We start from the raw sequence: 57,671 nt of genomic DNA on the forward strand, positions 1-57,671 counted from the left end.
CTTTAAAACTCTTTGAGAAAAAATAAATTGGTACAAAACCTAGTGGCAAAATATACAAAACCCGCTGGCAAGCTACATTGAGAAAAAATAAATTGGTACAAAATCTAGTGGCAAAATATACAAAACCTGCTGGCAAGCTACACACGCAAGAGCGAATAAATACAAAATTCAATGGAGCGGGCGATGGGATTCGAACCCACGACCCCAACCTTGGCAAGGTTGTGCTCTACCCCTGAGCTACACCCGCTGACCGATTCGATATATATCTTGCCTGTATGGCGTAGGCTTCTACGAATTGCAACAAAAAAATATCATTTTAGTTTGATTTATTTTGTACATGTTTTAATAAATTGAAATAAAGATTGATTTTAGAAGATTCTTCAGTAATAGATTATTCCTTTTTTAATTTTGCATAGAGAGGGGTGGAGTATAATGTTGAAGAGAATAAAAATATTAGGGATTATCATTGCAGCTGTTTTTATGATGAACAGTGTTGCAAAAGCGGATGACCAAGTTAAACGCGTTAAAGTTGCAATTACACAGATTATGGTCCATCCTGCTGCGGATACCGTTCGTAAAGGTGTGGAAGATGTTCTTGCAGAAAATGGCTATAAGCAAGGTGAAAATTTTCAACTTACCTTTTTATCAGCGCAAGGCAATATTTCAACAGCAACGCAAATTGCACGTAAATTTGTTGGTGATAAACCTGATGTTATTGTAGCGATTACCACGCCTTCAGCACAAACAATGCTTGCCGCGACAAAAACAATTCCTATCGTCTTTGCTGCGATTTCTGATCCTATTGGAGCTAAAATCGTTTCTTCGCTTACCAAACCTGGCGGTAATATGACGGGAAGTTCTGATCGTATAGATGTTGCAGAAAGTGTTAAACTTTTACAAGAAGTAAAACCAGATTTGAAAAAACTCGGTTATCTTTATAATGCTTCTGAAGCAAATTCTGTTTCAACACTTAAGGTGTTAAAGAATGTGGCAAAAAAAGTTGGAATTGAAGTCATTCCTTCATCGGCACCAAAACCTTCTGATGTTCAGGCGGCAACGCGGGCTTTAATTGGTAAAGTGGATGTTATTTTTATTCCCGCTGATAATACGGTTCTTTCTGTTTTAGAAGGAGCAGCAAAAGTTACACAGGAAGCAAATGTTCCTGTATTTACTGTCGATTCTAATTCTATTGGACGCGGTCCTTTTATGACGCAGGGCGTAAATTTCTATGATGTAGGGGTTGAAGCTGGGAAATTGGTTGTGCGTATTCTAAAGGGTGAAAAGCCTGGTGATATTGATGTTGTGCAGGCGGCTAGTAATGACATTCGAATTGATATGAAAGCAGCAGAAAAAGCGGGGATTGTTATTCCGCAGGCAGTTATTGATCGTGCGACAAAAGTGATTCAATAACTTTGATAGGATGTTGATACAATAAAATACGTTAAGTTTTCATGGGGATTGTCTTTACATGAATATATTTGCGTTTTCTGGCGCTGTGGAATTGGGTCTTATTTATGCGTTTGTGGCTATAGGGGTTTATCTCTCTTTTCGCGTTTTGGACTTTCCTGATTTAACAGTTGATGGCTCATTTCTTCTTGGGTCTTGTGTCTGTGGCGTCTTGATTCTTTTAGGTTTTAATGCATGGACAGCTATGGCATGTGCTTTTTGTGCAGGCATGGTAGCTGGTTTATTAACAGCTATGTTGAATTTGCGTTTTGGTATTTTGAATCTTTTGGCTTCCATTTTAACAATGTCAGCGCTCTATACGGTTAATCTTCGTATTATGGGAATTATGGGAGGATCTAATATTAATTTAGCGCTTGCTGATACGGCGTTAACGCCCTTTTATAATCTGTTTGGTTTGTCTGATATTTTTGTGCGTCCTCTTTTCATTGGTACTGTATTGCTGGTTGTAGCGTTTTTGATTTGGCGTTTTTTGGAAAGTGAAATAGGTCTTGCTATGCGTGCAATGGGAGCTAATCCACGGATGGCTACAGCTCAAGGGGTTCATACGTCGGCGCTAATTTATTTTGGTATGGGGCTTTCAAATGCCTGTGTTGCACTTGGTGGTTCTCTTTATATTCAAACTGCAATTGCAACGGATATTACCGGTGGAATTGGAACAATTGTTTTTGGATTGGCAGCTGTGATTATCGGTGAAACTTTGTTTCGTACGCGTAATATTTTTTGGATTATAATCAGCTGTATTGTGGGGTCTGTGCTTTATCGTGTGGCGGTGCAATTTGCATTTGAGGCAAATGGAATTGGTATTGATACGTCGACAGATCTTCAGTTGATTACTTCACTGTTGGTTATTTTAACCCTTATTGTGCCACGCTATTGGAGGAGGCGTAAACGTGATTGAGTTTTCTCATGTTGGGGTTACATTTAAACCGCAAACACCTTTGGAAAAACAGGCTTTGATTGATATTAACCTTAAAATTGATCAGGGTAGTTTTGTTACGGTTATCGGTTCAAATGGCGCTGGTAAATCAACCTTGCTCAGTGTTTTAGCAGGTGCAACGCTTCCCTCAACAGGGAAAGTGGTTATCAATGGGCAAAATGTTTCTAGACAATCAGTCAGTGAACGCGCTGGAAAGGTTGCTTGTGTTTTTCAAGATTCTTTGATAGGCAGTTGCGGTTCTTTAACAATTGAAGAAAATTTGGCTCTTGCTGCTCTTCGAGGAAGTCGTCGTGGTTTGCGTTCGGCTTTAAACCATGAGAAACGGCAATTTTTTCGAGAAAAAATTGCTCAATTAGGCATTGGTCTTGAAGCATATATTCATAATCCTATGGACAGTTTATCAGGTGGGCAACGCCAAGCTGTTTGCCTTGTGATGGCAACATTAGCCCATGCGGATGTTTTATTGCTTGATGAACATACCTCAGCGCTTGATCCTGGAATGGCTGATTTTGTGATGCGGTTGACTGAAAAAATCGTTGAAGAGAAAAAACTAACGACTATCATGGTGACTCATTCTATGCGTCAGGCTCTTGATTATGGCGATCGCACCTTGATGTTGCATGGTGGAAAAGTGATTTTGGATGTCTGTCATGAGGAGCGTAAGGGCTTGGATGTCAATGATTTAATTGGCATGTTTCAGAAAGTTCGCGGGGAAGTTCTTGATGATGATGAACTGTTAATGGATTAATAATGTGGCTCAGAAAAAAGCACATGAAGTTGATCAGTTTTTAACGCGTTTTTCACGTGCTTTTCCTATTGTTCTCATTTATGGGCCAGATCGTGGTCTTATTTGTGAGCGTGCACAATGTTTTGCAAAACTTACACAGGTAGCAATAGAAGATCCATTTTCGACAGTTCGTTTGGATGCTGCTGAAATTGATAAAGATCCCGCACGTTTGGAAAATGAAGCGCGTACGTTATCGCTTTTTGGGGGAGATCGTTTGATATGGATCTCTAATGCTGCTAACCAAAAAGGTTTTCTTGCTGCCTTGAAAATTTTAATTGAGAAGCCACCAGAAGCCTGTTTTATTCTCATTGAATCAGGGGACTTAAAAAAAGGAACAGGGTTGCGCAATGCTGTTGAAACGTCATCAAAAGCAATGGCTTTGCCCTGTTTTGCGGATGATATGCGTTCTCTTGACGGTTTGATTGATGAGGTTTTAGAGCAGTTTAAAAAGACTCTTTCTTTGGATGCACGTAGATGGTTGCATGAAAGTTTAGGGGCGGATCGCCTTGTATCACGAGGTGAATTAGAAAAGCTTTGTCTTTATGCTGCAAATGTTCATATTACTCTTGAAGATGTGAAAGCTGTTGTAAGCGATGTCAGTGCTCTTTCTCAAGATGAAGTCATAGATGCTCTTTTATTAGGTGATATATCAGGCTTTGAAGTGCATTTTAATCGACATGCAGCATTGCATGGGGCGCTTTTTTTTATTTTGAGTACAGCACAAAGGCATTTTCAGCAATTACAGCTATTGCGTTATCAGGTAGAGGTTGAAGGAAAATCGCCTTTTACGGTGGTTTCTCAAGCACGGCCTCCCATTTTTTTTCAACGGAAAAAGACAGTTGAACAAGCTTTAAAATATTGGAAGTTAGAACAGATTTCCTACGCAATGGAAAGAATTCAGGGTGCTGTTTTAGACAGTCGTAAAAATCCACTTTTGGGTGAAGCTATCATTCGTCAAGTTTTGTTAGGGCTCACAATTATTGCACGACGCCAGATGGCAGCTTAACAGTTTAAAAATATGATGATTTTTTATTTTTAGTACGCCACAGAGGTATTTTCAGCAATTAAAACTTTTGTGTTAACAAGTAGAGGTTAGTTGTAGTTTTGAAGAGCTTGAAAGTTTTATAGAAATTTTTCTTCAGAAAAATTATTTATCTTCGAAAGGCAGTTTTTACACCGTTTTATTATCTTGTTGTGCCGTAAAACACTGTTGGTTCGTGATATAGAGCTCAGGTAAAATTTTACGCATTCGGTGTTTTTGTGTGAGTATGTGGTGAATATTAGGCTGGTTCATAGCGCCTTAATTGGGGTAACACCCCTCATGCAAAACAGAGCATCTCAAACAACAGAAGACACTTGTATGGTAAATTCATACGCTTTCTTAGAAATATTTTTCAATGCGCGTCATATCTATTTCGCGACGGCGTTTGTGAATGGTATAACGGTAAAGTTCTCCGTGAAGAATATAAAATCCATAGAGCATCTCTATCTTTACGCTTAATAAAAGTGCAAGCCAGAGCACTATCATATATTTGCCTAGTCTCTAATTTGCTACAGTTTTTGGCATTAGAGAGCGTTTTTCATCATTTTTTTCTCACATGCCTTCTTGTGACGTGCAGACAAGAGATTTTAATTGATAAGAGGATTTGTGATGGAAGAATTTTACCGTATTTGAAGTTATGATTCAAATTGAAAAACAATTATTATATTTATAAATCAATATATTATAGATTAATAGAATCACTTAAAATAGTGAACCAGTGGAATCTTTTAGATAAGAAAATGAATTGTTTGCAGATCGGTATGAATTAAGAATCTTCGTGGGATGAGGAGAAAGTCAAGATAGATTATGATGAAAACGACAGTACCTATGGGGAGACTTTTATGTTTGATACAGGGATGATTATCTTAGCAATGAATGCTCTCAAATTCCAAGGATTTTCGCAACATTGGGGGGTAGGCAAATATAATGATAGTGTTTTATTAAGTGTAAAGAGGCTCGTACTTAATGGATTTATAGTTATAACATTTACGAACACTGTTGTGAGATAGGCTGGGGAGCGAGATGCTTTTTAAAACAAATGCATGAATTTGTAATCCAAATCTATTCTGTTTGGGGCGTTCTATTTTACGTGAGGGTTGTGATTCCATTAAAGGGATGTTTGGTGTTTTTGTTATCAAACTTTTTCTTTATTGAGAGGGGGTGTTTTTCTCGTATTTGTTTGATTTACGGTATCAGGAATTGGGAGAGGAAAATGTTTTTAATGGTATTTTTTGTATGCGTTGTTTTACGGTGTTTTCAATATTCACAAAACTTGTGTTGATGTTGTAGGTGGAGGCGTAATACGTTCTTATATAGGTCTAATGTACAAATTAATAAATGTATCGGGATAATTGGGAAAGAGTTGGTGTCTGCTTACGCTTTTGATGTGTTTTTTTATGAGTAAATTAGTAAGATAAAGTAAACTGATGAGATTTTATGTAGAGTCGTTGTTATCATAATTGAGAGTGCATTTATATTTTGTTTCAGTGATGTGCTTTGATCAGTAATTAAGTGGGAGTTTTAGAGCGTGATGTTAGATTTCTCGTCATTTATTTTTTATGTGTTTTCTAGGTAAAATGATCTGTTGTCAGCTTGCGCAGGTGATGATTGGTAAACTGCGTTATTCTTTATTCTCTAGTTGTCGTTTTTTAATGTTTTACGCATAATTCTTGAACAAACAGACGGAAAATTATGATTTTACAATTGTCTTTATTGCCATTTGCAAAGAATCTTTGAAGGTGAAAGATGCCCCATATTCAATTTGAAAAAATAGCGCTCATTGGGATCGGTCTGATTGGATCTTCTTTAGCAAGGGTGATTAAAAAGAAAAATCTTGCGGCTCAGATTTCTATTGCAACGCGTCGTTCAGAAACCCTGAAAAGAGCGCGTGAATTGGAGCTTGGGGACTTTTATACGACAGATAATGCAAAAGCTGTTGAAGGAGCGGATTTGGTTATTGTTTCTGTTCCTGTTGGGGCGAGTGCAGAGGTGGCAAAAAATATTCATGATCATTTAAAACCTGGAGCGATTGTGAGTGATGTTGGTTCTACGAAAGCGTTGGTTATTGCGGAAATGGCGCCTTTATTGCCAAAAACGGTTCATTTTATTCCAGGGCATCCTATTGCTGGAACGGAATATTCAGGACCGGATGCTGGTTTCGCTGATTTATTTATGAATCGTTGGTGTATTTTAACGCCTTTTGCTGAGAGTGATGCTGCTGCTGTCGCACAATTGACAGCGTTTTGGGAAGCTTGTGGTGCGCGTGTCGAAAAGATGGAACCTAAACATCATGATCTTGTTTTGGCTATTGTTTCGCATTTGCCGCATTTGATTGCTTATAATACTGTTGGGACAGCGAGTGATTTAGAAAAGGTGACAAATTCAGAAGTGATTGCTTATTCTGCTTCCGGTTTTCGTGATTTTACGCGTTTGGCATCTTCTGATCCCGTTATGTGGCGCGATATTTGTTTGCATAATAAGGATGCTATTTTAGAAATGTTGAGCCGTTTTAGTGAGGGGCTTGCTTTTTTAGAGCAGGCAATTCGTTTAGGAGATGGTGAGACATTGTTTAACTTTTTTACACGTACGCGTGCTGTACGTCGCAATATTATTGATGCTGGACAAGAAATTGATGCTCCTGATTTTGGACGTCAGAGTGTTTCTAAAAAAGGGTGAGTAAAAGCAAGGGTTTTTTGTTGAATTTCATTGGTTTTTTCTAGAAATTGATAAGAAGTTTTCTCTCTATTCAGTCATAGATTGCAATAAAAAAGAGTGGCGATTGCTTCGATACAGATAACCGTGACTTCAAAAGGTTTTATGTGCGCAAGATTATCGTGCTTAACTATCTATAGGGCATATGATGTACAGAAGAGGTTACGGATCTATAGAAGAGACAAAAAAATGAAGTCGTTGTAGAATTTCATATAGTGGGTTGTTGTTTTTGTTTTAGTATAAAGTCAGGCTTGACCGTATTGATTATTGCCCTTTATATTGCAACATTGGGAAATGTTTGTTTGCAGGGTTTTGATGATTTTTATAAAGCTTGAAATAGACAGAGGAAGAGTTTTACCAGAAAGTATTGAGATTTGTTAAGAAATATCTTTTGGTATAGCTATCGTATCCTTGTTGACGCAGTAAGCCATTATTGGCGTGATAATGGGAGTGCTTTTGCAAGCCATGTCGCGCTCTCTGGGCTTTTAGCATTTTTCCCTTTTTTTATTTTTGGAACTTCTCTTGCCAGTTTTCTTGGTGCTTTTACATATACACCGCAAAAAATCAAAGCACTTGTGCAGTTATTACCAGATGTCATTGCAGAGCCTTTATCTCAGGAAATTATCAATGTTTTAACCATACAGCGGGGAGGAGTGTTGACAGTTTCTGTCATTGGAGCGGCTTATTTTGCCTCTAATGGGATAGAGGCATTACGTACAGCTTTAAATAGAGCTTATCGTGTTGTTGATCGGCGTAGCTTGTTGTTTTGTCGTTTTCAAAGTTTGTTTTTTGTGATTCTTGGAGCTGTTGGTCTTATTGTGATCAGCGTTTTGTTGATTTTAACACCTCTGCTGATCAAGATTATGCAAAATCATTCTTTTTTCATTACAGAATATATCGGTATCATTCGTCTATGGCGTTACATAATCGCAGCGGTTGTTCTCTTTGTAAGCCTTTTGATTGTTCATAAATGGCTACCAGCAGAGCGGCGGAAGTTTATAGATATTTTACCAGGAATTGTACTGACAATGTTTGTATGGTTTATGGCTTCAATTGCTTTTGCTCAATATTTAACAATGTTTGATTATATTTCTACCTATGCAGGGTTAGCATCTATTATGGTTGCTATTATTTTTCTTTACATATTGAGTGCAATTTTTATTTTGGGAGGAGAAATAAACGCGGCGATAATGTTTTATCGCAAGCATTTGCAACATTCAGATGAATGAAAGAACCTAACTATTGCGTGAAAGCCAAGGTATGAATATCCCAATAAAGCCTGCTATCACTTTGTTGATTGATGCGGATGCTTGTCCTGTAAAAGATGAAGTTTATCGTGTGATGAATCGTTATCAGCTTAAGACATTTGTTGTGGCAAATCGTTTTTTGTCCCTTCCGGATGAAGCACTCATTGAAAGAGTGGTCGTTGCTGGTGAATTCAATGGTGCTGATGATTGGATCGTAGAACATGTGCATGAGGCAAGTATTGTTATTACCAGTGATATTCCTTTAGCAGCACGGGTTGTGCAAGCTGGGGTTTTTTGTCTTTCGCCAACGGGGCGTATTTTTGATGTAAATTCAATTGGTCAGGCTTTGGCGATGCGCAATTTGATGGAAGATTTGCGGGGACAGGGCAGTATAACGGGTGGTCTCCGTCCTTTTTGTCGTAAAGACCGTTCTGCTTTTTTATCAGCACTGGATCTCGTTATACAACGTTTAAAAAGACGCGGTTATTAGGTTATAGGGCTTCTTTTATAACAGCTTTTATAAGTGCTTTGGCATCGTCATTGGCCCATGGAGCTGCACCATTGAAGGAAGCAATGAGATATCCCTCTTTATCGATGAGAAATGTAATGGGGAGTCCTAAAGCAAGCCCCTGTTTTCTAACATTGTTGAAAATATCCATTGTTTCATCGCGATAGTAAAGCAAATTATTCGCATGAATATTCTGTAAAAATTGCTGAATTTTTTCAGGAGAAGCAGTTTTATCGATATTAATAGCTATGACATCAAAGTTTTCTCCACCTAATTCGTGTTTTAATTGCGCAAGTTCGGGCATTTCTGTGCGGCAAGGTGCACACCAAATAGCCCATAGATTGATCAGCATCGGTTTTCCAATAAATTCGCTGAGTGTGTGCTCTTTTCCTTGAATATCCTTGAAAGAGAGTTTCTTCATATCTGAGGGCGTATCAGCAAATCGTATGTGGCTAAAAAAGCCTTTTGCTGCTTTTCGGATTGCCATCATTTTTTCTTCTCGTGTTTTATCAATGTTTATTTTTTGTGCTTTTGCTGCTGAAATGAAATTGAAAAGGAAAGACTCTCTTTTGTTATCGTAGTTTGTGGTTGCGTATAAACTCAATGCAATGATAAAGAATGCAAGGGAGAATTGCCTTTTTTTATTGTTTTTTTCGCTGGTGAAAATTTGAGAAATCATAATTTTGTCCTTTGTATGGGTGTTTTCAGAATATGACAGATGAGAAGTTAAAGAACCAAATGTGGAGTGGTCGGTTCGCGGCAGGTCCTTCTGCAATTATGGAAGAAATTAATGCCTCAATTGATTTTGATCAAAAACTTTATCGACAAGATATTGAAGGTTCCCTTTCTCATGCGGCTATGTTAGCGCAAACGAAAATCATTTCACAATCAGATTATAAAAAAATTGTTCATGGTTTGAAACTTATTCGCCAAGAAATTGAAGACGGTAAATTTGTTTTTTCACGAAAGCTTGAAGATATTCATATGAATATTGAAGCGCGGCTGAGCGAATTGATTGGTCCTGTAGCAGGGCGTTTGCATACGGCGCGTTCACGCAATGATCAAGTTGCTGTTGATTTTCGCTTGTGGGTGCGTGAAGCAACGCAAAAGATAGCACAAGCTTTAAAAGGATTGATAGAGCAATTGCTTATTCGAGCAGAACAACATGTTGATACCTTTATGCCAGGCTTTACGCATTTACAATCAGCACAACCGGTAACATTTGGCCATTATATGATGGCTTATGTTGAAATGTTTGGTCGAGATTTATCGCGGATGCGTGATGCTCTTGAGCGAATGAATGAATCGCCTTTAGGGGCGGCTGCTTTAGCAGGGACAGGCTTTCCAATTGACCGTTTTATGACAGCAAAAGCGCTAGGCTTTCGAGAACCAACACGCAATTCGATTGATAGTGTTTCAGATCGTGATTTTGCATTGGAATTTTTAAGCGCTGGCGCTCTTTGTGCAACACATCTTTCACGTTTAGCAGAAGAAATAATTCTTTGGTCAAGTGAACAGTTTTATTTTATTCGTTTATCAGATGCTTTTTCAACTGGTTCGTCTATCATGCCGCAAAAGCGAAATCCTGATGCTGCCGAACTTGTGCGGGCTAAAGTAGGACGGTTGAATGGCGCATTAATGGGGCTGTTAACGGTGATGAAAGGGTTACCCCTTGCTTATTCGAAGGATATGCAAGAAGATAAGGAATATGTCTTTGATGGGGCTTTGAGTTTGGAATTATCACTAGCAGCAATGACAGGGATGATTGCTGATTTGAAAGTTAATAAAGAAGCTATGAAAAAAGCCGCTGATTCTGGCTATGCAACTGCAACCGATTTTGCTGATTGGCTTGTACGCGAATCAGGGATTCCTTTTCGCGAAGCACATCATATTACAGGGCGTGCTGTGGCATTAGCAGAAAAAAAACAGTGTCGCCTTCAGGATTTATCATTGGATGAACTTCAAGCAATTTGTCCTAATATCAATGCGATACTTTTTGATGTTTTGACCGTTGAAAAATCTGTTGAAAGTCGCAAAAGCTTTGGGGGAACAGCACCTTCAGAGGTTCTTCGGCAAATTACGTATTGGAAAAAGCGTCTTGTGAGCGCTTGAGTGATTGTATTTTAAAGGTAAAAAAGAGATCGAGATGAGGAAAGAGGACAGATGAAAATTATATTAAAGGGGTTAATGATTGTCCTTTTAGGAGGCGTTTGTGTCGCTGGGTGTGGGCGTAAAGGGTCATTGGAAATGCCTCTTACAAGTGTGGAAAAGTCTGTGCAAGGAACATCTGTTACTCAAAGTGAAGGTGATAAACCTTTTATTCTTGATCGTTTGATAAAGTAGGAGGAAAGTGTGGATTTTTTCTCTTACCATCAAGGTATGCTTCATGCTGAGGGTTGTTCACTTGCTGTTCTTGCGCAGGAGGTGGGGACTCCTTTTTATTGTTATTCCGCCAATGCATTGGTTACACGTTTTAAAGACTATAAAAAGGCATTTCAAGGGATGCCTAGTCTGCTTGCTTATGCGGTTAAAGCCAATTCTAATCAAGCAGTTTTACGGCTTTTAGCGAACAATGGAGCGGGAGCTGATGTGGTTTCAGAAGGGGAATTACGGCGCGCCCTTGCTGTTGGTATTCCGGCACATCGTATTGTTTATTCTGGTGTTGGTAAAACCATGAGAGAGATAGATTTTGCTCTTGCTCAGGATATTTATTGTTTTAACGTTGAATCAGAGCCGGAACTTGAACAGTTATCTCAACGTGCTGTTGCGCTTTCAAAGATAGCACGTGTTTCATTGCGCATTAATCCAGATGTTGATGCGAAGACCCATAAGAAAATTACAACAGGAAAATCTGAAAATAAATTTGGTATTCCATTGTTGTTGGCAAGAGAGGCTTATAAAAAAGCGGACTCTTTACCTGGATTGCAGGTTTGCGGTATTGATATGCATATTGGCAGTCAGATTTGTGACTTAAAGCCATTTGAAGAGGCATTCCTTCTTATTGCAGATTGTGTGCGTCAATTGTGGAGCGATGGCTATGCAATAACGCATATAGATATCGGTGGTGGGCTTGGTATTGCCTATGGTTGTGAACAACATACTGTACCTTCTCCTTTTGATTATGCTGCGCTGGTAAAGAAATATATTGCTCCTTTAGGGATTAATATTGTTGTGGAGCCGGGGCGGAGCATTGTGGGTCAAGCTGGTGTACTGATGACATCTGTTCTCTATTTAAAAAGGGGACAAGGGCGGAATTTTGTTATTGTAGATGCGGCGATGAATGATCTGATGCGTCCAACGCTTTATGATGCTTGGCAAAATGTCGTCCTTGTGAAAAAAGCAGCAAAAGACGCTCCCCTTATTCGTGCAGATATTGTTGGTTCTGTTTGTGAGACTGGCGATTATTTAGCATTAGATCGTTACTTGCCGATTTTGGCACCCGGTGATCTTTTAGCAATTACGCAAGCTGGAGCTTATGGTGCTGTGATGGCGAGTACTTATAATAGCCGACTTTTGGTCCCAGAAGTTCTCGTTCAAGATACGTGTTATGCGGTTATTCGTCCACGTCTTGATTATGCTCAATTGATGGGATGTGATCATATTCCTGATTGGGTTGAGAATTCTTAAGTGTTTTTGGTCTTATTTTTACTAAACTTTGATGAAACAATTTATTTTCTAGAAATTGTCTTGTATGGGGTTTATGATCTTAATGCACCACGATAAAAGGGGATAAATGCTTGTTTATGAAAAATAAAAACATCAAAGGCTTTGCAATGAAGCTTTTGTGTGTGCGCATTTTGATGTGGGGAATCCTTTCATTTGAACGGATGTGGGTACGGTTGTTGCCATTTTTCCTCGTTGTTAGTCTCTTTTGTTCGTTTAGCTGGTTGGGACTTTTTGGCATTTTGGGCTATTGGTCACATTTGCTCTTACTTGGGGTTATACTTGTTTGTGCTGGAGCGAGTTTATTTTTTCTTGTTCGTTTTCGGTTTCCCACAATACGGGAAGTGAATTGCCGTCTTGAACGCGTCAATGATCTTAGACATCAGCCTTTGAATATTCAGACAGATCGTTTATGTTCTGAAAATGATGAAGATTTTAGTGCTGTTATTTGGCGTGAACATCAACGCCGAATGGCAAAACAATTATACCATTTAAAAACTGGATTTATCTCTCTTAATAGTGCGGATTATGATCCTTTGGCTTTGAGGGCTTTGTGTGTTCTTCTTTTTGTTTGCGCTTTTAGTTTTTCTTTTGGTTCACAAGGGGGGCGTTTGGCTGATGCCTTTGATTTTCGTCCTGTTGTTGATGAAAAATTCATGCGGATTGATGCTTGGGTAACACCACCTGCTTATACCGGTGTGGCACCGATTTATTTGACAAAAGATGAGAAAACACAACTAGAAATCCCTGAAGGGAGTAATGTTGTTGTGCGTGTTGTCAATGGGGCTGGCGTTACAGTAAAAGCAAAGTCTGTAGAAGATGGGAGGGAAATTTCGTTTTCAGAGAAAACGGAACAAACAGCTTTGAATGATCCAATCGCTCATTTTGAAACACATTTAAATCATTCAATGAATTTATTTGTATCATCACGTCGTAAAAAACAGCAGTGGCATTTGCAGATGATCAAGGACACGCTTCCGACAATTCATTGGCTGGAAAAACCAGGGCGGATTTTAACGGGATCGTTAGAGTTACGATATGTGGTGGATGATGATTATGGTGTGACAAAGGCTTTTGTTGAAATAGAGCCTTTTCTTCCTCAGAATAAAAGTGCTTCTTCTCTTTATAATGCTCCGGAAATAGAGCTTCTTCTTCCGCGTGGTGGAAAGGGGAAAATGCGGATGGTGCAAGATATATCAGCGCATCCATGGGCGGGTTCGCAAGTCAAAATTACTTTGGTGGCAGAAGATGGTGCGGGGCAGAAAGGGCGTAGCAAAACTTTTGTTATGACATTACCGCAACACGTTTTTTCAAATCCTGTCGCGCGTGCGGTGAGTGAAACGCGTCGTTTATTAGCGCTTGATGCTTCTGCGAGAGAGCGTGTATTGGATATGCTTTCTGCTTTGCTTGTGCGTCCAGAAAGGGGGGTGCAAAATGTAATGCATTTTCTTGTTCTACAAAGTGCGTGGACAAGACTTTCTTTAGCACAAACAGAAGAGGATTTGCGTGGTGTGGTGGATTATTTATGGCAAATTGCTTTGGGTATTGAAGACAATCAGCTTGAATCCGTGCAAAAAAATTTAAAACAAGCACAAGCTGCTTTACGTGATGCATTGCGTTACGGTGCTTCAGCGGCAGAAATTGAACGCCTTATGGCAGATTTACGTCAAGCTATGGATGAGTATATTCGTGCTTTGGCTGAAAAAGCACCAGATACTCAAGTTTCTAAAAATTCTAAAAGCTCAAAAAGCACCAATCTTTCTGAAGCTACACTACAAGAAAAGCTAAATTTAATTGAGGAAATGGCTAAAACGGGCTCTTCTTTAGCAGCTGAACAACTCTTGGCGGAAGTTGAACAGACGCTTGATCATTTGCATGTGCAAAAAGGCAATCAAAATGAGGGAGAAAAAAGCCAATCTGCACAAATGAAAGAAAAGATGGACCAGCTTGGAGATTTAATGCGTCGTCAGCAAGAAATTCTCAATGAAACACATCAGTTAGAGATGGAACAAAAACGCGGAGAAAATGTGCCGGAAACACAGAAAAAATCTTTAAAAAAACGTCAAGCTGAATTGCAGTCTGAATTATCAACATTAGAAAAAGAATTATCAGAACAAGGATTTGAAACAGGAGGCGCATTGAAAAGGGCAGAAGAAAAAATGAATTCTGCGGAAAATGCTCTTGATAATGGAAATCATCAGGTATCTATACAAAATCAGTCTGACGCTTTGGAATCTTTGAGGCAAGGTGCACAAAATGTTTTGAAAAAAATGCGCGAGACACTCAAAGAAACGGGAAATGATCAAAATGCTGATTCTGGTCCTAAAGATCCGTTAGGACGTCCACTTTCTTCAAAAACAGATGAAGGACAAGAAGGTGAGGCACTACCACAAAAAAGTGATCAAATGCGTACGCGGCAGATTTTGGATGAAATTCGCAAACGTCTTGGTAAAGAGCATATTCCAGAAGAAGAAAAAAACTATCTTGAAAGATTGCTTCATTTTAATTAACCAGTGTTGGCTTTTTTCTTAATTGATGTCAGAAACAGTGTATGAAGAACCTCTATGGGGTTCATCTCCAAGAAAATGATTAAAGCGCTTGTAACGCAATAATCATCCTGCTGTACTGATTTTTTAATCATTTAAGTTTAAAATATGAAATATTGAAATATTCGCTATTGCGGAAAAAGAGCAGAAGTCCATATAATTTGGGTATATGAAAATCTGTAATGTTTGGAATTTGTTTCTACATGGTATGTTGAATTGGATATCGTTACGCTGAAAGATTTTTATGCTTCTGCACTTGGGCTGCGTGTGCAAAAGACGCTGTGTGACCAATTGAATTTATGGTGGCCTAATCTTACGGATAAACGGATTATGGGGTTGGGTTATGCACTTCCTTATCTTTCTACATTGCGTGAACGTGCCCAACAATGTTTTGCTTTTATGCCAGCTTCCCAGGGTGCTTCGCCTTGGCCTTGTGCTGAGCAAGTTGCTACAGCGCTTGTTTTTGAAGAAGATTTGCCGCTTCCTGATGCGTCAGTTGATTGTATTTTATTGGTACATGCATTAGAATATACAGAAAATTCATTTGAAACGTTGAATGAAATATGGCGTGTTTTAGCACCCAATGGCCACTTGATCGTTATTGTACCTAATCGCTCTGGCTTTTGGGCGCGCAGTATTACTACGCCCTTTGGTTATGGCGAGCCTTATAGTCGGCAACAAATTACACGTTTGTTCGAAAAAACAAATTTTGTTTCTGGGCCAATACAAGAAATTGTACATTATATGCCCTCTACGGGTTATGTTTCGCGGTTGTTCTCATTTTTTTATGAGCCATTTGCACGCTATCTTTTGCCTTATTTTGGTGGACTCTTAATGTGTCAGGCACAAAAACGTGTTTATCAAGGTTTGCTGGTACAGCGTCGTCAATCGCGACGTGTTTTTATTCCTGCTTTATCACCACAAGTGCGAAATATTTTAATTTATAAAGATAATTAATCATTTTGCCATTGGCATAAGAATCGCAAATATAGAAGGCTTCCCTTATTTCAATTTTTGCACATTATATGTGAAGGTTTTTTCATCTCGTTTTTGTTTTCATTTAAGATATTAAAATTGTTTTTGAAATAGTAAATCTCGAATTAAAGATTTAAACGATAACCATTTTGATCTGTCATGAGAATTTGTGCATTGGAGGGATCTTTTTCGATTTTTTGTCGCAAACGATAGATATGGGTTTCTAAAGTATGGGTAACAATATTTTCATTATAACCCCAAACTTGTTCTAACAATGTTTCACGGCTGACAATTTTATCATTAGCATAATAGAGACATTTAAGAATTGCTGCTTCTTTTTCTGTGAGACAGATTTTATTGTTGCATTGATCAAGAAGAAGTTTTTGTCTTAGTTTAAAAGTATAGGGGCCAATATGAAAGGTTGCGTCTTCATTTTGTTCATATTGGCGCAACTGTGCTCGAATTCTCGCTAATAACACCGCAAAGCGAAAGGGTTTTGTCACATAATCATTGGCGCCTGTTTCAAGATCTAAAATATTATCGCAGTCTGTATCATGATTTGTTATCATGATAATGGGGGCACGAAATCCTTGGATGCGTAATTTTTTCACGGCTTTGAAACCATCAAGATCAGGAAGTTCAAGTCCCAAAATAGCGAGATCAATATTTTCTTCTTGGATTATTTTCATTCCCTCTTCTGCTGTTTTTGCTTGGAAAATTTCAAACTCTTGATGCATTTGCAATTGTTCTACTAAAATGGGGCGTAGATTATCGTCTTCAACAATTAAAAGAGTATAGTGGTTCATGTTTTTCCTTATAGGCATGTTGAGGCACTGATTGGTAAAGAGTAGTTTCATGAAAAATGAGATTTCATGCAAGAAAAATTAAAACAGGAAAATTAAAAAAGAGCGTTTCTAAAAAATAAACTTTTATAATTTCTATGGTTGCTTGCCGAAAAGAAGGTATTTCCGTCTGCAGAGTATTTTACGTATTGGTTGGAAGCGTTTGTTTATGCTCTAGAACGTGTTTTAGCTATTGAGTGTTATCATCTTTACGCTTATGGAGAAATAAAGCCGGCACTATCATACACTTTGCCAGCTCGTGGGTGTTGCGGATAGTCCTTGGCACTTGAGACTCTTCATAAGAGGAATTTTTAGTCCTTTCTTTCACGTTTTTTATCCATACGGGACTTTTCCTGCTTGTAATGTGCAAGAAAATAGCTTTTGATTGATTTAATATAAACAGGTTGGGAATGAGAGAATCCTGCGGTATGAGGGGCTCTCATCCAACATGTAAAACAATGAACACTCAATATGATGCGTTTTTTAAGCGTTTTTTAAGCGTGAAGATAACTGTGCAACACCTTACACATATGCACTGTTTAGGAGAATTTCACGGTTATTTTTATTGTTTTTTATCCACGTTCAGTTTTGTTTTTTCGTTGCATTTGTGTGCGAAGGGGTCTGTGTGTGATGTTTGTGGTGTTGCTTATTATAATCGTTGAGTAAGCTTTGCCTTTAGCAATGCCGAAAAGATGCATCATAAAGAGGTTTTTTATGCAATGCTATGAAGCATCTTTTTATATGAGCTAATGAATAAAAATTATTGTTTTAAGATAAAAGCATTTCCATCTTAAGGTTGCCCATCAAACAAACTTCTTTCCATTCATCTTCTGTCACGGGTTGCACTGATAAGCGGCTGGCATTAACCAGTACCATATTTGCTAGCTTGGGATTGGCTTTAATTTGTTTTAATGAAACAGGTGTTGGCATGTCACAAAGTGCACGGATATCCACACATTCCCAGCGTGGATCAGAGCTTGTAGAATCAGGGTGTGCTTCAGCACATATTTCTACAATGCCTACAATTTCTAAACCTTTATTTGAGTGATAAAAAAAACCTTTATCGCCATATTTCATGGCGCGCATATTATTACGGGCTTGATAATTGCGTACACCATCCCATTGTTCGCCATCAGCTCCTTTTTTCTTTTGCATCTCCCATGACCATTTATGGGGTTCAGATTTAAAAAGCCAATAAGCCATGAGTTCTCCTTTTTCATAGACTGTTATGCATTCATCATGTGCATTTTTATAAGCATCTTTGTAACACCATCAACGATGATTTTTAAAATGGGGTAAAGAACGGGCATTATTTGTTTTTTCTTGTTTCAAAATAACGTGTAGCAGAGAAACGCGATTCATTGATATTTCATGTTGTATAAGGGTATTTTGCTCTTTGCTTATCTTTTCAGCTATGGTTTGAAATGCGGTCACTATAAGAGTTTTTTGGAGAAAATTAAGAAAATTGATTCTAAAAAGCTTCAAGATTACAACGGCAATGAAACGAATAGATGATCAAAGATGATGAGGTCAAAGAATGGTTTTCATATCTATACTTCGTGGGAGAGAATAGATCTTATTATGCCGTAAAATACCGTCATTTGAAGTGTAATGATATAAGGCAGTTTTTTGAAACATGAAATTTTTTAGAATGTGTGGTGCATATTTAGGTTTGCGTGTCGAGCTTTGGATTAAGTGAATTGTGTGAGTGGGAAGCAGGTGGAATCCGCTCGATAGGGAATTCGGACTATCTACAGACCGGATTGAGTAGAAATCTTCGTTCTTTAAGATGTGTGTGGGGCGTCAGTGTTATTATGCTTTTGTTCCACGGCGTCCCATCCCGATCAAGGGCGTGGCTTTTTCATCTAATGGCCAGCGTGAACGGGGTGCAATGTCAAGAGAGCTTGTTTCTCCTCGTGCGAGTTTTTGTGCACCGGCAAAAGCAATCATTGCAGCATTATCGGTACACAAGGAAAGAGGAGGAGCTATAAATTCAAAACCATGTTGATAGGCAAGTTCTTGCAACGTAGAACGAATGGCTTGGTTTGCAGCAACACCGCCTGCGACAACCAAAGCAGGAGAACGCTTTCCTTGATCATGAGAGAGAGGATATTGGTGGGTAAAGTGTTGTAGGGCTAGGTGAATACGATCATGTACTGTATCGGTCACGGCGGCTTGAAAACTTGCGGCAATGTCAGCAATATCATTTTCCGTAAGAGGAGCTATGGCTGTTGCGGCTTGTCGAACAGCAGTTTTGAGTCCTGAAAAAGAAAAATCTAACCGTTTTTCACCTTTTAAAGGGCGTGGAAGGGGGATGCGATTTTTATCACCAAATAAAGCTGCTTTTTCAAGTGCTGGTCCACCAGGATAAGGAAGACCTAAAAGTTTTGCAGTTTTATCAAAGGCTTCTCCTAATGCATCATCAATGGTGGTTCCTAAACGTTGGTAGTTACCTACTCCATGAACAATGATTGTTTGTGTATGACCCCCTGAAACTAAAAGTAATAAATAAGGAAAGCTAACGTTGTGCGTTAACACAGCTGTTAAAGCATGTCCCTCTAAGTGATTTACCGCAATAAATGGTTTGCCAGTGGCAAGAGAGAGAGCTTTTGCGCTCATAACGCCTACCAACAATCCTCCTATCAAACCTGGTCCACTGGTGGCTGCAATGCCATCAATATCTTTTAATTTTGTGTTTGCTTCTGTTAGTGCTTGCAGAATTAAATGATCAAGAACTTCAACATGGGCACGAGCAGCAATTTCAGGAACAACACCGCCGTAAGGTGCATGGTGATCAATTTGGCTCCAAACAACATTGGAAAGAATTCGGCTGTTTGATTCATTGTTATATTCAATGACAGCCGCTGCCGTTTCATCACAACTTGTTTCTATTCCCAGCAGACGCATTTTAAACAAAACCTTATATTGAAGCTTCTTTCCTGCGTGCGTACCATGAACAGAAAAAGATGCAAAGTATTTCTCTCAGAATTGATTTTTCTATGAAAAAATATGTGTTTTGGCATTTTCTTTGAATTTCATGATATTGTTGATTAAAAAATAAAGCTGTATTTTTGAGTATAAAATGCAAATGTGTTTTTTAAAACTTGTCTATTAAAGTCTATAATTGTAAATATTATTGAAAAAAATGAGATTTGGAAAATCTCTATAAAGTTATACTCTTTATAAAAAGAATGTAAAACAAACGAAGATATTTGAGAAAAGCTTCATTTTTAAAACTTTTTTCATTTTATTATTTTATCATTAAAAAAAGTGTGCACAAAAAGTGACAGAGATGGTCGATTCTTCAAAACCAAAATTTAAACCACATTATGCTGGTACGCGCCGTAAGAAACCAGTTATTGAACATGAAGCTGTTCCCCATGATTCAGAGGAAAAAATCCACGATTCTGTAGAGTCTCATGCGCGAGAAAAACAGAATATGCAAGGTCAGGATAAAAGTAGCTCTCGTACAACTTGGTTTTTCTTGTCCTTTTCTGGGATTTTGGGGGGATTCATTGCTTTGGGAATTTTTATGGGGCTTCAATGGGCTGGTTTTTTTCCTTCTTCTTTTGTGGAAAATTCTGCTGGAGGGGAAAAAGCTTTGCAGATTGCTGAAGCCGCAAAAAGTCAAGGTGAAGACACAAAGGAACAATTGAGACGGGTGTTTCAAGAAATCGATGCGTTAAAAACAGAGTTTTCTTCTTTTTCATCACAACAGTTTAAAACAACGAAAAACGATGAACTATCGAAAGAAGAAATCAAAAAAGCTTTTGCGATTTTAGAGGAAAAAGTAAAAGCTCTTGAAGAAACTATACAAACTTTTGTTAGAGAGTCGAAAGAGATAGAGACGGCTTTGTCTGTTGGGCAGAGCAATGCAAATGATCTTGCTGCGTTAAAACAACAGTTAGAAGCTATACAGGAAGAAACTGCTGTTAAAAATAGTGAGAAAAAAGAAATAGATACCGCGCTCTTTACTGCAATTAGTTCATTAAAAAATGCTATAGAGCGTGGTGGATCTTATAATAATGAATTAAAGCTGTTACAGCAATTATCGCCTTCGATTGATAGACTTGATGTGTTGCAAAAAACAGCTACTGTGGGTCTTCCAAGTTCAGCACAACTTTCTGTTGATTTTTCTCATGTTGCCGATGCAATTGTTGGTACGCAAAATATTGTTGCGTCAGATGCTGGTTTTTTTGACCGAATTTTAGCGTGGATAAAAGGGCTCATTGTTTCGCGACCGATTGGCAATGTTGAAGGGACGACGCTGGGGGCTATTGCGGCACGCATGGAAGTTGCCATTCAAGCTGGTGATTACGAAAAGGCTTTGAGCGAATGGCAATCATTGCCTCAAAGTGCAAAAGATGTTTCAATGGATTTTGTTAAGCAGCTTGAAAGACATATTGCTATTCAACAGTTGTTGCAGCAATTGTTATTGTCTGTGCAACAAGGATCTTTTAAGGCAACAAAGATGTAAATAGGCCCAAGATGATACGTGTTTTTATTTATATTTTTGTTGTTTGTATCCTCGGTTTAGCTTTCGCGTGGGTTGCTAATCACAATGGTATTTTTGTTCTTACATTTTTGCATTTCAGATTTTCTGCTTCATTGCTTACAGTGTTAAGTGTGCTTATTTTGCTTTTTGTAACGCTGGTGCTTTTATGGTGGTTATTGTCTTTCTTTTTTTCCTTACCGCGTGCTCTTTCCAATTATTTGTATAAACGCAATCAAAAGCGCGGTTATGAAGCTCTTTCAAAGGGGATTCTTGCAACTTTTGCTGGTGATAGTATGGTTGCGCAAAAAATGGAAGCACAGGTTGCTAAATATCTTGCAGGAAAACAAGAGCCATTGGTAAAACTCTTACAAGCGCAAACCTTGTCTTTACAAAATAACTCTGTTCGCGCCATCGGTCTTTATGAGGGGATGAGAAAGGAAGATTCGACAAAATTGGTTGGACTTTATGGTTTGTTTCGTGAAGCGATGAAGAGTAAAGCTTATGAGGCAGCGCAACAATATGCCGAAGAGGCGCTGACTTTATCGCCAGCACTTTTATGGGCGCATCAGGCGGTGCTTGATCGGTTAAGTACTGAGGGTAAATGGGATAAGGCACTTACTATTTTTGAAAGAGCGCAAAAAGCTCTTCCGCGTTCTGTTCGCGCGACTCCAGAGCGGCAGCATATACAGGTTTTACTATTAAGTGGGCAGGCACTTTCTTTGTTTGATACACATCCTGTACACGCACGTGAAGCCATTTTGAAAGCCCATAAATTGGCACCTGATTTTGTTCCAATAATAGTTATTGCTGCTGATATTCTTTATAAGTTAAATGAAACGCGTAAAGCGGATAAAATGATTATAGCGGCTTGGCAAAAGGATCCTCATCCTGATTTGGCGGCGCTTTATCTCGAAAGAGAAGAAGGAGCTATTGGGCGATTGAAAAGGGCTAGGACACTTGCTTCTTATAATAAAGATGCATTTGAATCGGCTTTCCTTATTGCTAAAGCAGCTTTAGATGCTGGTGAAACAGCATTAGCGAGAGAGCAGGCAAAAAAAGCATTACAATGTCATCCACGGGAAAGTGTTTATTTATTGTTGGCAGATATTGAAGAGGCACAGGGAAACAATCAAGGTGCTGTGCGTCAATGGCTTTCTTTAGCACTTCGTGCTGAACGTGATCCAGTATGGATGTGTGATGGGTCCATTTTTTCTTCTTGGTCAGCGGTTTCTCCAATCAGTGGACGTTTGGGCGGTTTTGAATGGAAGGCGCCTCCCTGTATGCCTTCTCTCACATTAGAGGCGGACAATATTGTGCCGAAAAAGCAAGGCAAAGAGTATGTTATGGGAAAAAGTGATGGTGTTGAAGATAAGAAGCTTGAAAAATTAACACCCATAGACGATTCTCTTTTGCATAATGTGCAGGTGGAGAAACAAGATATAAAAGAACAAGATGTAAAAATGTTCAGTCAAACTCACTTAAATGTTGATGATCCAGGGGTGAAAACAGAAGAAGAAACATCTTTATCGAGGAAAAAATTTCGTTTATTTTAAATTGCGCCAATGTGATATATGAGTGTTTTCTAAGAAGAAATAATTAACCTAGAAGAAAAAACATCATTAGTCTTGTCCAATAAAATTATTCTCTTATGCTTTAAAAATGAAGTTTTGCTTAGTTGCAGAGGTGATTGGTTAAAAAATGTTTTTAAATCAGAGATGTCTTGATAAAAAACAAAAAAATAACAAACCAAGGATTGCTGTTGTTATTCATCGGCGGTCTACCTATACTGGTCGTTTAGGAAAATTTTTACAACAAAATGGTTTTGTTCTTGATATTTATCGTCCTATTTTTGGACAAAAACTCCCTGATACATTAGAGCATTATGCCGGTGTTGTTATTTTAGGGGGACCGATGAGTGTGAATGACAGCGAAGCCTATATTGGTGAGGAAATTGATTGGATTTCGTTATCACTAAAGGAAAATAAGCCTTTTTTGGGTATTTGTCTTGGAGCACAAATGTTAGCGCGAAATCTAGGGGGGCGCGTTGGTACAAGAAGTGATGGGACTGTAGAAGTCGGCTGGTATCCACTAGAAGCAACCCCTCAAGGGAAGGAATTGATGAATTGGCCAGAAATGGTCTACCATTTCCATGAGGAAGGTATTTATGATTTACCGAAAGAGGCAATGCTTTTGGCAACAGGGCATACATATCCTACACAAGCTTTTCGTTATGGAAACAATGCATGGGGTTTGCAATTTCATGCTGAGTTTACACGTGCTATGATGCGGCGTTTGGTCGTGCGTTCGGCACATAAATTGACTGAAAAAGGTGCTCAACCTGCTTGTGCACATTTGAAAGGTCGTTTAATTTATGATCAAGCTTTAAGCCAATGGTTTGAAGGTGCATTACGACAGATTTTTTGTGTACCGCCCGCATTTGTGTGAGTGTTAGAAACACTATTCATTATCGTTCTTGTTGTGCTGTAAAACAGTATCGTTTAAGGTAGAGATAGAAAACTCATGTAAAACTTTACACATGAGGTATTTTTTGTTAGAAAGTGTAACGGATTTTCTTAAAAAGATCTTGCTGATTAGGCTTATGAGATACTGTACTTTAGAACGATGTATAGGAACTCCTTGAAGTGATCAGTAGATAAAATCCGGTCGATTAAGAAGTTGTATTGTTTATAAACTGACTGTGGTTAAGAATCTTTGTCCTTTTTAGGGTGGGGAGGAAGTTAAGAGATAAAGAAAGTTTTAATGTTGTCTAAATCCTTTCAAATACCGTCATCACAAAAGAGATTTTCTTTGAGCTATTTAATTTGTGGGCTCGTTTGTCTTGCTCTGATATTTATTTATAGCGCACTCTGGTTTTTTTTTCACGTAAAATAGAAGAGCAAGTTTCTGATATATTTGCAAAAGCGTCTTCCTATAATATGGCGGCGGTATGTGAGAATGTGCGCAAGGATGGTTATCCTTTACGTATCGGTGTTGTTTGCGACAATTTTCAATTTTCTTGGCCTTTACATGGGGTTTCTTTATCGACGGGGCGTTTGACGGCTGGTGCACCAATTTATGCACCTCATTTGGTCGAGTTTAATGTTCATTCTCCTGCATCCATTGTTTTTTCCGGACAAACTTCTATAGTATCGCGTTGGCGCAATTTGGTTATTGAAACAGAACCTTATTGGAAAACGGGTAAAACATTGAAGTTTATAGCTGAAGGGCTTGAAATTTCACCACTTTCCTCTTCCCTTGAAGATAAAAAACCTCAAGAAGCATTAGGAGCACAAACAACAGATAAAAAAACGACACAGGAAAATGTAGAAGATCAGGCATCTTTGCAAAATACGCATGACATGATTACTCAGCCGTTAGAGACAAAAGATACGCCTCAAAAAATAACGGCAGAATTTTTGCGCTTTGATCTGAAACATGAAAATAATGATTTATTGGGAAATATAACTTTTGACGGTTTTGATGTTTCTCTGGTTTTTACATCTTCTTTTGTTGATGTCCCAAAAATTGATGGTAACTTGAAAGTGATTTTAAATGACATCTCTTTTTTGTCTGAAGATGAAGGAAAAAATTGGCAACAGCGACTGTATGGAAAAAGTGGGCTTTTAAAGCAAGGTGAATTGACTTTTCATACAGGCGGTGGGTTACGTATTAGTGGACCTTTTTCTTTTGATGAAGAAGGATATTTGACAGCAGAATTCGAACTTGTCCATATTCAGCCCATGAAGCTTCTTAACACTTTGCAGCGCTTATTTCCCGCGCAGGACAATAATCTTCAAGCGTTATTTTTTATTTTGGGTGCACTGCCTAAAAATGCCGATGGCGCTCCCGTTCTCCCCTTGCTCATTAACAATGGGTGGGTAAAATTAGGTTTTTTAAAACTTGGTCGTCTCGCTCCACTTTAGGTTTTATACCCAAGCCTTTTTTCATTTTTACCACCAAATTTCGATTTTTTCTGATTTTCACACTTTTTTGCAATTTTAGAGTGTCAAAATCTATTTTAACAAAATGCGTATTTAATGGTAAAAAAATAGCTGTAAAAATAAAGAATTACCACTTACTCCTAACTAATTCCACCTCTTTTCACTTAGTACAAAATCTTATGTCAAACTTACATATAGCAACAGTGTTTGTGTGGAAAAAGTGGCATTTTAAAGTATGCTGAATTGCCTTTTTATACAGGTAGTGTGGTGCCGTGTTAGGAACCTTTTTTCTTTATGTATGGAATTTGAGTATATTGCATATGTCTGTTTAGGGTGACCTTTGAAATAGGTAAAACAGCCTAGTTGGATGAGAATATGAAGTTGTAAAGGGGAAAATGGACGTCCATCTTTTCATTTATGGAGTAAGAAGCTAAGGGGGGCACCATCATATTTATATTTTCCCACTCCTAATGTTTATACAGCTTTTGGCATTTGAGGTGGTTTATGAGGGGCATTTAGTTCTTTCTTTAATATTTTTTATCTATACGGTTTTCCCATTTGCAATATGCAAGGGGAAATGCGTTTAGTTGATTGAATATAAACAGATTTGAAATGAGACAAACTTAGAATATCAGCTTCTCCTTCAACATAAAAATAATAAAATTATGATTGTAAATCAATATATTATATTTTTATGTTGAAGGATGTTTGACAGTAAAATTTGAATTTATTTTTTATTTTAAGTGCTTTGTCTAAAAATGCGGGATAGCGCTTCCGTTCTTTCCTTACTGATTAGTCATGGATGGATAGAACGGGAGATTGAGTGGGTCGTTTTGTATTTGCTTTAGGTTTGAAAGCCGGTATTTTGTAGTTGAGAAATCAATCCTGCTGCAAAAGTAAAACGAGAAATATTGAGATCATTTTCAATAAGGGCACTAATGTGGTTTGTAATTTTGTGAATATGATCTTCTTCTGTTTTTTTCCAAGTGTCAAAAGGATCTTTTTTCTTTCCATAATTTTTGAGGATTTTCATAACGATTTGCCGTAAGCTTTCAGAAACATTTTCTTTTGCTTGGCTTAAAGCCATACTATCATAATAATCTACTACAGGAATTATACGACTTGCTTCGTTAATGCGGTTTATACGAATGATTTGCGCAAGTGAAAAATAGATCTCTGCGGTTTTAATAAGATCACTGTTGCTTTTTTTTGCAATTAAAGAAATATCACAGATTGTTGAAGCTGCTTCTAAGAGAGCTAATTGTTTCGCTAATGCTTTTGGTGCTCCCTCTTCGCTGTAGTGTAATGCTTTTTCTTCAATTTTTTGCTTAATATCGTTGTCGTGAGAATGCATAAGCTCTTGTTCAATAACGCTACGGGCTTGCTTTATTGTTTTTACAATTTCTTCTAATGGACGTGAGAGATCTATGTTGTGTAAACCCCAATTGGTTGTTTCAAAGAGCATTGGGGTCATTGCTGCGTAGAATTTGTTTTGGACAAGACCGGGTATTTTATTATCAAGCTTATCAATTTGCTCAGACAATTGAGGAATTTCAAAACCATCGCGAATGGCAATGAAAACGCGAATAATATTTTCAGCTTTTTGTTCTGTTGCATCGTGTAGTCTATTAACAAAAGTGGGGCCTCCACGATTTACGATATCGTTGGCAATCAGCGTTGCTATAATATTACGACGCAATTGATGGTTAATGACTTCCTTCTTAAAATTTTCTTGAATTTGTGTTGGAAAATAGTTCAGCAAGGTTGTATTGAAATAGTGATTATCAACAATGGGGCTATTAGCAATTTCTTCTTTTAAGGTTAATTTAGCATACGCAAAAATAACAGCGAGTTCTGGACGGAGAAGACCTTTGCCTTGGGTTGTTCTTTGTCGTAAAATTTGCTCATCAGGGAGTATTTCAACTCTACGATCTAGAAGCTTTTTTTGTTCTAAATCGTGCATAAAGCGTATTTGATAGGGCAAATCAGTAGTGCTTTGATTTTCCGCCAAAGAAAGAGCAAGGGGTTGTAGATAATTGTTGCGCAAGACGAGTTGCTCGACTTGAGGTGTCATTTTTTTCAAGAGCTTATTGCGTTCTTCGCGGGTTAATGTTTTGGCGCGTAGTGCTGATGCAAGAACAATTTTGAGATTGACCTCAATATCAGAACAATTCACACCAGCAGAATTATCAATGGCATCCGTATTGCATCGACCACCATTTAAGACATATTCAATCCGTCCACGTTGTGTAACACCAAGATTAGCCCCTTCGCCAATAATTTTTGCACGCACTTGCTCTCCGGTAATGCGTATCGCATCATTTGCACGATCACCTACTTGGGCATCATTTTCTGTTGCTGCGCGGATATAAGTACCAATGCCGCCGAACCATAAAAGATCAACAGGGGCTTTGAGAAGAGCAGAAATAATTTCAAAGGGTGTTCCTGTTTGTTTTTCAAAACCAATGGCTTGTGCTGCTTCAGGTGAGAGAGTAATGGTTTTTTCTTTTCGTGAGAAGATGCCACCGCCCTTTGATAATTTGCTTTGATCGTAATCTTGCCAGCTGGAGCGAGGAAGTTTAAAAAGGCGCATACGCTCTGCATAGCTTTCGTCTATGCTTGGATCTGGATCAATAAAGATATCGCGGTGATCAAAAGCGGCAATCAATTTTGTTTGTTTGGAAAGCAGCATCCCATTACCAAAGACATCGCCAGACATGTCTCCAACACCGACACAGGTGAAGGACGTTGTTTGAATATCCTGATCAAATGTTTCTCTAAAATGTCTTTTGACAGCTTCCCATGCACCTTTGGCTGTAATACCAATGGCTTTGTGGTCGTAACCTGCTGAGCCTCCAGAGGCAAAAGCATCATCGAGCCAAAAGTGATTTGCTTGGCTGATGGCGTTGGCGGTATCAGAAAAAGTTGCTGTTCCTTTGTCTGCTGCGACAACAAAATAGGGGTCAGGGTCATCATGACAGATGACATTGGGGGGAGAACTTATTTTGCCGTTAATCAGATTGTCTGTAATGGAGAGCAAAGCTGTGATAAAGTCTGTATAAGCTTGTCGTGCTGCTTCTACGATGAGAGCACGGTCATTTGTTTGGGGAAGCCGATGGGGATAGAAACCACCTTTTGCACCTGCAGGAACGATAACCGCATTTTTAACTTGTTGGGCTTTGACTAAGCTGAGGACTTCGGTGCGATAATCTAATGCACGGTCAGACCAACGGATTCCGCCACGAGCGATAGGTCCAAAACGCAAATGCACCCCTTCAACTTCCGGTCCATAAACAAAAATTTCTCGGTAAGGGCGTGGTTCAGGCAAACCCTCAATTTGGCGCGGATTTAATTTGGTGGCTAAAATACGCCGTGGACTTCCATCGTCAAGAGGCGTAAAGGCATTTGTTCGTAAACTCGCATCGATAAGGTTGCAATAACGGCGTAAGATGAGATCATCATCTAAACCAGATACTTTCCGTAATTTTTCTCCAATACGCTTTTGAATAACCTGTTGGCTTTTTTCCCGTTCTTTTTCTGTATGGCTTTGGTGAAATTTTAAATGAAATAAAGTATAAAGATCTTGGGTAATGTCAGGATAAGCATTTAAAGTTTGGGCAACGCGATCTTGCGAATAAGGAATACCAGCTTGCTGGAGATAGCGCCCATAATGGCGCAAAATAACAATTTCATACCAATCAAGTTCAGCTGTTTGGGTGAGCGCGTTAAAAGCGTCATTATCAGCATTTTGTGCCCAAATGGCCTCAAAGGTTTCGGCGTGTTTTTGACCGTTTTTTTCAAAATCGATACAGAGTTGGAAAGTGCTTTCTAGCTGCATATCATGAAGATACACAGAGTGCCCATAGCCATCTGGTAATTCAAGGGTTTGTTCAGCGATAACGCGAAATCCCATATTTTCAAGGAGTGGTACACGTTTGGAAAGGGCAAGAGCTTCATGGCGGTGAAAAAGCCGAAGAGAAATGGTACGTTTTTCTTTGTTTTGTGCGTGATAAAAGTTCACGAAAAGGGGCTTCTCATCATGAAGATTTAAAATATGTCCGGCATCGTTAATAGCGTCTTCAGCTGAAAATAAATCACGATAACTGTTGGGAAATTCGCTGGCTAGACGTGTTTGTTGCTCTGTTGTTTTCTGGGCAAGAGCGATGGCTTGAACGCTGTCTTCCCAACTTCGTGCAATCGAACGTACATGTTGTTCAAGTGTGGAGCGCTCGTGAAGGGGAACAGTTTCGTTTCCTTTGCGATGGATGATATAATAGACACGTATAAGGGTGCTTTCCAAAAATAGCGGATAAGATTCAAAAAAGTCGCCTTTATAGAGCTCAACAAAATGTTCGCCAACTTTTTCACGCAGGCTGCTGCTATATTGGTCACGCGGTACGTAGACAAGTATAGAAACAAAGCGCCCAAAAGAATCAGTGTGGGCAAGAACCCGTAAACGTGGGCGCTCATCTAATTGTAGAATAAGTTTGGTGTTTTCTGTCAATGTATCAACATCAGAGCGAAACATTTCATCTCTTGGATAGGTTTCTAAAGCACTGATAAGTGCTTTTCCTGAATAATCGGCGTGATTGTGTCCAAGACGTTGAATAATAGTTTGGGCTTTTTCTTTTAAGAAAGGAATTTGCAAAATAGAACGTGTATAAGCTGAGGAGGTAAAAAGCCCTACAATGCGTAATTCTCCACAGAGTTGGTTTTTTTTATCAAAGATTTTAAGACCAATATAGTCGAGCCAAACAGAACGGTGAATTTTGGAGCGGCTGTTAGCTTTTGTCACGATAAACAGATTATCGCTTTCCATGAAGGATAAAACTTCTTGAGGAGGTTCTTTCATACTTTCATCGTCAACAATATGAATAGAAGCATCCGTGAGTATACCAAGTTCAATATTACTCGCTGTAAAGGATTTTAGGGGTTTTTGGTCTTTGATGAAGTTGTAGGTGCGCATACCAAGGAAAATGAAATTATCGTCCATTAGCCAGTGAAGAAATTCAATAGCTTTTTCGCCTTCTTGTTTGTAGTGCGGGGGAAGACTTATTTGGTAGGCATGAATATGCTTTTTAACTTCTTCAAGCATAGGCTTCCAGTCTTGTACAGCAGCATTCACCTGTTCAAGAACTAAGGTGAGTTCATTTTCAAGTTTTTGTATTTGCTGTTTGTTTAATGACTCGATGTGAATTTGCATCAGACTGATGCGTTTTCCAGAAGCACAATCAAGAATAGGATGCGCAATCAAATAGATATGGTTTTTGTGTTGATTGAAAACATTTAAAATAGAATCGAGAAGGAAGGGTTTGTTATCATTGACAAGCGTGATAGCGGTTATAGGCTTGTTATTACGGGTCAAATTTTGTTCAAAGTAGATAGTATTTTTTCCCGTCTGATGGAGATTAAAAGCTTTTACTGCGACGGCTGCGGCTTTTTGAAGTTCTTTATTTTCGTAATAAACAATATCTTCTTCATCGGTTTGAGCAAAAAGGATTTGTTCTATTTTATCTTGGGTGTTTTTTGTTTCTGTTTTTTTTGGTTGCAACACATCCACTCTCCCTTTTTGCTCTTAGGGGTCTTCTCTTCTCTTTATTGAAAGCTGACCATCATATTTTCGTATACTGTAACACCTTCTTCCTGAAGAAAACAGCTCTTTATTTGGAAAGAATGAGTTTGTTTTTGCTATTTTTTAGTAATAGTTTGTACTTTAAAGAAATATTTTGCGTCAGAGAAAGGGCATTTTTAGTATTTTTGTATGTTAATAGTTTGTTTTTTTAAATATACAAAATGTAAAGTAAAAAAAGAAGCAGAAGTAAAGAGAGAATGGCGCGTTTACCAGCAAGACTTTTAAGTGGTTACCAAAATTTTATAAACAATCATTTTTTATATAAAATAGCACATTATCAGCAATTGGTGATTGAAGGGCAGAAACCTGAAGTTTTGGTCATTGCTTGTTGTGATTCGCGTGCAGTGCCAGAAATGATTTTTGATGCTAAGCCAGGGGAAATCTTCACTTTGCGCAACGTGGCAAATGTGGTTCCTCCTTTTTCTCCTGATGATCAATATCACGCAACATCAGCAGCTCTTGAATATGCTGTGCAATTGCTCGAGGTGAAACATATTGTCGTTTTTGGTCATGCCCATTGTGGAGGCATTCGTACTGCTCTTAAAGAGACATGTAAATCTTTATCATCAAATGATTTTATTGGTCAATGGATAAGTCTCTTAGCACCAGCAGCAGAAATCGTTTTGAATAATAAGTCGCTGTCTTGGCCAGAAAAACAGACGGCATTAGAGCAGCTTTCTATTCGCCATTCGTTGAGAAATTTAGAGACGTTTCCGTGGATAAAGCTTCGCAAAGATCAAGGTTTTTTGACATTACACGGGGTTTGGTTTGATATCTCTAGCGGGAAATTATGGAGTATGGAACAGGAAACAGGTTGTTTTATGCGTGTTGAAGTTGAAAGTTTTGAAGTATAGTATTTGCTGTTTTTATTTCTTCGTATAAAAAGACATTTTATGATAAAACTTGACAAAGCTGGGGTTTTATTGTTTGAAGGAGCAAGCTTTCAGTGACAAAATTAACTTGGAGCCACCGACTGAGACCCCAGTTTAAGGGTATAAAGAGATCTCAGAGGTCAACATCCGACGGCGCGATGCGTTCTCGGATGCTATTTTGGTTTGTTTGTTATGCAACAATGAGGTAAATGATGTTTGAATCCTTGCAAGAGCGACTTGGTTCTATCCTGTCTCATTTGACGGGACGTGGCGCTTTATCGGATCAGGATGTTGTAGAGGCGCTGCGTGAAATTCGTCGCGCTTTATTGGAAGCTGATGTTGCTCTTGATGTTGTACGCTCTTTTACCGATAGGGTTCGGGAAAAAGCCGTTGGGGCCGAAATCGTTAAATCAATTAAACCAGGCCAGATGGTGGTTAAAATTGTTCATGATGAATTGGTTCATATTCTTGGAAATGAAAGCGTTCTGAGTGATTTAAATGCACCAGCTCCAGTTGTTATCATGATGATTGGTTTGCAAGGTTCCGGAAAAACAACTACAACAGCAAAGCTTGCGAAACGGTTCACTGATAAGCACAATAAAAAAGTTCTTATGGCGTCATTAGATACACGTCGTCCCGCTGCACAGGAGCAGTTGCGCCAATTGGGAGAACAGGCGAAACTTGCAAGCTTGCCTATTATTGCGGGACAGCTGCCCGTTGATATTGCATCACGTGCCGTGCAGGCTGCTAAATTGGGTGGTTATGACGTGCTTCTTCTTGACACAGCAGGACGTAATCATATTGATGAAGCTTTGATGCTCGAATTGGCTGAAATTAAAGCATGTTCCCTTCCTCATGAAATTATGTTGGTGGCTGATAGTTTGACAGGGCAAGATGCCGTTCATCTTGCTCGTTCTTTTGATGAGCGTGTAGGGATTACAGGGATTATTTTAACACGTATGGATAGTGATGGGCGTGGTGGTGCTGCTCTTTCTATGCGTGCGGTTACAGGTAAACCAATTAAAGCAATTGGAACTGGTGAAAAAATAGATGCTTTAGAAGAGTTTCATCCCAGCCGTATTGCTGATCGTATTCTCGGAATGGGGGATATTGTTTCTTTGGTTGAAAAAGCTGCTGAAACAATGGATCATGAGAAAGCTGCTGCTTTTGCAAAAAAAATGCAAGCCGGAAAATTTGATCTGAATGATCTTGCAGAACAGTTGCAGAAAATGAAAAAACTGGGTGGAATGGGCGGTATTATGGGCATGTTGCCAGGAATGGGGAAGGTCAAAGAGCAGATTGCGGCCGCGGGGCTTGATGATCGTTTGTTTGATCGTCAATTGGCCATTATTTCATCTATGACACCGCAAGAGCGGGCGAATCCAGAGCTTTTAAAACATAGCCGCAAACAACGAATTGCTAAGGGATCTGGTACAACGGCAGCTGATATTAATAAACTTTTGAAAATGTATCGCCAAATGGCTGATATGATGAAAGCTATGGGTGGTAAAGGAAAAAGTGGTTTTATGGGAAAAATGTTGGGAGGACTTGGTTCCAAAATGGGTTTTGGTGGTATGGGAAATTTGGGGGGGGATTCTCCAGCTATGCCTGATTTGTCGGGATTGGATCTAAAGCAATTCTCAACACTTCAAAAGCAAATTGAAAATGGTAATGGAGGGAAGCTCTTGCCCGGACTTCCCAAGCGTGGACCTACATTTCCTGGTCTTTCCAATGACATTGCTGATAGGGGAAAATTTCCTCAGCATCCTAAGAAAAAATAAGATGTAAAGAGGGAAAGGAATATGATGCAGGAAACAGTATTAAACGAATTGGCACATTTACGAGCATCTATTGATAATTTTGATGCAACTTTGATTCATATCTTAGCAGAGCGTTTTCGTTGTACGAAAGCTGTTGGGCGCTTAAAAGCGCGTTATGATTTGCCTAAAGTAGATCCTCTGCGTGAGCAATATCAGGTAGAGCGTTTGCGGCAATTGGCTATAGATAGTCATCTTGATCCTGATTTTGCTGAAAGATTTTTAAAATTTATTATTAAAGAAGTTGTGCGTCATCATGAAGTTATTGCTGAAGAGCAAAAAACAAAAAAAGTTAATTTAAACGAAAGCCAGAACTGACAATAGGAGATAAAATATGGCATTGAAAATTCGTTTGTCCCGTGGAGGTTCAAAAAAACGTCCTTACTATCATATCGTCGTTGCAGATGTTCGTAGTCCGCGCGATGGGCGGTTTCTTGAACGTGTTGGTGCATGGGATCCAATGTTGCCTAAAGATGGACCGAGGGTAAAACTTAATGAAGAACGTATCCAATATTGGCTTGGACAAGGGGCTCAACCAACAGATCGCGTTTTACGGTTTTTAGATGCAGCTGGCTTGAAAAAGCGTCCAACCCGTAATAATCCACATAAAGGTGAACCGGGTAAAAAAGCACAAGAACGTATAGCAGCGGCAAAGCAAGCGGCAGAAGAAGCAGCGGCAGCGGCTGAAGCAGAATCTGCTTCAGCATGAGAAGCATGATTGTTTAATCAACGTGTCTTTAAAAGCTTTAGAAAAATAAATATTATCCGTTTTTGTCTATCAAAAACGGATTTTCTTTAAAAAGCTGCTTGTTTAAACAGCGCTGGTTTTTTAAAAATCAATGGTTTTAAAAGTCAATAGCGCGGCCTTTAATTTCCCAGTCTCCATAGCGGGAAGGGTCTTTTCCGCCGCGTCCGCCGTTTTCTAAAGGTTGTTCTTTTTTTGCTGCGCTTTTTCGCCTTTCTTCAGCTTCTTTAAGGGCGCGTTGTGCTGCGGGAGAAAGAGATTGCTGTTTAACGACAGTTGCATTTTTTTTGCTTGTATTCTCATCTTTTTTATTCATTTTACACCTATTCCATTGAAGAAGCAGAAAGAAAACACCATCATATAATATTGATTGACTTTTATCATGGAGTTTTTTGAGTAATGAATATAATGCGTACAGCCATGCTTTTGGCTTTTTTAACTGCTCTCTTTATGGGAGTTGGTTATCTTGTTGGAGGGGGCGGTGGCATGGTCATTGCTCTTTTGATGGCAAGTGGTTTAAACTTTTTTTCTTATTGGAATTCGGATAAAATCGTTTTACGCATGTACGGGGCGCGTGAAGTTGATCAGCATTCAGCACCAGTTTATTATAAGATTGTAAGCGATTTAGCGCAAAGGGCTTCTCTTCCTCAACCAAAGGTTTGTGTTATTGAGAATGCACAGCCAAATGCTTTTGCGACGGGACGTAATCCGCAAAATGCTGCTGTTGCTGCAAGTACTGGATTGTTAGAGCGGTTGAGTTCAGAGGAAATTGCCGGCGTTATGGCGCATGAGCTCGCACACATTGAGCATCGTGATACCTTAACAATGACTCTAACAGCAACGATTGCAGGGGCAATTTCAATGCTTGGTAATTTTGCTTTCTTTATGGGAGGACCGCGTAACTCTTCAGAAGATTCTCATGGCGCTGGGGCAATTGGAGGATTTATTGCACTGCTTGTGGCACCTTTTGCAGCGATGCTGGTGCAAATGGCGATTAGTCGTACGCGTGAATATGCTGCGGATCGGAGAGGGGCTGAAATATGTGGTAATCCTTTATGGTTGGCTTCGGCATTGCGTAAGATTGCTGATGGGGGACGTGGAGTATATAATGAAGAAGCAGAGCATAATCCAGCAACTGCGCATCTGTTTATTATTAATCCTTTGAGCGGTGAGGGAGCGGATAGTCTTTTTTCTACACATCCAGCAACTGCAAATCGTATTGCTGCTCTTTATCAGCAAGCAGAAGAGATGAAAGGGGCTCTTGCCAAAAGTGTGGGATGGAATAAAGAAGACACTATACATGAAAAAAGCAACGGGATGAACTATGGAGATTTTCATAGTGGTCAGGCTCATGCATTAGGTGAGCAAGAAAACAGTTCTTTTCAGCGTGTTACAAAACGTCCTTCTTGGCTTCGTTATGAAAATTCAAAAAGATCTCGTTCATAGAGTTATTGAGGGAGTTTTTAAGGAAACAGTGATATAAAGGTGGTGTTTTGAAACACAAAAAAGCGGGGCATGTGTCTGAAAAAAATGTTCCAGGATTAGCTGTTCGGCAGGTGTGTGTGCGTCTTTTGGGGGCGGTAGTTGATAAGCACACGCCTTTGTCTGGTTTGACGGATAATGAACACGGACATCCACAATATTTAAAGCTTTCACAACGAGATCGTTTGTTATGTCGGGCTATTTTAACAGCTTCATTGCGTCATCGAGGGCAGATTACGGCAGCTCTCTCACGCCTTTTAGCGCGTCCTTTGCCTTCACAAGCACTTTCACTCCAGCATCTTTTGCATATCAGTGTTGCACAAATTCTTTATCTTGATATTCCAGATCATGCGGCTATTGATTTAGCTGTGCGTGTGGCGAAACTTGACCCTCGAATGCGCCGTTTTTCAGGGGTGGTGAATGCTCTTTTACGCAATATTGCACGTGAGGCGGTGTCTTTACGCCAACAAATTCCTTCCATTGAAGGTGTGCCAGCGTGGTTTAGACAGCTTTTAATGTCAGCTTATGGAACAGAAAAGGCGCATCAGATTATAGCAATTCAAAGTGTGGAACCCCCTTTTGATTTGACAGTGAAATCTGATAGTGTTGGATGGGCTGAAAGGCTTGGTGGTGTGGTGTTGCCCAATGGTTCTGTTCGATTGAATCGTCTGGAGTGTTCTGTTTCTGATTTACCAGGCTATAGTGAAGGAACTTGGTGGGTTCAAGATTTTGCTGCAGCGTTGCCTGCTTGTTTATTAGGAACACTTCGGGGTAAACGAGTTGCTGACCTTTGTGCGAGCCCTGGGGGAAAAACAGCACAATTGGCTTTACAAGGAGCGCAGGTGACAGCAATTGAGCTTTCTGCTAACCGCGTAAAGCGTTTAAAAGAAAATATGGAACGGCTTCATTTTTCAGTTCACATTTGGCAGGGCGATGTGAGAAATTTCCATCCCACACAGCTTTTTGATGCGGTTCTTCTCGATGCTCCTTGTTCTTCTACTGGAACGATCCGTCGTCATCCAGATATTTTATGGACGAAATCGAGGGATGATATTGTCAAGTTAGCGGCGTTGCAAAATGATTTACTTGTCGCAGCAATTTCCTTGGTAAAGGTGGGGGGACGGATTATTTTTTCCAATTGTTCATTGGCAAGAGAAGAAGGTGAAGATCTTATTGAAAAAATTTTATCGACACGCAATGACATTGTTTTAGAACCTATTTATCCAGAGGAAATGGGAGCACTGGCACATTTGCTTTGTGGGGGGATGTTACGTACAACGCCTGCGGATTTTTGTCATAAAAATTTTGATGCTGAGAAAACCGCATTTTTAGGAATGGATGGTTTTTTTGCTGCACGCTTACGAAAAATTGCTTAATTAACGCTTCATTTACAAAAATGGTCGAAATTGTATTTGAATCAGCATAAATGGAGATGAAATTTTGGCGGTTGCGGTAAAAGCTCCTCAGGTAAAAGTGGCAGCCTGTATCGATACGATACAGAATGTTATGCGGCGTTTATGGGTTGGACCATTGTTTCGTTGGCGGTTTTCAGGGTTTCGTCCTCATAAAATTTTAGCGCATCCCATGGATTTGCATGTGGCTGATCCTATGATGGCGCATGAATTTTATCATGGTCGTTTTGCTTTTGCTGGTCACATTGTTCATTCTGGTGCTGTTTCGCCGTTTGCATTGGTTCCACCAACGCTAGAATGGGAAGCAGCTCTACATGATTTTCATTGGTTGCGCCATATGGAGGCAGCAGGAAGTGATTTAGCTTCTGCACACGCACGTTCTCTTTTAGAAGATTGGTTTGACCATGCTGGCAAGAAGGTAAAAGGGCTTGCTTGGAGTGGTCCTGTTGTGGCGCGGCGCTTGATTTCATGGATTTGTCACTCGAAAATGTTGTTAGAAGGAGCAAGTGAGCGGTTTGAAAAACGCTTTTTACGTGCGCTTGGTTTGCAATTTCGTTATTTGCGCGTAACAATTTGCAGTATGGAGCATGATGACCGACGTTTACAAGCAGCAGCGGCTTTGACGTTCGCATCTCTTGCTTTGCCTGTTTCTGTGGCAGTGAAAAAAAAGGTACAAACCACACTTATAAAAGAGCTTTCCCGTCAAATCCTAGTTGATGGTGGGCATATTTCTCGTAGTCCTGTTATTTTGCTGAATTTGTTATCGGATTTATTGTCGTTACGGCATCTTTTTATGCGTAGCAATGAAACAGCACCACGTATTTTGATTGATTCTGTTGAGCGTATGTTGCCAGCTTTACGATTCTTTATCCATGAGGATCAAACGTTGGCTCATTTTAATGGGGTTGGTCCCCTTGTGTCGGAACGGTTATCGTCCCTTTTGGAGCTTGATGAAACAGGAGGGCATCCTTTTAGTTATGCCCGTTATTCAGGATTTCAGCGCTTAAAAGCCAATCAAACAACAGTGCTTGCAGATACAGGAAAGTTTCCACCCCGCTTTGTAGCACAGCAGGCTTGTTCGGGATGTTTGTCTTTTGAAATGTCTTCACAAGGGCACCGTTTTATTATCAATACTGGTGTTAATCCTGATGGTCGGGAAGATTATCGACATTTAGGGCGTGTTACTGCAGCACATTCAACAGCTACGCTTAATGATTGTTCAGTGGGTGCTTTTTATCAGAAAAAGAAAAATGGCGCGCCATTTTTGTTTGATGGACCAACGGATGTTCAAGTGCGCCGTATAGAGGATTCAGAGAAGACGGGTTTTATTGCGAGTCATAATGGTTATGTGCGACCCTTTAATCTTATTCATGAGCGTGGTCTTATTTTGGCAACAAATGGAGATATGATCGAAGGTTTTGATCGCTTTTTTATGCCAAATAAAGGGGGAAAGAGACACAAGAGTGTGCAAAATGAACAAGATCATGTTGCTGTTCGGTTTCATCTTCATCCACAAGTTGAAGTTAACTATGATGGCAAACGTGTGTGTTTAGCTGTAAAGAACGAGAACGTGAAGAGCGAACAAGTATGGTATTTGGTATCGCCTGACGCAGATATTTGTCTTGAAGATTCGATTGATTTTGCAGAATTAACAGGTCCACAGCGGACACAACAGATTGTTTTATATTTTCGTCCTGCATTTCAGGAAAAAGTTCGTTGGCGTTTTATCCGTAAAGCGTTTGATAAAAAATCAGAACATTATTCCAACCCATAGTATATTGCGTTTTATCTTCGTGTCGCAAAACATCATCGTTTATTGTGGTAATATTCTCAAAATTTGAAGATCATATAAATTTTATACATGAAGCATTTTATTAGAGTATAGGTTGGATGTTTTTAGGCAAGGTTTGCTCATAGAATCTCATGAGGTGATGCTAAGAGGGATTGGCTCTCGAAAAAAGAGTTTTTGATAGACCATTGTTGACAGATGAGTACTGGTTAAGGATCTTCATTCTTTAAAGATGTGGAGAGAAAATAAAGCTGTTGCTTATCTTCTATAAGTTCTTAAGTGTGCTGTTGGGATTAATATTTATCTCTGAGAGAGTTGCATTAATAGGGTTACGCTCCCTCACGAAAAACAGAGCGCTATTTATTGCATATTCACGGACGTATATTAAAGAAAAATCCCTTAATACTTCCAAGCCTATTTCGTGATGATGTCTGTGATGGGTATAACGGTAAATCCATGAAGCACCCCATCTTTACGCAAGGAGCAATTTAGCACCATCACACTATTTATTAGTGCCCAATTTTTGTAACAGCTCTTGGCACTAGAGATGATTCATAAGAGGCATTTTTAGCCTTTTCTTAATAGTTTTTATCCACACAGGATCCCCCGCTTGTAACGTGCAAGCGAATGGTTTTTGTATTCAACATACATAGATTTTAAATGGGAGAATCTTACGGTATTCGGGGTTCTAATTCAATATGAATAACGCTAAATTATCATTATAAATCAAATGTTTTACATCATAGAAGCACTGAGAATTCAAGAAACAACACATAGCAACGCCCGAGAAAAACAACCCTTCTGCTCTTTGTTATTATAAATGAAGTCATAATAACAAGCCACAAAATGCACGTTTTTTCACAGCAAAGCACTCTCTCAAATGCTTCAAACAACGTTTATAAAGATTTACGCGAATAACGTCGTGCAATCAAATTAATATCACCGCGACAAATTCCAAGATCGCTGAGTTCATATGTTGAAAGACACCTTAATGCATTAACGGTTCGACGATAACGGCGCCAATTACTATAAAAACGTAGAATATTCATATCCTCTACTCAAACTTTTCATTTCACTCTTTGGTTTAAGAATAGAGCATATTACTAAAAAGAGTTGTGTTATAATATCATAACAGGTATGCATCTACATACAAGATAATATCCCTTTAACATTTTGCTCATGTGAAAGGGAAGCCATTAAAGTATTAACAACAACGATATCTTATCCCTAAATAATGGTTAAATTATGTGCATTTTCTGTGGTGATAAACGTCTTCACAAGTAGATTCTTTGGATTGAATAACTGCTTCCATTTCAATAGTGATCAATAGTCATACGATGATTATGAAAAATTCCTTGAAACATTTGTCTCATATAATAGAGAGAATCAGCAAAATTATTAATGGCGGAAGTGTCGTGTTCCTGTGAAAACCATCGCTAAACCCTGTGCATCAGCAGCCGTGATAACTTCTTCATCACGCATGGAGCCTCCTGGTTGAATAACTGCTGTTGCTCCTGCTTCAGCTGCTGCTAATAAACCATCTGCAAAAGGAAAAAATGCATCTGATGCAACAACCGATCCTTTTGTGAGAGTTTCTGTTAAGCCTGCTCTTTGCGCACTTTCTGCTGCTTTACTTGCAGCAATTTTTGCTGAATCGATGCGGCTCATTTGTCCGGCTCCAATTCCAACTGTTGCGCTATTTTTCGCGTACACAATAGCATTTGATTTAACGTGTTTTGCTACACGAAAAGCAAATTGAAGATCACGCATTTCATCTTGAGTTGGTGCCCGCTTTGTCACTACTTGCAATTTAAGATCATCAACCACTACGTTATCACGCGATTGCACTAAAATGCCTCCTGCAAGTGTTTTCGCAAGAAGTCCTCCACAGCGTGGATCAGGAACTCCACCTGTAATGAGCAAACGAAGATTTTTTTTCTTGGCAATAATTTCACGTGCCGCCATTGTGGCATCAGGAGCAATAATCACTTCTGTGAAAATTTTAACAATCTCTTCAGCACATTCCTCATCAAGGGTTTGATTTAAAGCAACAATTCCACCAAATGCCGATACATTATCACACATAAGAGCTTTCAAATAAGCTTCTTTCAAATTTTCTCCTTCCGCAACACCACAAGGATTGGCATGTTTAATAAGAGCGACAGCAGCGGTTTTTTGCGGATCAAATTCTGCCACAAGCTCAAAGGCTGCATCTGTATCATTCAGATTGTTATAAGAAAGCGCTTTGCCTTGTAAAAGTTTTGCTGTTGCAATACCAAAACGTTTTTCATTATTGCGATAAAATGCTGCCTGTTGATGTGGATTTTCCCCATAGCGCATAACACTCTCAAGATGACCAGAAAAACTCTGCCACGATGGAATTTCAATTTTTAAATCCCGTGCAAACCACGATGCTATTGCCGTATCATAAGCGGCGGTGTGTGCATAAGCGCGCATTGCTAGCTGATGACGCATAGATAAGCTTAAACATCCATTATGCTGCTTTAATTCAGCTAGAATCGAATCATAATCTTTTATCGTTGTTACAACACCAGTATAAGCATAATTTTTTGCCGCGGCGCGAATCATCGCCGGTCCACCGATATCAATATTTTCAAGAATCGTTTGCCCATCGGCTCCCGATAGGATCGTCTCTTCAAAAGGATAAAGATTCACCACCAAAAGATCAATTCCATGAATGCTGTTCTTTTCCATAGCTTCCCTATGGCTAGGATCTTCTCTTACCCCTAACAAAGCACCATGAATCAAAGGATGGAGTGTTTTTACACGCCCATCCATTATCTCAGGAAATCCGGTAACTTCAGCAACATCTTTTACGGGTAAACCAGCTGCTATGAGGGTTTTGGCTGTTCCCCCTGTTGAAATCAATTCAACATTGTAAGTAGCATGAAGGGCTTGTGCAAAAGCAACCACACCCGTTTTATCAGACACAGAAAAGAGAACACGACGAACCCGATGAAGATCAGGTATGGGAAAATTTTTGGCAACAACACCCATAACAGAAGCCTTAAAAATGAAAGAGTTAAAATTCTAGTAAAACACGCTTATAGATTTATAGCATAAGCCTTTAGCAAAATACACTGAAAGGATAAACTGTCTTTTTAGAATATGGGATGCCTCACCTTTTTTATTATCCTGTAAAAACACTCTCATTTGAGGTGTTGTGGTAGGTGTAAAAGTCTCATTGAGACATTAAATGTTTTTTTGTTGCTTATAACTCAATATTTCATCTTCATAGCAGTTTTGAAACAAAAAACGCATCCGTATGTTCTCTGCTATATTAGCTTTTATGCTAGATGAAGGCGAAAGTATTGCGTATATCAATTGGAGTAATCTCTGAAATGGGAAACAACCTAACGAAGCAAGAATATAAAATTATAAAGGCAAAAATGAGTGCTCATCTTTCCTATCATTTTTAAATTTGGCTGTATGTTTTTCAAAAGCGTTTATGATAATGTTTTAGAGTGAATTTTTTTAAGAGTGGAGATAATGCATTGCTTCACATTTTTGTGCATTACAATTTTTAATGAATTAACCTGTTAAAGCCCTCGTTTTATGATGGTTTTTTGAAGAGTATCGCGTAAATCCTTTGTGGATGGTATAAAGTCCATTGTATGCCTATGATCTTTATTTAACAAAGGCGCAAGTTAGTAGATTCTGTTATCTTTATCAGTTTTCAAGATTCTAAAAATTTTTGTTACTTGAGATGGAAGAGGTCTTTTTTTAGTTTTTTTGCCGTAGCAGAAAAAGAAAAGCTCCTAATACACCAGCAGCTAAAATAAACCACGTGATTGCATAAACGAGATGATTATTTCGAAAATGGATAATCGTAAGACCAACGACAGGAAGGTTTGCTTGTGGAGATGTTTTGCTGGCATCAATGAAATAAGGGGCAACAGTGGACAAACCAAGTTTTTGTGCCATAGCAGGGAGATCGCGCGTATACCATAAATTCTTGTCCGGATTATTTTTACGCGGGAAAAATCCATTTTTTTCACTCATGCGTAATAAACCTATAATTGTTGTTTGTTCTGTGTCTGTGGTAGAATTTTGCTGAGATGAGGCATTTGTATGCGATTGCTCTGAGTTTTGAAAATTGTTACGTTCATCCATAGGGATAAAGCCACGGTTGATAAAGATCAGTGTATTATCAGCAGTTTGTAAAGGGGTCAAAACCCAATAGCCTGTAGTATTTTGAGCGGCAGCAGTGACTAAAATATTTTTATCTGTTAAAAATTTTCCTGTGGTAACAACAGGTTGATATTCGTTTTTTTCAAAAGTAACATCTGACCATTGATTTTTTGGGGGGGCTTTTATGGGGGGCAAATGAATGCGCTGATTGGCACTGGTGATGAGATTTGTTTTCCAGTTTAACCGTTGTACTTGCCATATACCTAATGCACTGAAGAGAAGAAAAAAACAAATACATAAAGTCCCAAACAAAAAAGAAGAAAAACGGCAAGAATCTTCTTGAAGCTTTGTCATGGGGGGCTCTTTTTTGTTCATGATTTATGCTTCCTTTCGGGACAATAAGTTTTCATTCTAACATGGTATGTATTTAAAAAAAACATTTTGTACGCTTTTTGGTGGAATTTGCACGCCTTGTTGAGGAAAAAGATGAAGAATGAGCTAGTAAGATATGAAAAAGGTTTTATAAAAGACTTGACCTTTTGTTGTCGACCCCCTATTAGAAAGAGACTTCCTAATGATGCCCGTTCAAGGTTGCATTGTGCGTGTTTTGCGTTCATTGTGTCCTTTGGGTATGGGGATTTGAAAGTTTCTTAGAGTTTAAGGGTGAAGTTTATGTCTCGTGCATGTGAATTGACAGGGAAGACGGTTCTGTATGGTAATAATGTTAGCCATGCGAATAATAAGACTCGGCGTCGTTTTTTACCAAATCTTTGCAATGTGACATTGATTTCAGAAGTGTTACAGCAAAGTTACCGCTTGCGCATTTCAGCAAGTGCGTTGCGTTCTGTTGAGCATCGTGGTGGCCTTGATGGTTTTTTGGTCAAAGCAGATGATAAAGAGTTGTCGCAACGTGCGCGTTTGCTAAAACGACAAATCATTAAGAAAAAAGCTGAGCAAGAAGGTGAGCAAAAGGCTGAACAAGCAGCGTAATTGTTAGCGCCATTCTTTTTGGTTTATTGACGCTTTTATTCCGGTTTTCTGTTCTAGAAGTTAAGTTTTTTCAGGTTGATCGTTTAATTTTATTGGTTCCGTATCATAGGTTAAAAAAATGCCCTCAAGCAGTCCTTTACGAGAACAGCAAAAGAAGAGGTACATTGTTTTTTCTATTTTAGCAATGTGCCTTGCTGTCACTGCTTCTAATATTTTTGTTCAATATCCTGTCTACTGGTTTGATTTAAATGAGCTGTTGACTTATGGGGCTTTTACCTATCCATTTGCTTTTCTGATCAATGATTTGACCAATCGTTTTTATGGTCCATCTGCTGCGCGGCGTGTGGTTTATGCTGGTTTTTTTGCGGGTGTCTTTGTTTCTTGGATATTGGCGACACCACGGCTTGCACTTGCTTCTAGTTTTGCATTTTTATTTGGGCAACTCATTGATATTGTTGTTTTTACTCCTTTGCGACGTAAAACATGGTGGAAAGCACCTTTAGCAGCAGCGTTGGTTGGTTCGGCTTTGGATACAGTACTGTTTTTTGCTCTTGCTTTTTCTAGCTCTTTTACTGTTCTTGATAAGATAACAGGCTATGCTGATAGTTCACTGGTGGAGAGTACTGTTTTGGGAGGGGTAGGCATGCCAGTTTGGCTCTCGCTTGCTTTTGGTGATTTTTCGGTAAAAATTGTTATGAGCCTGTTTATGTTGATTCCCTATGGAACAATTCTTAATATTGTAAAGCTTCCTCTTTATCAAAGTCATTCAAAGGATGATTCTTCTTTTGTTTGTAACAAATAATGATCTTTGTCCTTTTGTTTTGCTAAAGAAGAAAAGGTTGTGCGTTATGTCTTCTAAGAATAGAATTTGAGTGGATTCAAAAAAGGGATTTTGCTTCTTTTCTCAAGTTGTATTTATCCATACATCATCTATGCTTATGATGTGTAAGGAGATATTTTTGACTGATTCAGTATGAGATAAGAGCATCTTATCAGTATTAAAAACAGGTAATAAAGCTCTTATGAAGGCCAAAAAATGTCTTGTTAAGAATTGTGATGTCTTACTTATGATTATTTGAGCTATAAGAAACTTGGTTCTTATATAGGAAAAAACATTTCGATATACATTTGGGTAGTATATAAATAGAAAAATAAATACCAATGGTATCAAGTCCTTTTTGACAGTTTTAAAATTTGGCTATACTGCTATTTATCATTATTTTAGTAACAAATGTTTGTGCAGATATGTTAATGAATTTACAATTCGTTATAATGCGATCTCTGTAGAATTTGGCAAACGCTTCAAGTATTTATTTTAGATAATTGTAGGTTAGAAAATGGGATACTTGGAGCTGATAATATGAACAAAATGATAAATCAAAGAGATCATACAAAGGCTTTATTGGATAATTTGGTATTAACTTCCTCGAAAAAACAGAGAGAGACTAGGGAGTTGCCTATTGTAAAATCACCTCTTCGTTATCCGGGAGGGAAAAGTCGTGCTGTTCCTATGATTATTAATAACTATATAAGGAAACAAAAAACTTTATGTTCTTCTTTTGTAGGAGGAGGGGCAATTGAATTAACCTTAGCAAAAAGAGGAACAAAGGTTTATGCTTATGATGCTTTTAAGCCGCTTGTTATTTTTTGGCAGATGCTTTAGAGAGATGCTTTAGCTCTTGCAGAAAAAGTGAGAGAATATGAAGATATGACTCCCGTAATGTTTTATAATCTCCAAAAAACTTTTGGGAATATTAAAAATCAATTAGAAATTGCTGTCGTTTTTTCTTACTCTTAATCGCTCTTCTTTTTCAGGAACAACACTTTCTGGCGGTATGTCTCCAAGACATCTTCGATTCAATTATCGTTCTATTGAACGGCTTAAAGATTTTAAGATTGAAAATTTCACAGTGGAACATAGAGATTTTACAGAAAGTATTCCTAAACACTTTAACGATTTTCTTTATTGTGATCCTCCATATCTTATTAATCAAAAACTTTATGGTCAAAAAGGCGATAAACATAATTCTTTTGATCATCAATCTCTTGCTGAACTTTTAAGAAAGCATCACAGATGGGTTTTATCTTATAATGATTGTGTGGAAGTTAGAGAACTTTATAAAGGACATACAATACTTAACCCTGAATGGACTGACGGTATGGGAAACAATAAAAAATCAAATGAACTCGTAACTTTAAGTAAGGATCTTTAGGAAATTGCATGAATCAGGTAGAAAATGGAAAAGCCTTTGAATATGCTTTGGCTATGGGTTTTAAAAAAGCAACAAAGGCTTCTATAGAGTTTAACTCGTCCTTTCAAATAGTCGAGTCTTTTTATAATTTATTTAATGATACTGAAAAAGGCTTTTAAATCTTGCTTCTATTGAAGCAGTTGTTTTCTTACAGTTACATGATAAAAATATTAGAAACACGAAAACTATTGTTCTTCAGGAAGATTTTGTTGGGATCAAAGGAGATGTCCGTGATATTATTTTAAAAGTTCCTGAAAATCACATTGGTATTTCTGCAAAACATAATCATAGCGCTATCAAACATCCTCACCTTTCCGGTAAAATAGATTTTGGTAAAGAATAGACAGGTTACCCCCTGTAGCAGCCTTTATTTCAATGAAGTTAGACCTATTTTTGATTATTTAGCAGAGCTCAGAGATAAGAAGATGTTTTTTAGATATATAGAGGATAAAGACAGCAGAGTTTATCTTCCAATCCTGGAAGCTTTTTCTAAAGAACTTTAAAGGCTTTGTTTAGATTATCAAGATAAATTTGTGAAGCTATTGTTTTAGTATGTTATAGGTTCTTATGATTTTTATAAGATTATGATAGATACAAGATCTAAACAAAAACGGGTTATTATTCAGTCTTTTAATTTAAATGGCACTCTGGGATATGATCGTAAATGGAAAATTCCAAGCAAAATTTTATCAGTTGCACTAAAACCAGAAAGTAAAAACAAACTCATTATAATTTTTGAAGATGGTTAGAGCATTTCTTTTAGAATTCATAATGCATCCAGTAAAGTAGAAACTTCTTTAAAGTTTGATGTTCAATTTGTGGAATTATCTTCCCAGGTTGTTAGTCATCAAATTCCGATGGTTTAATGATAGAAATAATTTTTTAAGATGTAACTGTTGGCTGTTTCAAGTTAGGTTTATTTCTTATGAATATGAGGCATTTTATCACTAAAAAGTATTTCTAATTGTTTTGTTATGGCGTCGGCGAGTTCTTCAGCATTCATAATTGTTACAGCACGCTGATAATAACGTGTGACATCATGACCAATTCCAATGGCAATGAGTTCGATGGGGGAATGTGTTTGAATTTCTTGAATCACTGCGCGTAAGTGTTTTTCTAGATAATTGCTGGCGTTGACCGATAGTGTCGAATCATCAACAGGAGCACCATCAGAAATGACCATGAGGATGCGACGTTGTTCACGCCGCGATAAAAGGCGTTGATGAGCCCAAATTAAAGCTTCTCCGTCGATATTTTCTTTTAATAATCCTTCTTGCATCATCAAACCTAAATTGCGTCGTGCGCGACGCCATGGGGTATCAGCACTTTTATAGATGATATGGCATAAATCATTAAGGCGTCCAGGATTATGGAGTTTGTTTTGGGTAAGCCATTGTTCGCGCGATTTTCCTCCTTTCCAAGTTTTAGTGGTAAAACCTAAAATTTCAACTTTGACACCACAACGTTCAAGAGTTTGTGCCAAAATATCAGCACAACTTGCGGCAACGCTAATGGGGCGTCCGCGCATTGAGCCCGAATTATCAATGAGGAGTGAAACAACCGTGTCCCGAAATTGGGTGTTGCTTTCCATTTTAAAAGAAAGGGGTTGCATGGGGTCAATAATTAGACGTGGAAGCCGTGCTGTATCAAGATATCCTTCTTCAAGGTCAAAGTTCCAGTTGCGATTTTGTTGCGCCATCAAGCGGCGCTGGAGACGGTTTGCTAAACGTCCAACGATGTTTTGAAGATGATTGATTTGCTTATCAAGATAACGGCGTAAGTGATCTAACTCGTTTTCAGAACAAAAATCTGTTGCTTCCAAAATTTCATCAAATTGATGGGTGAAGATTTTATAATTGCCAAGTCTTTCCATTTGTTCCGAATCGGAAAAAAGGTGTTTGGGTCTGCTCGGCTTTTCTTGCCAAGGTCCATTTTTTTGCTCGCCGTCAGCTTGATCATTGTTGTTTGATTGTGTCGCTTGTGTTTTTCCGTCGTCTTGCACATCACTTTCTTGTTCAGTGCTGGTTTGTTCTTCACTTTGAGCGTGTTTTTTGTTTTTACTCTCTTCTTCTGCTTGGTCTTGAGGTGCACATTCGTTTTTTAATTTTTTATTGTTTTTACTGTTAGAAGCTTCAGCTTGTTGCACTGTCATTTTGAGTGTAACAAGCATTTGGCGAACAATCTGCGCAAAAGCTTGTTGGTTGTAAATATGATGTGGGAGCTCATTGAGTTCTGCCGCTGCTTTTTGTTCGAGTTCTTGACGCCACAATTCTAAGACAGGACCTGCTTCTCTTGGAGCTGTGCGCTTTGTTACTTTTTCACGTAATAAAAGTGCAATCGCTTCTTGGATGGGGGCTTCACTTTGGTTGCTAATTTTATCATAATGGGCTCTTTTGTATTTATCGGCGAGCATGATATCAAGATTTTTTGCAAGTCCCTCCATGGCTAAAGTGCCAATTGCTTCAACACGTGTTTGTTCGAGGGCATCAAAGACAGCACGTGCTTCTGATTCTAGTGGAGCAAATTGCATGTGAATACGGTTATCATGCCATGCTTTGCGTAGAGCCATGGAATCACCTAATCCGCGAGTAATGGTGATGTCTTTATTCGTTGCGTATTGAGGTAATTCTGGTAAACGTGCACAACTTTCGCTTAAAGATGGTCGGTTATGACTGAAGGAAACTTCAAGGTTGTTTGTGCCTGCAATTGCACGCATACAGGTGGAAAGTGCTTTTTTAAAAGCTTCAGCATTAAGAGTGTTGTTGGAAGAGTCCTTTACCGGATTTTTGTTGTCGCCAATATTGGTAGCCATGAGTGACAAATTCCTTAAGGCGAAACACCATGAATGAGTGATTCGGGAAGCTCTTGTCCAAAGGCGCGTTGATAAAATTCTGCAACAGTGGCACGTTCGAGTTCATCACATTTATTGAGAAAGGTTAATCGGAAGGCAAAGCCGACATCTTGAAAAATTGTTGTATTTTCTGCCCAAGTAATAACGGTACGTGGACTCATGACAGTTGAAAGATCTCCATTGATAAAAGATTGGCGTACCATATCAGCAACATAAACCATTTGTGAAATTGTCTTTTTCCCCTCAGCCGTTTGAAAAGATTTGACCTTTGAACAAATGATATCAACCTCTTTATCATGGGGTAAATAATTGAGTATCGTAACAATAGACCAGCGGTCCATTTGAGCTTGATTGATCTGTTGGGTACCATGATAGAGACCGGTTGTATCACCAAGACCAATGGTGTTTGCTGTTGCAAAAAGACGAAAGGCTGGATGTGGAGAGATGACACGGCTTTGATCAAGTAAGCTTAGTTTTCCAGAAGTTTCAAGAACGCGTTGGATGACAAACATAACATCGGGACGCCCCGCGTCATATTCGTCGAAAACAAGAGCAATATTATTTTGATAAGCCCATGGCAAAATGCCTTCTTTAAATTCAGTGATTTGTAAACCATCTTTTAAAACGATAGCGTCTTTTCCTACAAGATCGATACGACTTACATGACTATCGAGATTAATGCGAAGACAAGGCCAGTTGAGACGTGCGGCAATTTGTTCAATATGCGTTGATTTCCCTGTACCGTGATAGCCAGAAACCATTACACGACGGTTAAAGGTAAAACCTGCGAGAATCGCTAAAGTTGTTTGCTGATCAAAAAGATAATCAGGATCGATATCAGGAACATGGGAACTTTTTTTGCTAAAAGCAGGGATTTCCATATCTGTTTCAATATGAAATAGATCGCGAGCACAAAGTGTAATATCGGGCAAATTTTCAACGGTAAGATTTGTCATTGTGTTTTTAGAAGGGAGGGACGCTATTTATTCATTAGAAAACGATACAAGAGTTAGAGCATTTATGCAATGCTCTATAATGAAAGCCTTAGATGTGAAGGAAGATTTTTACGTATTCTATAATGTTTTGCAAAAAAATAATATCTTGCGCAAATAATGATGGTCTAAATGAAAATAGGCTCATATAAGTACATGTTTTTAGCACAAACCAGATTTTTTTAGCAAATTATAAGCATGTAAAACATCACGAAAGCGCTCTTCTGAAGCACGATTACCACCATTGGAATCAGGATGGTGCTTTTTTACCAACTCTTTATATTTCATTTTGATGTCTTCTGCTGAAGCGTTTGCCTGTAGTCCCAGTGTATCAAAAGCTTTTGCTTCTAAGGGCTTTAATTTTCGTGAGAAATTATTGGTTGAATGCCGCTCAGTAAAAAGCGTGAAGGGATCGCGCATGCGATTTTGATAGGCAGCTGTTCCAGAGCGAATCTTTGCATAATTAGCGGCTGTTTTTTTCGATGTACCATTGCTCAGATCTGTAGGCCATGTCGGACGATGTCCTGTGAGAGCATCCTTTTGAAATTTTGCGATATCTTTATTGCTAAGACCAGAGAAGTAATTAAAATTTTTATTATAGGCGCGTACGTGTTCAATACAAAAATATAAATATTGTCCTTCGTGATTTCGACCTGCTGGTGCTTTATGGGACCCTGTTTTTTCACAACCTTCCCACTGACACTGTTGCGCTTCTGGCTCAGCTTTTTGTTTTTTATTTGAGCTTATGCGAATTGAATCGAATAATTTAGATGTTATTGTCATACTCTTGGTTTATGCAAAATTGATTAATTTTACAAGAATTGACTTTTGAAAAATTTGTTTTCACACTTATTTTATTATGAAAAAGGTGTATTTTTGCACGTTCATTTTGTTTGAGGAATGAAAAATGTTTATAGAAACAATAATCAAGAGAAAGCTTCAGGATGCTTTTCATCCGCAAAAGCTTGAAGTGATTAACGAAAGTCATCTTCATGAGGGGCATCCTCACAATGAACATGCTTTTGATGGTAAAGGAGAAACACATTTTCGAGTGAAAATTTTATCTTCTTCTTTTTCCAATATGACACGCGTAGAAATACATCGAGCGATTTATAAAGTTTTACAAAAAGAGTTAGCTACTTGTGTCCATGCCTTGGCACTTGAGGTTGAAACACTCTAATTTTTTTGATGAGACGTTTTTTAGGAACGGGGATGGGCCTTTTGATAAATTTCTAACAAATGGTCTGTATCGACATGGGTATAGATTTGTGTGGTGGAAAGACTAGCGTGCCCAAGAAGTTCTTGAATCGTGCGTAAATCTCCTCCCCGTGATAAAAGATGGGTGGCAAAAGAATGGCGCAGTGTGTGAGGCGTTGCAGTTTCTGGTAAACCAAGGCTTGCTCGTAAGTTGCGTACAGTTTTCTGAATAATGGCGGGCTGTAGGGGGCCGCCTCGTGCCCCGCGAAATATGGGTTGGTTATCCACTAAAGGATATGGGCAACATTTGAGATAATTTTGTACAGCTTCGTAAACAATTTTGATGAGAGGAACAAGGCGTGTTTTGCCGCCTTTTCCTGTTATAAATAAACTTGTTTTTTCAGGATCAGAAAATTGTTCTGGTGTGAGGCTTAAGGCTTCTGATATTCGCATTCCACAGCCATAGAGAAGCATGAGGACAGCCGCATTACGAGCGCTAATCCAAGGTTCATTTTCTAGCTGGTTTTCTTGTTTGACTATGTGAAGTGCTGATTTGATCGCTAAAGGTTTTGGGAGTGATTTTGGGTGTTTGGGGCTTCGGATAAGTTGAGCCGCGGGAACATTGACGATTCCTTCACGTGATAGGTACTTGAAAAAAGAACGTATGCCTGCCACTCCGCGGCTTAAAGAGCGAGCACTTACATTGTTTGTACGCCGATAAGCAAGATAAGCACGCAAGTCACTGATGCGTAAATGAGCAAGATCTGTAAGGGTTGGTGTATGGCTTAAGTGTTGACAGAGAAAAGACAAAAATTGCCGCGTATCACGTTCATAGGCTTGCACTGTTTGTGCTGACATACGACGTGTTTGGACGAGACACTCTAACCAATTTTTCCTTGCGTTTAAAATTGCATGGTCTGCTGGAATGAGAGGAATATTTTTATCTTTTCTCTTGTCGTTTTTGATAGGCATTATCTAGTTGAGAGTTTCTTTCTTTTTAGATTTTTCATCGTTAGAATGACCATTCTTGTTTTGGGGTTGCTCTTCACGATTGATAAGTTGCTTTTCACCTTTGAGAGAGAGTATTTTTAAGAGATTGTGCGTTGACATCAAATGCGCAAAAATTAATCCTAAAAAGCCATTTTTATGAAGCTTGGCAAGTTGGCTTGCTGATAATTTATTCAATTTTTCTTCATCAACAACCCAAAAATGTTCCAATTGCGCTGAGAGTCCTTTATCGTTTTTCACATTGATAGATTTCTGGCTTAGAAGATCCATTTCCACAAGAGCATCAATAAACTCAGAGGTTTTCTCCATAGCGATTTTAAAACTTTCAAGAAAACGAATACGTTCTTCCATAAAAGGAGAAATAGAGCCGTCGGAATTAAAAAGTTCTGTTCCTGCAACTTCATTAAACATACCTGACTGTTGATCAAAGCAAACAGAAAGTTCTTTTTCATTGCTAATTTGTGCTAGAACAAAAGGATAGCGACGGACAAAAGCAGGGACATAAGTATTGGTTTTCCAACTTTTATCAGAAGCGATATAGTCATTTTCGTCATTAGAAAGACCTACAAGAGCCGCGGATGTGTAGTGCCGTTTTTTTTGTTCATCTTCGGCGCACATAAATAAAATGGGATAGTCTAGTGCTGCTTGAAAATATTCAGTACTTGCTAAAGGAACCCAGTGAGTATCCTTGGCAAAAGACATATCACTTGGAGGAGCAAATTTTAGATTTTTATGGGAAACTTTGTTGATTGGTGTGATATCTTTGTAAAATAGCATAATATTTGCCATAAGACTTTCTCCTTTATTAATTTGTTTTTTGTTACCAAGAAAGTTCTTTTAGAAGATTGTCTCATATGGCAACAAGATTGAATAGAAAACTATAAGATTAAAGGGTTCATTTTTGAGAGATAATATTTTTGCATGAAGTATAATAAAGAAAAGCTTAAAAATAAAGTCTATCTTGCCATTATTGGTATGCCTCATGGTATAAAAGGAGATGTTTTTGTTAAAATTCTAAGTGCTGAGCCACAGCGTTTCAAGTCCTACAGCACTCTTTATGATGATATGGGGCGTTCTTATGAAATTGTAACTCTTCGTATACAAAAAAATAAGGCGATTGTACGTTTTAGAGGGGTAGAAAATCGTAATGTTGCTGAGTCTTTAAAAGGTATTCGCCTTTATGTGATGCGTAATCAATTAATTGATGATCTGGATGAGGATGAGTTTTATCAAGTTGATTTAATAGGCTTGCGTGTTCAAGATTTTGGGGGAAAAGTCGTGGGTGAAGTGTGTGGTTTCTTTAATTTCGGGGCTGGTGATTTGCTTGAAATACGTTTGAATACGGGTAAAAGAGTTCTTATTCCCTTTAGTAAGGTGGCGGTACCAGAAATTTGTATGGATTCTGGTTTTCTTGTTGTTGATCCCATGGCAGCTGGTTTAAGTGATGGGGGAGACAATGATAAAAAGGAAATAGCTTGAATCTAAAAATAAAGATGAAGGGAAAAATAACTGATGAATTTCGTCAATAAAAAGTGGAGAGTGTGGAAATATTAAAAATGTACTTTTGAGTAGATATTGTAAACACTTTATCTTGAGATAGTCCTGAATTTTTAGAGTCTTTTTTTAGTGCAAGTATTTAGAAGGATCGTATTGAATATGACGCAGATCAAGGAGATTTATATTAACGCTATAGCGTTAAAAGTCTTGTTTGTGCTATTTTTGCTATTATAGAGTCTGTTTAAGAAAATAAGGATGAGAAATAAAATGAAGTTTCAGGCGCGCGTTTTAACCCTTTATCCTGAAATGTTTCCTGGTTTTTTAGGGTATTCTTTAGCAGGGCAAGCTTTGGAGCGCGGAATTTGGTCACTGGAGACGGTACAGATTAGGGATTTTGCTTTGGACAAACACCATAGCGTTGATGATACACCTGCTGGTGGGGGGGCTGGTATGGTAATGCGGGCGGATGTATTGGCGGCTGCTCTTGATTTTTGTCCACAGGATTCGCCAAGATTGTTGATGAGTCCACGTGGGCGCCCTTTTGACCAAGCTTATGCGCATAGCTTGGCTCGTGATACGGGTGTAACGTTAGTTTGTGGACGTTTTGAAGGGGTTGATGAGCGAGTCATAGAAGCACGAGAATTAGAAGAAGTCTCTATAGGTGATTATATTCTTTCAGGGGGTGAAACAGCTGCATTGGTTATCTTAGATGCTATTATACGTCTTTTGCCTGGAGTGATGGGGAATGCAGCTTCTGCGAAGAGTGAAAGTTTTGAAAATGGCTTGCTGGAACATCCGCAATATACACGTCCTTCCCTTTTCGAAGGGCGGGGTATTCCGCCTGTGTTGCTCTCAGGTCATCACAAAGCGATCGCAGATTGGCGTCAAAGTCAAGCCGAATTGTTAACACGTCAACGTCGTCCTGATCTTTATGCGCGTTATGATAAAAATCATCAGAAAACTTGATTCATATGATAAGGTGGTGTATTGCATGGCTCTCTTTTTAGAGAGTTTTTTTATAAAAGGTTTTCTGTAGTTCCAAAATTAAATGAAGGAATGGTGTATTCGCTCCTGTGTAAGGCATAGCCTAAAGAGCTCCTTATTCTTAATAAAGGCTTTTTTGGTAAGAGTTGAGCGCTCTGACTGTTCGATAAAGAACATGAAGGATAAAAGAAATGAATATTATCGCACAACTTGAAGCTGAACAATGTGCAAAAATTGAAGAAAAGCGCCAATTTCCAGCCTTTCAGCCAGGAGATACAGTCCGTGTCATGGTGCGTGTGACGGAAGGTACGCGGACGCGTGTTCAGGCTTACGAAGGTGTTTGTATTGCGCGTTCAGGCGGTGGGTTGAATGAGACCTTTACAGTACGCAAGATTTCTTATGGTGAAGGGGTAGAACGGGTGTTTCCTGTTTATTCTCCGTTGATTGAAGGTGTTGAGCTGGTGCGCCGTGGTAAAGTGCGCCGTGCAAAACTCTATTATCTTCGTGGTTTGAGAGGTAAAGCTGCGCGTATCGCTGAAAAGAGAGATTATCGGAAAAAAGCTGAAAAGGTTGTTGAGAAAGTAGAAGCAGCAGCTGTAAGCACAGATGTTGAAAAGCAAGTTGCTGAGTAAAGATTATATCGGCTAAACTTTATGCAAAAGCGGCATAAAAGTCGCTTTTTGTGTCTTTTGTGATTCGTTTTGTCTTTTAAAAGGCTTGGAGGGGACATAAAAATGTTTAATCTATCAATTTTTGCCTCTTTTTATTCTTAATAACGGGTGAATTTAGATATCATTGCATATATCGTGGATACTCAAAAAGATAAGTTTAATCTGAAAAAATGCCTATTTATATTTGAGAAAAGATGTTAGACCTTTGACGTGAAGATAAAATTGTATTAGATTAAGGCGAGTTTTGCGGATTATATCCGTGGAGTAATCGGTTTTTTTATGCGTGACCTTTAATCCGTTATTTGAGACAACCGACCTGTAATATTGGTATCTTGAGATGCCAAACAAGTAAAAACGAGATAATATATTTAGTCGTTTTATGCGGACTTTCTCGTTCATTGCGGTTGCAGTAAAAACCAGGTCAGGATATTTTATGACAGAAACAACTAGGATAAAAGAGCGCCCTCGTTCCCCTCATATAAGTATTTATCGTTGGACAATTACTATGGCTATGTCCATTGCGCATCGCGTTACGGGTATGGCACTTTATGTTGGAATGGTCTTTCTTGCTGTTTGGTTAATTGCTATTGCTTGTGGGGAGGAGACATTCAGAACGGTTCACGAGATTTATAGTTCTTGGTTTGGATTGTGTATCTTGTTTCTTTATACTTTGGCAGGGGTTCATCACATGGTTGGTGGTATTCGCCACATTGTTTGGGATATGATGCCTTGCCTTTTGGCAAAAGAAAAGGCAACAGTCACTGCTTGGGCGACAGTGTTTATCTCTCTTATTGTTACTTTTGTAATTTGGATTATTGGATATAGCGTTGTTTAGCTGGGGGTGAAAAGAGATATGAAAAAAGACTTTCGAACGGAACTTGGAAAAGTACGGGGGCATGGGAGTGCTCATGAAGGAACAGAGCATTTTTGGCTACAGCGTTTGACTGGGCTTGTCAATCTGCCGCTTTTGATATTTTTTATTGTTCTTATTCTTTCGCTTGTAGGCAAGGATTATAGTATTGTGCGTGCACGGCTTGCACATCCCGTTGTGGCTATTTTGATGGGATTGATGACTTTTTCAGTCCTTTATCATATGAAACTTGGTATGCAAGTGGTGATTGAAGATTATATTCCACGTGAAGGTTTCCGAATATTCTTTTTGACGTTAAATATTTCATTTTGTTTTCTTATAGGTGGTGTCATTATTTTTTCTCTTTTGAAAATTGCATTAGGGGGTTAAACAAGTATGGCGGGTACAGGATCATCTCTGGGCGCTAGAGCAGGTAACGCCCCTTATCGCACTGTAGATCATAAATTTGATGTTGTTGTTGTTGGGGCAGGTGGTGCAGGATTACGTGCAACACTTGGTATGGCGGAACAAGGATTAAAGACAGCTTGTATTACGAAGGTTTTTCCAACTCGCTCACACACGGTTGCAGCACAAGGGGGGATTGCTGCATCGCTTTCAAATATGGGACCTGACAATTGGCAGTGGCATTTATATGATACCGTGAAAGGTTCTGATTGGTTGGGTGATACCGATGCAATGGAGTATTTGGTGCGTAATGCACCTGCTGCTGTCTACGAATTAGAACATTATGGCGTTCCTTTTTCGCGGACGCAAGAAGGCAAAATTTATCAACGTCCTTTTGGTGGACATACGACACAATTTGGTGAAGGTCCACCTGTTCAGCGTACTTGTGCAGCAGCTGACCGTACAGGCCATGCCATTTTGCATACGCTTTATGGACAAAGCTTAAAGCATAATGCGCAATTTTTTATTGAATATTTTGCACTCGATCTTATCATGACGGATGGGGTTTGTACGGGGGTTGTGGCATGGGATCTCGATGATGGTACAATACATCGTTTTTCTGCCAAAATGGTTGTGCTTGCAACCGGTGGTTATGGACGGGCTTATTTTTCTGCGACATCGGCGCATACCTGTACGGGTGATGGTGGTGGAATGGTCGCACGCGCTGGATTGCCACTTCAGGATATGGAATTTGTGCAATTCCATCCGACAGGGATTTACGGTTCTGGCTGCTTAATTACAGAAGGAGCTCGTGGTGAAGGAGGCTATTTAATCAATTCTGAAGGTGAACGCTTTATGGAGCGCTATGCACCTTCCTTTAAGGATTTAGCTTCACGTGACTTGGTTTCGCG

General features: G+C 38.8%; 52 protein-coding genes, 1 tRNA gene and 1 pseudogene (1 of these 54 running past the window's edge). 38 read left to right on the forward strand and 16 right to left on the reverse strand.

What is annotated here, in order from left to right; genetic code table 11:
- Window positions 1-172: 172 nt before the first annotated feature.
- Window positions 173-247, reverse strand: a tRNA-Gly gene (locus ACFIKY_RS07405).
- Between the two features lie 185 nt (window positions 248-432).
- Between ACFIKY_RS07405 and ACFIKY_RS07410 the strand changes: the two genes are divergently transcribed.
- From ACFIKY_RS07410 to holA, 4 genes are read left to right on the forward strand one after another with little or no spacing between them, the layout of a single operon-like run.
- Window positions 433-1,410, forward strand: coding sequence for an ABC transporter substrate-binding protein (locus ACFIKY_RS07410; protein WP_375635327.1), 978 nt, complete (start codon window positions 433-435; stop codon window positions 1,408-1,410).
- 58 nt (window positions 1,411-1,468) lie between these two features.
- Complete coding sequence (locus ACFIKY_RS07415; protein ID WP_375635326.1) at window positions 1,469-2,365, forward strand: ABC transporter permease; 897 nt, start codon at window positions 1,469-1,471, stop codon at window positions 2,363-2,365.
- On the forward strand, window positions 2,358-3,152 hold the full coding sequence (locus tag ACFIKY_RS07420) for an ABC transporter ATP-binding protein (RefSeq protein WP_015857078.1): 795 nt from the start codon (window positions 2,358-2,360) through the stop codon (window positions 3,150-3,152). The genes ACFIKY_RS07415 and ACFIKY_RS07420 overlap by 8 nt, the downstream gene beginning before the upstream one ends.
- A 4-nt stretch (window positions 3,153-3,156) precedes the next feature.
- On the forward strand, window positions 3,157-4,197 hold the full coding sequence (gene holA / locus ACFIKY_RS07425) for a DNA polymerase III subunit delta (protein WP_375635325.1): 1,041 nt from the start codon (window positions 3,157-3,159) through the stop codon (window positions 4,195-4,197).
- Between the two features lie 375 nt (window positions 4,198-4,572).
- Here the strand turns inward: holA and ACFIKY_RS07430 are convergent, their stop codons facing one another.
- Complete coding sequence (locus ACFIKY_RS07430; RefSeq protein ID WP_375635324.1) at window positions 4,573-4,719, reverse strand: hypothetical protein; 147 nt, start codon at window positions 4,717-4,719, stop codon at window positions 4,573-4,575.
- A 1,260-nt stretch (window positions 4,720-5,979) separates the two neighbouring features.
- Here ACFIKY_RS07430 and ACFIKY_RS07435 point away from each other — a divergent pair.
- The 3 genes from ACFIKY_RS07435 to ACFIKY_RS07445 all read left to right on the forward strand — a co-directional run bounded on the left by ACFIKY_RS07435 (window position 5,980) and on the right by ACFIKY_RS07445 (window position 8,682).
- The gene (locus tag ACFIKY_RS07435; protein WP_375635323.1) at window positions 5,980-6,909 is read left to right on the forward strand and encodes a prephenate/arogenate dehydrogenase family protein; all 930 of its coding nucleotides are present in this window, start codon (window positions 5,980-5,982) and stop codon (window positions 6,907-6,909) included.
- A 410-nt stretch (window positions 6,910-7,319) separates the two neighbouring features.
- On the forward strand, window positions 7,320-8,174 hold the full coding sequence (locus ACFIKY_RS07440) for a YihY/virulence factor BrkB family protein (RefSeq protein ID WP_375635322.1): 855 nt from the start codon (window positions 7,320-7,322) through the stop codon (window positions 8,172-8,174).
- Window positions 8,175-8,205: 31 nt separating this feature from the next.
- A complete protein-coding gene (locus ACFIKY_RS07445; RefSeq protein ID WP_375661619.1) occupies window positions 8,206-8,682 on the forward strand; it encodes a YaiI/YqxD family protein in 477 nt (158 codons plus the stop codon).
- Between the two features lies 1 nt (window position 8,683).
- Here the strand turns inward: ACFIKY_RS07445 and ACFIKY_RS07450 are convergent, their stop codons facing one another.
- Window positions 8,684-9,379: a TlpA disulfide reductase family protein gene (locus tag ACFIKY_RS07450; protein WP_375635321.1), complete on the reverse strand. Its 696-nt coding sequence runs from the start codon at window positions 9,377-9,379 to the stop codon at window positions 8,684-8,686.
- 32 nt (window positions 9,380-9,411) lie between these two features.
- Here ACFIKY_RS07450 and argH point away from each other — a divergent pair, with 32 nt between their 5' ends.
- From argH to ACFIKY_RS07475, 5 genes are all read left to right on the forward strand, one after another.
- Window positions 9,412-10,812, forward strand: a complete 1,401-nt coding sequence (gene argH, locus ACFIKY_RS07455) for an argininosuccinate lyase (protein ID WP_375661609.1) — start codon at window positions 9,412-9,414, stop codon at window positions 10,810-10,812.
- Window positions 10,813-10,863: 51 nt separating this feature from the next.
- On the forward strand, window positions 10,864-11,043 hold the full coding sequence (locus ACFIKY_RS07460) for an LPS translocon maturation chaperone LptM (protein WP_375635319.1): 180 nt from the start codon (window positions 10,864-10,866) through the stop codon (window positions 11,041-11,043).
- 9 nt (window positions 11,044-11,052) lie between these two features.
- The gene (lysA, locus tag ACFIKY_RS07465; protein ID WP_375635318.1) at window positions 11,053-12,327 is read left to right on the forward strand and encodes a diaminopimelate decarboxylase; all 1,275 of its coding nucleotides are present in this window, start codon (window positions 11,053-11,055) and stop codon (window positions 12,325-12,327) included.
- 116 nt (window positions 12,328-12,443) lie between these two features.
- A complete protein-coding gene (locus ACFIKY_RS07470; protein WP_375646906.1) occupies window positions 12,444-14,873 on the forward strand; it encodes a TIGR02302 family protein in 2,430 nt (809 codons plus the stop codon).
- Between the two features lie 222 nt (window positions 14,874-15,095).
- Window positions 15,096-15,866: a class I SAM-dependent methyltransferase gene (locus tag ACFIKY_RS07475; protein ID WP_375635316.1), complete on the forward strand. Its 771-nt coding sequence runs from the start codon at window positions 15,096-15,098 to the stop codon at window positions 15,864-15,866.
- A gap of 143 nt (window positions 15,867-16,009) precedes the next feature.
- Here ACFIKY_RS07475 and ACFIKY_RS07480 read toward each other — a convergent pair whose 3' ends face one another.
- From ACFIKY_RS07480 to tsaD, 3 genes are all read right to left on the reverse strand, one after another.
- On the reverse strand, window positions 16,010-16,690 hold the full coding sequence (locus ACFIKY_RS07480) for a response regulator transcription factor (RefSeq protein ID WP_375644326.1): 681 nt from the start codon (window positions 16,688-16,690) through the stop codon (window positions 16,010-16,012).
- Window positions 16,691-17,494: 804 nt separating this feature from the next.
- Window positions 17,495-17,929 (reverse strand): EVE domain-containing protein, encoded by a 435-nt coding sequence (locus ACFIKY_RS07485; RefSeq protein ID WP_375635314.1) that lies wholly within the window; start codon window positions 17,927-17,929, stop codon window positions 17,495-17,497.
- Window positions 17,930-18,538: 609 nt separating this feature from the next.
- Complete coding sequence (gene tsaD / locus ACFIKY_RS07490; protein ID WP_015857065.1) at window positions 18,539-19,633, reverse strand: tRNA (adenosine(37)-N6)-threonylcarbamoyltransferase complex transferase subunit TsaD; 1,095 nt, start codon at window positions 19,631-19,633, stop codon at window positions 18,539-18,541.
- Between the two features lie 385 nt (window positions 19,634-20,018).
- Here tsaD and ACFIKY_RS07495 point away from each other — a divergent pair, with 385 nt between their 5' ends.
- The 4 genes from ACFIKY_RS07495 (at window position 20,019) to ACFIKY_RS07510 (ending at window position 25,144) form a co-directional block, all read left to right on the forward strand.
- Window positions 20,019-21,203, forward strand: a complete 1,185-nt coding sequence (locus ACFIKY_RS07495; RefSeq protein WP_375661610.1) for a mitofilin family membrane protein — start codon at window positions 20,019-20,021, stop codon at window positions 21,201-21,203.
- 11 nt (window positions 21,204-21,214) lie between these two features.
- Window positions 21,215-22,774: a heme biosynthesis protein HemY gene (locus ACFIKY_RS07500; RefSeq protein ID WP_375635312.1), complete on the forward strand. Its 1,560-nt coding sequence runs from the start codon at window positions 21,215-21,217 to the stop codon at window positions 22,772-22,774.
- Between the two features lie 145 nt (window positions 22,775-22,919).
- Complete coding sequence (locus tag ACFIKY_RS07505) at window positions 22,920-23,666, forward strand: glutamine amidotransferase (protein WP_375635311.1); 747 nt, start codon at window positions 22,920-22,922, stop codon at window positions 23,664-23,666.
- 422 nt (window positions 23,667-24,088) lie between these two features.
- On the forward strand, window positions 24,089-25,144 hold the full coding sequence (locus ACFIKY_RS07510; RefSeq protein WP_375635464.1) for a DUF2125 domain-containing protein: 1,056 nt from the start codon (window positions 24,089-24,091) through the stop codon (window positions 25,142-25,144).
- A gap of 862 nt (window positions 25,145-26,006) precedes the next feature.
- On the opposite strand, the gene ACFIKY_RS07515 is transcribed toward ACFIKY_RS07510, so the two are convergent.
- Window positions 26,007-30,716, reverse strand: coding sequence for an NAD-glutamate dehydrogenase (locus tag ACFIKY_RS07515; RefSeq protein ID WP_375646898.1), 4,710 nt, complete (start codon window positions 30,714-30,716; stop codon window positions 26,007-26,009).
- A gap of 275 nt (window positions 30,717-30,991) precedes the next feature.
- Here ACFIKY_RS07515 and ACFIKY_RS07520 point away from each other — a divergent pair, with 275 nt between their 5' ends.
- From ACFIKY_RS07520 to rpsP, 4 genes are all read left to right on the forward strand, one after another.
- Entirely contained in the window at window positions 30,992-31,648 is a 657-nt protein-coding gene (locus tag ACFIKY_RS07520) for a carbonic anhydrase (protein WP_375635309.1), read from the forward strand.
- Window positions 31,649-31,878: 230 nt separating this feature from the next.
- The gene (gene ffh, locus ACFIKY_RS07525; RefSeq protein WP_375635463.1) at window positions 31,879-33,447 is read left to right on the forward strand and encodes a signal recognition particle protein; all 1,569 of its coding nucleotides are present in this window, start codon (window positions 31,879-31,881) and stop codon (window positions 33,445-33,447) included.
- Between the two features lie 24 nt (window positions 33,448-33,471).
- The gene (locus tag ACFIKY_RS07530) at window positions 33,472-33,801 is read left to right on the forward strand and encodes a chorismate mutase (protein WP_375661620.1); all 330 of its coding nucleotides are present in this window, start codon (window positions 33,472-33,474) and stop codon (window positions 33,799-33,801) included.
- 16 nt (window positions 33,802-33,817) lie between these two features.
- Window positions 33,818-34,192, forward strand: a complete 375-nt coding sequence (gene rpsP / locus ACFIKY_RS07535; protein ID WP_273787601.1) for a 30S ribosomal protein S16 — start codon at window positions 33,818-33,820, stop codon at window positions 34,190-34,192.
- 136 nt (window positions 34,193-34,328) lie between these two features.
- On the opposite strand, the gene ACFIKY_RS07540 is transcribed toward rpsP, so the two are convergent.
- Window positions 34,329-34,544, reverse strand: a complete 216-nt coding sequence (locus ACFIKY_RS07540; protein WP_015857055.1) for a DUF1674 domain-containing protein — start codon at window positions 34,542-34,544, stop codon at window positions 34,329-34,331.
- 83 nt (window positions 34,545-34,627) lie between these two features.
- Between ACFIKY_RS07540 and htpX the strand changes: the two genes are divergently transcribed.
- The 3 genes from htpX to ACFIKY_RS07555 all read left to right on the forward strand — a co-directional run bounded on the left by htpX (window position 34,628) and on the right by ACFIKY_RS07555 (window position 38,896).
- Window positions 34,628-35,674, forward strand: a complete 1,047-nt coding sequence (gene htpX / locus ACFIKY_RS07545) for a zinc metalloprotease HtpX (RefSeq protein ID WP_375661611.1) — start codon at window positions 34,628-34,630, stop codon at window positions 35,672-35,674.
- Window positions 35,675-35,721: 47 nt separating this feature from the next.
- A complete protein-coding gene (locus ACFIKY_RS07550; RefSeq protein WP_375628103.1) occupies window positions 35,722-37,086 on the forward strand; it encodes an RsmB/NOP family class I SAM-dependent RNA methyltransferase in 1,365 nt (454 codons plus the stop codon).
- A gap of 64 nt (window positions 37,087-37,150) precedes the next feature.
- The gene (locus tag ACFIKY_RS07555; RefSeq protein WP_375661612.1) at window positions 37,151-38,896 is read left to right on the forward strand and encodes a heparinase II/III family protein; all 1,746 of its coding nucleotides are present in this window, start codon (window positions 37,151-37,153) and stop codon (window positions 38,894-38,896) included.
- A 911-nt stretch (window positions 38,897-39,807) separates the two neighbouring features.
- Here the strand turns inward: ACFIKY_RS07555 and ACFIKY_RS07560 are convergent.
- The 3 genes from ACFIKY_RS07560 to ACFIKY_RS07570 all read right to left on the reverse strand — a co-directional run bounded on the left by ACFIKY_RS07560 (window position 39,808) and on the right by ACFIKY_RS07570 (window position 43,438).
- Window positions 39,808-39,960, reverse strand: coding sequence for a DUF1127 domain-containing protein (locus ACFIKY_RS07560; protein WP_375635308.1), 153 nt, complete (start codon window positions 39,958-39,960; stop codon window positions 39,808-39,810).
- A gap of 349 nt (window positions 39,961-40,309) precedes the next feature.
- The gene (gene purH, locus ACFIKY_RS07565) at window positions 40,310-41,929 is read right to left on the reverse strand and encodes a bifunctional phosphoribosylaminoimidazolecarboxamide formyltransferase/IMP cyclohydrolase (RefSeq protein WP_375644321.1); all 1,620 of its coding nucleotides are present in this window, start codon (window positions 41,927-41,929) and stop codon (window positions 40,310-40,312) included.
- 726 nt (window positions 41,930-42,655) lie between these two features.
- Entirely contained in the window at window positions 42,656-43,438 is a 783-nt protein-coding gene (locus ACFIKY_RS07570) for an SURF1 family protein (RefSeq protein WP_375661613.1), read from the reverse strand.
- 297 nt (window positions 43,439-43,735) lie between these two features.
- On the opposite strand from ACFIKY_RS07570, the gene rpmB reads away from it, so the two are divergent.
- The 8 genes and pseudogenes from rpmB (at window position 43,736) to ACFIKY_RS07610 (ending at window position 47,171) form a co-directional block, all read left to right on the forward strand.
- A complete protein-coding gene (gene rpmB, locus ACFIKY_RS07575) occupies window positions 43,736-44,053 on the forward strand; it encodes a 50S ribosomal protein L28 (RefSeq protein WP_273787609.1) in 318 nt (105 codons plus the stop codon).
- Between the two features lie 118 nt (window positions 44,054-44,171).
- Window positions 44,172-44,855: a VUT family protein gene (locus tag ACFIKY_RS07580; protein WP_375635305.1), complete on the forward strand. Its 684-nt coding sequence runs from the start codon at window positions 44,172-44,174 to the stop codon at window positions 44,853-44,855.
- 349 nt (window positions 44,856-45,204) lie between these two features.
- Complete coding sequence (locus tag ACFIKY_RS07585; RefSeq protein WP_375661621.1) at window positions 45,205-45,372, forward strand: transposase; 168 nt, start codon at window positions 45,205-45,207, stop codon at window positions 45,370-45,372.
- Between the two features lie 41 nt (window positions 45,373-45,413).
- Window positions 45,414-45,716, forward strand: a complete 303-nt coding sequence (locus tag ACFIKY_RS07590; RefSeq protein WP_375635304.1) for a DNA adenine methylase — start codon at window positions 45,414-45,416, stop codon at window positions 45,714-45,716.
- Window positions 45,717-45,825: 109 nt separating this feature from the next.
- Window positions 45,826-46,266, forward strand: coding sequence for a DNA adenine methylase (locus tag ACFIKY_RS07595; protein ID WP_375661614.1), 441 nt, complete (start codon window positions 45,826-45,828; stop codon window positions 46,264-46,266).
- Window positions 46,267-46,274: 8 nt separating this feature from the next.
- Window positions 46,275-46,424 (forward strand): hypothetical protein, encoded by a 150-nt coding sequence (locus ACFIKY_RS07600; RefSeq protein WP_375635302.1) that lies wholly within the window; start codon window positions 46,275-46,277, stop codon window positions 46,422-46,424.
- Between the two features lie 50 nt (window positions 46,425-46,474).
- A complete protein-coding gene (locus ACFIKY_RS07605) occupies window positions 46,475-46,648 on the forward strand; it encodes a HaeIII family restriction endonuclease (RefSeq protein WP_375661622.1) in 174 nt (57 codons plus the stop codon).
- Window positions 46,635-47,171: pseudogene (locus tag ACFIKY_RS07610) on the forward strand (HaeIII family restriction endonuclease). Before ACFIKY_RS07605 ends, ACFIKY_RS07610 begins: the two are co-directional and overlap by 14 nt.
- 50 nt (window positions 47,172-47,221) lie before the next feature.
- On the opposite strand, the gene cobT reads toward ACFIKY_RS07610, so the two are convergent.
- The 3 genes from cobT to ACFIKY_RS07625 all read right to left on the reverse strand — a co-directional run bounded on the left by cobT (window position 47,222) and on the right by ACFIKY_RS07625 (window position 50,931).
- Window positions 47,222-49,117: a cobaltochelatase subunit CobT gene (cobT, locus tag ACFIKY_RS07615; RefSeq protein WP_375635301.1), complete on the reverse strand. Its 1,896-nt coding sequence runs from the start codon at window positions 49,115-49,117 to the stop codon at window positions 47,222-47,224.
- A 14-nt stretch (window positions 49,118-49,131) separates the two neighbouring features.
- A complete protein-coding gene (cobS, locus tag ACFIKY_RS07620) occupies window positions 49,132-50,112 on the reverse strand; it encodes a cobaltochelatase subunit CobS (protein ID WP_375646893.1) in 981 nt (326 codons plus the stop codon).
- Between the two features lie 198 nt (window positions 50,113-50,310).
- A complete protein-coding gene (locus ACFIKY_RS07625) occupies window positions 50,311-50,931 on the reverse strand; it encodes a J domain-containing protein (protein WP_375635299.1) in 621 nt (206 codons plus the stop codon).
- 124 nt (window positions 50,932-51,055) lie between these two features.
- Here ACFIKY_RS07625 and ACFIKY_RS07630 point away from each other — a divergent pair, with 124 nt between their 5' ends.
- Window positions 51,056-51,328, forward strand: a complete 273-nt coding sequence (locus ACFIKY_RS07630; protein WP_375635298.1) for a BolA family protein — start codon at window positions 51,056-51,058, stop codon at window positions 51,326-51,328.
- Window positions 51,329-51,348: 20 nt separating this feature from the next.
- On the opposite strand, the gene ACFIKY_RS07635 is transcribed toward ACFIKY_RS07630, so the two are convergent.
- Window positions 51,349-52,317, reverse strand: a complete 969-nt coding sequence (locus ACFIKY_RS07635; protein WP_375655521.1) for a tyrosine recombinase XerC — start codon at window positions 52,315-52,317, stop codon at window positions 51,349-51,351.
- Window positions 52,318-52,320: 3 nt separating this feature from the next.
- Complete coding sequence (locus tag ACFIKY_RS07640; protein WP_015857041.1) at window positions 52,321-53,142, reverse strand: SapC family protein; 822 nt, start codon at window positions 53,140-53,142, stop codon at window positions 52,321-52,323.
- A gap of 132 nt (window positions 53,143-53,274) precedes the next feature.
- Here ACFIKY_RS07640 and rimM point away from each other — a divergent pair, with 132 nt between their 5' ends.
- The 6 genes from rimM to sdhA form a co-directional block, all read left to right on the forward strand.
- Complete coding sequence (rimM, locus tag ACFIKY_RS07645) at window positions 53,275-53,832, forward strand: ribosome maturation factor RimM (RefSeq protein ID WP_375635296.1); 558 nt, start codon at window positions 53,275-53,277, stop codon at window positions 53,830-53,832.
- Between the two features lie 285 nt (window positions 53,833-54,117).
- A complete protein-coding gene (gene trmD, locus ACFIKY_RS07650) occupies window positions 54,118-54,816 on the forward strand; it encodes a tRNA (guanosine(37)-N1)-methyltransferase TrmD (protein ID WP_015857039.1) in 699 nt (232 codons plus the stop codon).
- Window positions 54,817-55,025: 209 nt separating this feature from the next.
- Window positions 55,026-55,466: a 50S ribosomal protein L19 gene (gene rplS / locus ACFIKY_RS07655; RefSeq protein WP_375635295.1), complete on the forward strand. Its 441-nt coding sequence runs from the start codon at window positions 55,026-55,028 to the stop codon at window positions 55,464-55,466.
- A gap of 472 nt (window positions 55,467-55,938) precedes the next feature.
- Complete coding sequence (sdhC, locus tag ACFIKY_RS07660; RefSeq protein ID WP_015857037.1) at window positions 55,939-56,340, forward strand: succinate dehydrogenase, cytochrome b556 subunit; 402 nt, start codon at window positions 55,939-55,941, stop codon at window positions 56,338-56,340.
- A gap of 18 nt (window positions 56,341-56,358) precedes the next feature.
- Complete coding sequence (gene sdhD, locus ACFIKY_RS07665) at window positions 56,359-56,745, forward strand: succinate dehydrogenase, hydrophobic membrane anchor protein (RefSeq protein WP_375624899.1); 387 nt, start codon at window positions 56,359-56,361, stop codon at window positions 56,743-56,745.
- Between the two features lie 6 nt (window positions 56,746-56,751).
- Window positions 56,752-57,671: the beginning of a succinate dehydrogenase flavoprotein subunit gene (gene sdhA / locus ACFIKY_RS07670; protein WP_375635294.1), read on the forward strand. Its footprint extends 925 nt past the window's final position; 920 of the gene's 1,845 nt are visible here — the first part of the coding sequence; it begins with the start codon at window positions 56,752-56,754; the stop codon falls past the right edge of the window.

The organism is Bartonella sp. CR127HXZ, from assembly GCF_042194555.1.
Taxonomy (GTDB): Bacteria; Pseudomonadota; Alphaproteobacteria; order Rhizobiales; family Rhizobiaceae; genus Bartonella; species Bartonella grahamii.

Bases quoted from the DNA above. Each gene is read 5' to 3' on its own strand.
- ACFIKY_RS07450 (WP_375635321.1), bottom strand. From the start codon at position 9,379: ATGATTTCTCAAATTTTCACCAGCGAAAAAAACAATAAAAAAAGGCAA.
- trmD (WP_015857039.1), top strand. From the start codon at position 54,118: ATGAAGTTTCAGGCGCGCGTTTTAACCCTTTATCCTGAAATGTTTCCT.
- ACFIKY_RS07495 (WP_375661610.1), top strand. From the start codon at position 20,019: ATGGTCGATTCTTCAAAACCAAAATTTAAACCACATTATGCTGGTACG.
- ACFIKY_RS07640 (WP_015857041.1), bottom strand. From the start codon at position 53,142: ATGGCAAATATTATGCTATTTTACAAAGATATCACACCAATCAACAAA.
- ACFIKY_RS07625 (WP_375635299.1), bottom strand. From the start codon at position 50,931: ATGACAATAACATCTAAATTATTCGATTCAATTCGCATAAGCTCAAAT.
- rimM (WP_375635296.1), top strand. From the start codon at position 53,275: ATGAAGTATAATAAAGAAAAGCTTAAAAATAAAGTCTATCTTGCCATT.
- ACFIKY_RS07460 (WP_375635319.1), top strand. From the start codon at position 10,864: ATGAAAATTATATTAAAGGGGTTAATGATTGTCCTTTTAGGAGGCGTT.
- ACFIKY_RS07435 (WP_375635323.1), top strand. From the start codon at position 5,980: ATGCCCCATATTCAATTTGAAAAAATAGCGCTCATTGGGATCGGTCTG.
- rpmB (WP_273787609.1), top strand. From the start codon at position 43,736: ATGTCTCGTGCATGTGAATTGACAGGGAAGACGGTTCTGTATGGTAAT.
- ACFIKY_RS07540 (WP_015857055.1), bottom strand. From the start codon at position 34,544: ATGAATAAAAAAGATGAGAATACAAGCAAAAAAAATGCAACTGTCGTT.
- ACFIKY_RS07630 (WP_375635298.1), top strand. From the start codon at position 51,056: ATGTTTATAGAAACAATAATCAAGAGAAAGCTTCAGGATGCTTTTCAT.
- ACFIKY_RS07570 (WP_375661613.1), bottom strand. From the start codon at position 43,438: ATGAACAAAAAAGAGCCCCCCATGACAAAGCTTCAAGAAGATTCTTGC.
- ACFIKY_RS07520 (WP_375635309.1), top strand. From the start codon at position 30,992: ATGGCGCGTTTACCAGCAAGACTTTTAAGTGGTTACCAAAATTTTATA.
- ACFIKY_RS07480 (WP_375644326.1), bottom strand. From the start codon at position 16,690: ATGAACCACTATACTCTTTTAATTGTTGAAGACGATAATCTACGCCCC.
- argH (WP_375661609.1), top strand. From the start codon at position 9,412: ATGACAGATGAGAAGTTAAAGAACCAAATGTGGAGTGGTCGGTTCGCG.
- htpX (WP_375661611.1), top strand. From the start codon at position 34,628: ATGAATATAATGCGTACAGCCATGCTTTTGGCTTTTTTAACTGCTCTC.
- ACFIKY_RS07590 (WP_375635304.1), top strand. From the start codon at position 45,414: ATGAACAAAATGATAAATCAAAGAGATCATACAAAGGCTTTATTGGAT.
- rpsP (WP_273787601.1), top strand. From the start codon at position 33,818: ATGGCATTGAAAATTCGTTTGTCCCGTGGAGGTTCAAAAAAACGTCCT.
- ACFIKY_RS07410 (WP_375635327.1), top strand. From the start codon at position 433: ATGTTGAAGAGAATAAAAATATTAGGGATTATCATTGCAGCTGTTTTT.
- ACFIKY_RS07415 (WP_375635326.1), top strand. From the start codon at position 1,469: ATGAATATATTTGCGTTTTCTGGCGCTGTGGAATTGGGTCTTATTTAT.
- tsaD (WP_015857065.1), bottom strand. From the start codon at position 19,633: ATGCGTCTGCTGGGAATAGAAACAAGTTGTGATGAAACGGCAGCGGCT.
- ACFIKY_RS07530 (WP_375661620.1), top strand. From the start codon at position 33,472: ATGCAGGAAACAGTATTAAACGAATTGGCACATTTACGAGCATCTATT.
- rplS (WP_375635295.1), top strand. From the start codon at position 55,026: ATGAATATTATCGCACAACTTGAAGCTGAACAATGTGCAAAAATTGAA.
- cobS (WP_375646893.1), bottom strand. From the start codon at position 50,112: ATGACAAATCTTACCGTTGAAAATTTGCCCGATATTACACTTTGTGCT.
- ACFIKY_RS07430 (WP_375635324.1), bottom strand. From the start codon at position 4,719: ATGATAGTGCTCTGGCTTGCACTTTTATTAAGCGTAAAGATAGAGATG.
- ACFIKY_RS07500 (WP_375635312.1), top strand. From the start codon at position 21,215: ATGATACGTGTTTTTATTTATATTTTTGTTGTTTGTATCCTCGGTTTA.
- ACFIKY_RS07580 (WP_375635305.1), top strand. From the start codon at position 44,172: ATGCCCTCAAGCAGTCCTTTACGAGAACAGCAAAAGAAGAGGTACATT.
- ACFIKY_RS07485 (WP_375635314.1), bottom strand. From the start codon at position 17,929: ATGGCTTATTGGCTTTTTAAATCTGAACCCCATAAATGGTCATGGGAG.
- ACFIKY_RS07560 (WP_375635308.1), bottom strand. From the start codon at position 39,960: ATGAATATTCTACGTTTTTATAGTAATTGGCGCCGTTATCGTCGAACC.
- cobT (WP_375635301.1), bottom strand. From the start codon at position 49,117: ATGGCTACCAATATTGGCGACAACAAAAATCCGGTAAAGGACTCTTCC.
- ACFIKY_RS07470 (WP_375646906.1), top strand. From the start codon at position 12,444: ATGAAAAATAAAAACATCAAAGGCTTTGCAATGAAGCTTTTGTGTGTG.
- sdhD (WP_375624899.1), top strand. From the start codon at position 56,359: ATGAAAAAAGACTTTCGAACGGAACTTGGAAAAGTACGGGGGCATGGG.
- ACFIKY_RS07600 (WP_375635302.1), top strand. From the start codon at position 46,275: ATGAATCAGGTAGAAAATGGAAAAGCCTTTGAATATGCTTTGGCTATG.
- ACFIKY_RS07505 (WP_375635311.1), top strand. From the start codon at position 22,920: ATGTTTTTAAATCAGAGATGTCTTGATAAAAAACAAAAAAATAACAAA.
- ACFIKY_RS07445 (WP_375661619.1), top strand. From the start codon at position 8,206: ATGAATATCCCAATAAAGCCTGCTATCACTTTGTTGATTGATGCGGAT.
- purH (WP_375644321.1), bottom strand. From the start codon at position 41,929: ATGGGTGTTGTTGCCAAAAATTTTCCCATACCTGATCTTCATCGGGTT.
- sdhC (WP_015857037.1), top strand. From the start codon at position 55,939: ATGACAGAAACAACTAGGATAAAAGAGCGCCCTCGTTCCCCTCATATA.
- ACFIKY_RS07635 (WP_375655521.1), bottom strand. From the start codon at position 52,317: ATGCCTATCAAAAACGACAAGAGAAAAGATAAAAATATTCCTCTCATT.
- ffh (WP_375635463.1), top strand. From the start codon at position 31,879: ATGTTTGAATCCTTGCAAGAGCGACTTGGTTCTATCCTGTCTCATTTG.